The sequence below is a fragment of the Corynebacterium lowii genome (genome assembly GCF_001412085.1).
GTDB lineage: Bacteria > Actinomycetota > Actinomycetes > Mycobacteriales > Mycobacteriaceae > Corynebacterium > Corynebacterium lowii.
In genome coordinates, this window is record NZ_LKEV01000004.1 from 1 (window position 1) to 57,671 (window position 57,671).

Annotated in this window: 43 protein-coding genes, 1 tRNA gene and 1 pseudogene (1 of these 45 running past the window's edge); 23 read left to right on the forward strand and 22 right to left on the reverse strand. The window is 60.5% G+C overall.

Features of this window, described 5'->3' with window-relative positions; translation table 11 throughout:
- Positions 1-376: 376 nt before the first annotated feature.
- A complete protein-coding gene (locus Clow_RS06790; protein WP_069724590.1) occupies positions 377-1,858 on the forward strand; it encodes an RNA-binding domain-containing protein in 1,482 nt (493 codons plus the stop codon).
- A 3-nt stretch (positions 1,859-1,861) separates the two neighbouring features.
- Here Clow_RS06790 and Clow_RS06795 read toward each other — a convergent pair whose 3' ends face one another.
- The 7 genes from Clow_RS06795 to Clow_RS06825 form a co-directional block, all read right to left on the reverse strand.
- Positions 1,862-2,227, reverse strand: a complete 366-nt coding sequence (locus Clow_RS06795; RefSeq protein ID WP_055178046.1) for a DoxX family protein — start codon at positions 2,225-2,227, stop codon at positions 1,862-1,864.
- A 37-nt stretch (positions 2,228-2,264) separates the two neighbouring features.
- Entirely contained in the window at positions 2,265-2,888 is a 624-nt protein-coding gene (locus tag Clow_RS06800) for a response regulator transcription factor (protein WP_055178047.1), read from the reverse strand.
- On the reverse strand, positions 2,885-4,189 hold the full coding sequence (locus Clow_RS06805; RefSeq protein WP_055178048.1) for a sensor histidine kinase: 1,305 nt from the start codon (positions 4,187-4,189) through the stop codon (positions 2,885-2,887). The genes Clow_RS06800 and Clow_RS06805 overlap by 4 nt, the downstream gene beginning before the upstream one ends.
- Before the next feature lie 9 nt (positions 4,190-4,198).
- Positions 4,199-4,954 (reverse strand): ABC transporter permease, encoded by a 756-nt coding sequence (locus Clow_RS06810; RefSeq protein ID WP_055178049.1) that lies wholly within the window; start codon positions 4,952-4,954, stop codon positions 4,199-4,201.
- Between the two features lie 28 nt (positions 4,955-4,982).
- Entirely contained in the window at positions 4,983-5,900 is a 918-nt protein-coding gene (locus tag Clow_RS06815) for an ABC transporter ATP-binding protein (RefSeq protein WP_370871901.1), read from the reverse strand.
- A 95-nt stretch (positions 5,901-5,995) separates the two neighbouring features.
- A complete protein-coding gene (locus Clow_RS06820; RefSeq protein ID WP_055178051.1) occupies positions 5,996-6,391 on the reverse strand; it encodes an META domain-containing protein in 396 nt (131 codons plus the stop codon).
- A 9-nt stretch (positions 6,392-6,400) separates the two neighbouring features.
- Positions 6,401-7,192, reverse strand: a complete 792-nt coding sequence (locus tag Clow_RS06825; protein WP_055178209.1) for a class I SAM-dependent methyltransferase — start codon at positions 7,190-7,192, stop codon at positions 6,401-6,403.
- Between the two features lie 39 nt (positions 7,193-7,231).
- Between Clow_RS06825 and Clow_RS06830 the strand changes: the two genes are divergently transcribed.
- Positions 7,232-8,347: a glycosyltransferase family 4 protein gene (locus Clow_RS06830; RefSeq protein ID WP_055178052.1), complete on the forward strand. Its 1,116-nt coding sequence runs from the start codon at positions 7,232-7,234 to the stop codon at positions 8,345-8,347.
- 109 nt (positions 8,348-8,456) lie between these two features.
- Here the strand turns inward: Clow_RS06830 and Clow_RS12285 are convergent.
- Positions 8,457-9,860, reverse strand: a pseudogene (locus Clow_RS12285) (MmpA family trehalose lipid delivery protein); the annotation flags it as partial.
- Positions 9,850-10,893, reverse strand: coding sequence for a porin PorA family protein (locus tag Clow_RS06840; protein ID WP_055178053.1), 1,044 nt, complete (start codon positions 10,891-10,893; stop codon positions 9,850-9,852). The gene Clow_RS06840 and the pseudogene Clow_RS12285, both read right to left, overlap by 11 nt.
- A gap of 99 nt (positions 10,894-10,992) precedes the next feature.
- On the opposite strand from Clow_RS06840, the gene Clow_RS06845 reads away from it, so the two are divergent.
- A complete protein-coding gene (locus Clow_RS06845) occupies positions 10,993-12,180 on the forward strand; it encodes an acyltransferase family protein (RefSeq protein ID WP_281175667.1) in 1,188 nt (395 codons plus the stop codon).
- On the opposite strand, the gene Clow_RS06850 is transcribed toward Clow_RS06845, so the two are convergent.
- Both Clow_RS06850 and Clow_RS06855 read right to left on the reverse strand, forming a co-directional pair.
- Positions 12,077-15,241 carry an alpha-(1->3)-arabinofuranosyltransferase domain-containing protein gene (locus tag Clow_RS06850; RefSeq protein WP_245625724.1) on the reverse strand — a complete coding sequence of 1,055 codons (3,165 nt, stop codon included), beginning with the start codon at positions 15,239-15,241 and terminating at the stop codon, positions 12,077-12,079. The genes Clow_RS06845 and Clow_RS06850 overlap by 104 nt on opposite strands.
- A gap of 43 nt (positions 15,242-15,284) precedes the next feature.
- Positions 15,285-15,482 (reverse strand): DUF2613 domain-containing protein, encoded by a 198-nt coding sequence (locus Clow_RS06855; RefSeq protein ID WP_055178055.1) that lies wholly within the window; start codon positions 15,480-15,482, stop codon positions 15,285-15,287.
- Between the two features lie 109 nt (positions 15,483-15,591).
- Here Clow_RS06855 and Clow_RS06860 point away from each other — a divergent pair, with 109 nt between their 5' ends.
- The 4 genes from Clow_RS06860 to Clow_RS11750 all read left to right on the forward strand — a co-directional run bounded on the left by Clow_RS06860 (position 15,592) and on the right by Clow_RS11750 (position 20,265).
- Entirely contained in the window at positions 15,592-16,731 is a 1,140-nt protein-coding gene (locus tag Clow_RS06860; protein ID WP_055178056.1) for a glycoside hydrolase family 3 N-terminal domain-containing protein, read from the forward strand.
- A 147-nt stretch (positions 16,732-16,878) separates the two neighbouring features.
- Positions 16,879-18,570 carry a VanW family protein gene (locus tag Clow_RS06865; RefSeq protein ID WP_055178210.1) on the forward strand — a complete coding sequence of 564 codons (1,692 nt, stop codon included), beginning with the start codon at positions 16,879-16,881 and terminating at the stop codon, positions 18,568-18,570.
- Positions 18,571-18,594: 24 nt separating this feature from the next.
- The gene (locus tag Clow_RS06870; RefSeq protein WP_055178057.1) at positions 18,595-19,392 is read left to right on the forward strand and encodes a hypothetical protein; all 798 of its coding nucleotides are present in this window, start codon (positions 18,595-18,597) and stop codon (positions 19,390-19,392) included.
- A 165-nt stretch (positions 19,393-19,557) separates the two neighbouring features.
- Positions 19,558-20,265 (forward strand): Abi family protein, encoded by a 708-nt coding sequence (locus Clow_RS11750; RefSeq protein ID WP_169786573.1) that lies wholly within the window; start codon positions 19,558-19,560, stop codon positions 20,263-20,265.
- Here the strand turns inward: Clow_RS11750 and Clow_RS06875 are convergent.
- Positions 20,257-20,327 (reverse strand) — tRNA-Gly (locus Clow_RS06875). The two genes, Clow_RS11750 and Clow_RS06875, sit on opposite strands and share 9 nt — an antisense overlap.
- Before the next feature lie 110 nt (positions 20,328-20,437).
- Here Clow_RS06875 and dcd point away from each other — a divergent pair.
- The 6 genes from dcd (at position 20,438) to Clow_RS06900 (ending at position 28,846) form a co-directional block, all read left to right on the forward strand.
- A complete protein-coding gene (gene dcd / locus Clow_RS06880) occupies positions 20,438-20,995 on the forward strand; it encodes a dCTP deaminase (RefSeq protein ID WP_055178058.1) in 558 nt (185 codons plus the stop codon).
- A gap of 61 nt (positions 20,996-21,056) precedes the next feature.
- Positions 21,057-22,376, forward strand: a complete 1,320-nt coding sequence (locus Clow_RS06885; protein WP_156334731.1) for a UDP-glucose dehydrogenase family protein — start codon at positions 21,057-21,059, stop codon at positions 22,374-22,376.
- Between the two features lie 259 nt (positions 22,377-22,635).
- Complete coding sequence (locus tag Clow_RS06890) at positions 22,636-23,577, forward strand: GDSL-type esterase/lipase family protein (RefSeq protein ID WP_169786574.1); 942 nt, start codon at positions 22,636-22,638, stop codon at positions 23,575-23,577.
- A gap of 9 nt (positions 23,578-23,586) precedes the next feature.
- A complete protein-coding gene (locus Clow_RS11755) occupies positions 23,587-23,739 on the forward strand; it encodes a hypothetical protein (RefSeq protein ID WP_156334733.1) in 153 nt (50 codons plus the stop codon).
- 161 nt (positions 23,740-23,900) lie between these two features.
- Positions 23,901-27,134, forward strand: a complete 3,234-nt coding sequence (locus Clow_RS06895) for a bifunctional cytochrome P450/NADPH--P450 reductase (RefSeq protein ID WP_055178060.1) — start codon at positions 23,901-23,903, stop codon at positions 27,132-27,134.
- 26 nt (positions 27,135-27,160) lie between these two features.
- Positions 27,161-28,846 carry an AMP-binding protein gene (locus tag Clow_RS06900; RefSeq protein WP_055178061.1) on the forward strand — a complete coding sequence of 562 codons (1,686 nt, stop codon included), beginning with the start codon at positions 27,161-27,163 and terminating at the stop codon, positions 28,844-28,846.
- A gap of 52 nt (positions 28,847-28,898) precedes the next feature.
- Here Clow_RS06900 and Clow_RS06905 read toward each other — a convergent pair whose 3' ends face one another.
- A complete protein-coding gene (locus Clow_RS06905; RefSeq protein WP_055178062.1) occupies positions 28,899-30,167 on the reverse strand; it encodes a YibE/F family protein in 1,269 nt (422 codons plus the stop codon).
- Positions 30,168-30,413: 246 nt separating this feature from the next.
- Between Clow_RS06905 and Clow_RS06910 the strand changes: the two genes are divergently transcribed.
- Positions 30,414-32,135, forward strand: coding sequence for an ATP-binding protein (locus Clow_RS06910; RefSeq protein ID WP_055178063.1), 1,722 nt, complete (start codon positions 30,414-30,416; stop codon positions 32,133-32,135).
- 162 nt (positions 32,136-32,297) lie between these two features.
- Here the strand turns inward: Clow_RS06910 and Clow_RS06915 are convergent, their stop codons facing one another.
- From Clow_RS06915 to Clow_RS12150, 4 genes are all read right to left on the reverse strand, one after another.
- Entirely contained in the window at positions 32,298-33,551 is a 1,254-nt protein-coding gene (locus tag Clow_RS06915) for a pyridoxal phosphate-dependent aminotransferase (protein WP_055178064.1), read from the reverse strand.
- A gap of 157 nt (positions 33,552-33,708) precedes the next feature.
- Entirely contained in the window at positions 33,709-34,269 is a 561-nt protein-coding gene (locus Clow_RS06920; protein ID WP_069724592.1) for a DUF1707 SHOCT-like domain-containing protein, read from the reverse strand.
- A gap of 46 nt (positions 34,270-34,315) precedes the next feature.
- Positions 34,316-36,994 carry a (Fe-S)-binding protein gene (locus tag Clow_RS06925; protein WP_055178066.1) on the reverse strand — a complete coding sequence of 893 codons (2,679 nt, stop codon included), beginning with the start codon at positions 36,992-36,994 and terminating at the stop codon, positions 34,316-34,318.
- Positions 36,995-38,168: 1,174 nt separating this feature from the next.
- Entirely contained in the window at positions 38,169-38,294 is a 126-nt protein-coding gene (locus Clow_RS12150) for a hypothetical protein (protein WP_281175668.1), read from the reverse strand.
- A 355-nt stretch (positions 38,295-38,649) separates the two neighbouring features.
- Between Clow_RS12150 and Clow_RS11760 the strand changes: the two genes are divergently transcribed.
- Positions 38,650-39,012: a hypothetical protein gene (locus Clow_RS11760; RefSeq protein WP_156334735.1), complete on the forward strand. Its 363-nt coding sequence runs from the start codon at positions 38,650-38,652 to the stop codon at positions 39,010-39,012.
- Positions 39,013-39,040: 28 nt separating this feature from the next.
- Here Clow_RS11760 and Clow_RS06935 read toward each other — a convergent pair whose 3' ends face one another.
- Positions 39,041-40,771 (reverse strand): alkaline phosphatase D family protein, encoded by a 1,731-nt coding sequence (locus Clow_RS06935; protein WP_055178068.1) that lies wholly within the window; start codon positions 40,769-40,771, stop codon positions 39,041-39,043.
- A 472-nt stretch (positions 40,772-41,243) separates the two neighbouring features.
- Between Clow_RS06935 and Clow_RS06940 the strand changes: the two genes are divergently transcribed.
- The 8 genes from Clow_RS06940 to Clow_RS06970 all read left to right on the forward strand — a co-directional run bounded on the left by Clow_RS06940 (position 41,244) and on the right by Clow_RS06970 (position 51,087).
- Positions 41,244-42,926: a nitrite/sulfite reductase gene (locus tag Clow_RS06940; protein WP_055178069.1), complete on the forward strand. Its 1,683-nt coding sequence runs from the start codon at positions 41,244-41,246 to the stop codon at positions 42,924-42,926.
- Positions 42,923-43,186, forward strand: coding sequence for a hypothetical protein (locus tag Clow_RS06945; protein ID WP_055178070.1), 264 nt, complete (start codon positions 42,923-42,925; stop codon positions 43,184-43,186). Before Clow_RS06940 ends, Clow_RS06945 begins: the two co-directional genes overlap by 4 nt.
- A complete protein-coding gene (locus tag Clow_RS06950; RefSeq protein WP_055178071.1) occupies positions 43,183-43,977 on the forward strand; it encodes a phosphoadenylyl-sulfate reductase in 795 nt (264 codons plus the stop codon). Before Clow_RS06945 ends, Clow_RS06950 begins: the two co-directional genes overlap by 4 nt.
- Complete coding sequence (gene cysD, locus Clow_RS06955) at positions 43,974-44,867, forward strand: sulfate adenylyltransferase subunit CysD (protein ID WP_245625725.1); 894 nt, start codon at positions 43,974-43,976, stop codon at positions 44,865-44,867. The genes Clow_RS06950 and cysD overlap by 4 nt, the downstream gene beginning before the upstream one ends.
- Positions 44,867-46,150: a sulfate adenylyltransferase subunit 1 gene (locus Clow_RS06960; protein WP_055178073.1), complete on the forward strand. Its 1,284-nt coding sequence runs from the start codon at positions 44,867-44,869 to the stop codon at positions 46,148-46,150. Before cysD ends, Clow_RS06960 begins: the two co-directional genes overlap by 1 nt.
- A 10-nt stretch (positions 46,151-46,160) precedes the next feature.
- The gene (locus Clow_RS11430) at positions 46,161-46,835 is read left to right on the forward strand and encodes a sirohydrochlorin chelatase (RefSeq protein WP_082418584.1); all 675 of its coding nucleotides are present in this window, start codon (positions 46,161-46,163) and stop codon (positions 46,833-46,835) included.
- The gene (locus tag Clow_RS11435; RefSeq protein WP_082418585.1) at positions 46,835-47,743 is read left to right on the forward strand and encodes a sulfite exporter TauE/SafE family protein; all 909 of its coding nucleotides are present in this window, start codon (positions 46,835-46,837) and stop codon (positions 47,741-47,743) included. Before Clow_RS11430 ends, Clow_RS11435 begins: the two co-directional genes overlap by 1 nt.
- Before the next feature lie 323 nt (positions 47,744-48,066).
- On the forward strand, positions 48,067-51,087 hold the full coding sequence (locus Clow_RS06970) for a VaFE repeat-containing surface-anchored protein (RefSeq protein WP_156334737.1): 3,021 nt from the start codon (positions 48,067-48,069) through the stop codon (positions 51,085-51,087).
- 677 nt (positions 51,088-51,764) lie between these two features.
- Here Clow_RS06970 and Clow_RS06975 read toward each other — a convergent pair.
- From Clow_RS06975 to Clow_RS06990, 4 genes are all read right to left on the reverse strand, one after another.
- Positions 51,765-53,120: an AI-2E family transporter gene (locus Clow_RS06975; RefSeq protein ID WP_055178076.1), complete on the reverse strand. Its 1,356-nt coding sequence runs from the start codon at positions 53,118-53,120 to the stop codon at positions 51,765-51,767.
- 21 nt (positions 53,121-53,141) lie between these two features.
- The gene (locus tag Clow_RS06980) at positions 53,142-53,999 is read right to left on the reverse strand and encodes a hypothetical protein (RefSeq protein WP_156334739.1); all 858 of its coding nucleotides are present in this window, start codon (positions 53,997-53,999) and stop codon (positions 53,142-53,144) included.
- A gap of 497 nt (positions 54,000-54,496) precedes the next feature.
- Entirely contained in the window at positions 54,497-55,048 is a 552-nt protein-coding gene (locus tag Clow_RS06985; protein ID WP_055178078.1) for a PepSY domain-containing protein, read from the reverse strand.
- Positions 55,049-55,091: 43 nt separating this feature from the next.
- A protein-coding gene (locus Clow_RS06990) for a bifunctional proline dehydrogenase/L-glutamate gamma-semialdehyde dehydrogenase (RefSeq protein WP_055178079.1) crosses the window boundary here: on the reverse strand, positions 55,092-57,671 show its 3' portion. It continues 867 nt past the right edge of the window; 2,580 of the gene's 3,447 nt are visible here — the last part of the coding sequence; the start codon falls outside the window, past its right edge — the gene reads right to left on this strand; the stop codon is at positions 55,092-55,094.

The following is a 57,671-nucleotide window of genomic DNA, read 5'->3' on the forward strand; positions in this document are numbered from 1 at the left end:
GCGCGATTACGTGCGCGAACGCGGCATGGAGGACGTGGTGGTATTCCACGGCCAGGTTTCGGAGGACTACAAGCTCGCGCTGGTACACGGCTTGGGGGTTATACTGGACAGGTGAGTGTGACTGTGAGTGTGACTGTGAGTGTGACTGTGAGTGTGACTGTGAGTGTGACTGTGAGTGTGACTGTGAGTGTGACTGTGAGTGTGACTGTGAGTGTGACTGTGAGTGTGACTGTGAGTGTGACTGTGAGTGTGACTGTGAGTGTGACTGTGAGTGTGACTGTGAGTGTGACCTTTATGTTTCCCCCTATGTGTGGCGAAATCTTGCCCTGCATCACACAATCTCGAACGAAAAATTATCAGTGTAGAGTCATAAACTATGAGTCTGAGATGGAGTGCGGAGAAACTTCTCAGTGTGGTGGAGGAATTGCGGCGCTATGGGGACGATACGAGCTTGGTGGAGGTAAAGCGCGCCTCGGGTGGTCTGCCAGGTTTAGAGGAGACCACGTGTGCCTTTGCAAATATGCCAGAGGGCGGCACGATTGTTCTAGGGGTGGACGAGGCCCAGGACTTTGCATTGAACGGGGTGGATAATCCTGCTGAGATGATTCAGGGGCTTATTTCTCAAACCCGGGAATTGGTGGAGCCGTCCCCGCATATTGATGCCTACCCGGTGGATATAGAGGGGGCCGTGATGGTGGTGGCGCAGGTAAGTCCGTTGGCGCCTACTCAAAAACCGGCTCGGGTAAAAAGCGTGGCGTATCTGCGTCAGGGCGATGGTGATTACGCCATGAATCCCAATGATCTCCATATGTTGAGCGTGGAATCTCTGCACCGCGATGAAAGGCAGGAATACGACGCCGCTCCAGCCGTAGGTACTTCTGTCAAAGACCTCGATGAGGATTTGACGGCTCAATATATCCAGGCGGCACAAGGCTCTAGCCGCAGGTTGGCGCATATGGAGGAGGATCAACTTCTCCGCGTTACGCACGTAGTCAATGAATCGGCACAGCCCACGGTAGCGGGTTTGTATGCGTTGGGCGCTTATCCCCAGGGTACTTTTCCAGCGTTGGGGGTTACTGCTGCGGTGCGTATGCCTCGTGAAAGCGGGGAGCGCACGCGCAACCTCCGGCATTTCGACGGCCCCGTTCCTGCATTGCTGGAAGAGAATATGGAGTGGGTGGAGCAGAATCTCTCTGTTATCCAGGCCTATCGTAGTGATGGGCACATGGAGAATCGCCCTGAATTACCATTGAGCGCTATCCGCGAGGTGGTCTCCAATGCGCTTGTGCACCGTGATTTAGGTCCAGATACTCTCGGCGTGGGCAAGCGCGTGGAAATAAGAATCACGCCCAAGGCCTTCATCGTGGAAAGCCCGGGAGGGTTGCGGGGATTATCGCGGGAACAATTAGCTAGTAGCGATCTGGCTAAGGCGGCGGTGAACCAGCGACTCTATGAATTGGCCAAGCGCTTGCGCACTAGCGAGGGTTCTCCTGTGATTGAAGGGGAGGGCGGTGGTATGGGAGAAGTCTATGCTGCGATGGATAAGTACGGCCTGGAACCGCCACAACTCTTTGATAACGGCATGGTATTTCGTGTGCTTTTGCGTCGCGCTGGGGTGGAAAAGCAAGGGGTGCTGCAAAGCGACGTCGATAAGCAAGCGCCGCAGAAGATGACCCGCAACGGTCCCGCTATCGTGGAGGCGCTGCGGGTTCGGGCGCGGACTCTGGACGAGATTGTGCTGGTAACGGGACTTTCGGTGTCTCAGGCGCGGTATGCTCTGGGTGCCTTGATCCGCCAGAACATCGTGGAGATGGTGGGCACCCAGGGTGATCGCGGTACCCGCTACCGGCTCCTATGAGAACTACAACACCGCACCGACATTGAGCGCGGTGACTACCCCGCTGAGTAGCGTCATGCCCAGGCAGTTGAGCCAGAACTCGCTGCCCATAAAGCGGGCGCGGATATGGGAGATGATGGCAAAGACGAAGTAGGCGAGCACGCCGATGGAGACGGTGGCGGTAATGCTGGGATCGTTGCGCAGCGCTCCGGTGATGAGCCCGGCGGTGGCCAGGAGCTTCACGCCGATGAGTGCCCACCACCAGTCGCGGGGGAGGTTTACGCCGCTGAGACAGCGGGAGATGAAAGCGGGCGGCTTAATGGAAAGGAGGGCGTCGCCCAATAAGACGGCGGCGAGAATATAAGTACCAATCAGTGCGGCGGTAGTCACAATTTCTCCTTATGTGGGGTGACGGCACTGCTTTTTACTATATCCACCCGCGTTCCCGCGCGAGCATATAAGCCTCAAAGCGATTCTGGGCGCCGAGTTTGCGCATGGCAGAACTGAGATAATTGCGGGTGGTACCGGGAGCCAGGTGCACCATCGTGGCGATGTCCTCGGCACTACCGCCTTTTCCTGCGGCCTCTATTACCTCGGCCTCTCTGGGGGTGAGTGGGGATTGACCTGCGGAGATAGTATGCGCGGCGAGTTCGGGGTCGATGTAACGCCCGCCCGAGTGGAGGGTGCGCACGGCCTCGGCAAACTGGGCTGCCGTGGCCGTTTTAGGCAAAAAGCCCTGCATTCCTTTTTCTAAGGCGCTGCGCAATCCCTGGGGTCGGGCGTGCCTGGTGATGATGAGAATGGCGGTGTGAGGAGTGAGTTTTCGCAGAACGGTGGCGGTATCCAGTCCGTTCATGCCTTTCATATGCAGGTCAAGCACGCACACCTCCGGTAGGGGATTGCCCAGGGTGTGCTGTTTATTCCACCATTGGTGTATTTCCTCCCCCGAACCGGCAGTAAAAATCACTTCGATGTCCTCTTCCAAGCCCAGCAATGTGCCCAGAGAACTGGCAATGAGTAATTCATCATCGGCAATGGCAAGGCGAATCATGGGATGCGTGGCCTTTCTTCTGGGTTTTGCTCACCGGAGGGAGAATCAAAATGCAGCGTGAGGCAAAAATCCCCTCCCTTTCTTTTTATGCTCAACCGGGCATTGTGCTGGGCGTAGGCCCGCTGTTCCAGAGCTTTGAGCCCGCCGAGGCGGAGGGGCTTTGTGGCGGTAGGAGCGCCGTCGTTAAGTATGGAGATAGAAGCGCTGTCTAGGTTGAGGGTGGCCGTGATGGCAGCGGAATGTTTGAGGATATTCGTGGTGGCCTCGCGCACTAGCCAAGCAGAAAGTTCCTGGTAACGGTGCGGAATGGTCTCGGCGGAGCCGGTGACGTTAAAACGTATTCCGGCGGATTGGAGGAGGGAGGTGGCTCCCTCTATCTCGGTGTTGAGGTTGATATTCCGGTACCCCTTAATGACCTCGCGCATATCGGTGATGGTGGCTCGGGTAAGAGATTGTAATTCGGTGAGTTCGCCGTGTAATCGGGAGTCATTATGCTGGGCGAGGGCGCTGGCCAGTTCTGTTTTCATGTTGATGGCCGCGAGGTTTTGCCCCAAAGTATCGTGCATTTCCTGGGCAAAGCGTAGGCGTTCCTCGGTGAGGGTGAGGCTGCGTTGTAATTCCGCTGAGCGTTCGGCCTGCTTGATGATATTGACGGACCAGAGACTGAGGCGAGTGAGGGCCACGAGTGCAGCAGGGTATACAAGAATAAAGCCGAGGAAAAATCCCCTTCTGAAGTCAGATTCTCCGATGGTGGGATTGCTTTGGAAGGAAAGGAGAAATAGTCCAGCTAAGATTAGTGAAAGAAGCGCCGTGATTTTCCAGGTGTGGCGGATAAAGGGGAGATAGTCTAGAGCGAGGATGCTGGTACTAAAAATAACCAGCCCCAGAGGTTTATTGTGAAGATCGGGCAGGGCAATGCTCATCCCCCATAGCAGCAAGAGAAGAGTGAGTATGAAACCAACGCGAAATACTTTGTGGTGATCCTTGGTGGAATTGGGGTTGAGTTCCGGCACTCGTGCCAGGAACACGTTGGTACTCACGATGACGGCGCTGAGCAGGAGCAGGGAAAGAATCTGCTTCGCGCTGATTCCCGCGATAATTTCTTCGGTGAGGTTCGCCTCGCTGTAGAGGAAATGGGGGAATAGGGAGGTATCAGTGCTAGGGAAGAGAAGAAAGAAAATTGTGAGTACTTGGAGGGATACCCGTGTATACAGCGTGAATTTGGTGGGATTGGGCAAGGCTGCCCAGGAGCGGCGGGGGTGAGTGAGTGGCTTTAACCGCTCTGCGATGGGGCTGGGCATGGGGCTATGCTACCGATCGTTTTCCCACTTCATAAAGGTCATGCCCGCCCAGGAGCAGAGCGCCGTCCAGGCCACCAGCACCAGAATGGGTTGCAGATACTCGCCGCCCCCTGCCCAACTAAGGTTCACGAGGTCAGAGACGGCGGCATAGGGGGTGAACTCGGCAATTCTGGCGGCGGTATCCGGCAGGAGGTCGCGCAGACCCTTTTGGGAGAGAAGGATAATGAGCGTCAGGGGCATGGAAGTCATCTGGGCGGCCTCGGCATTGCGAGTAATGATGCTGGTGAGCAGCGCGAGTCCCCAGGAAAGTACTGTGCCGAAAGGGATAGCCACCAAAAGCAACAGGGGATTATCTGGTACAGGCACTCCCACAGCCAAGAGAATCCCGCCGCTGAGCGCCACGGTGCCAATGGTGGCGAGTACGGGACCAATACCAAGAGAAACCAGAATATCGGTGTCCGTGGATTCACCCGTGCGCAGTCTCTTGAGAACTTTCTCGTCCCGGCGCGTGGTGGACATGGAAAGCACGAGGTAATAAGCACAAAAGAGTAACGCGAAGAGGGTGGGCATCTCGAAGAGGAGAGCAGTATTGATGATCTCAACGTCTTTGCCGAGGAAGGCCATTACCAGCCCCATCAGCAGCGGCGTGCTCATCATGTAGAGCAGCGTTTTATTGCGCAGCATTTGGGTGGATTCTGCCCTGGTGAGGCTGATAATTCTGCTGGTATGAGTGGAGGTCATGGGGCGGGGAACGGTGATAGTCATGGTTTTCTCCTTCAACGGGGTGAGTGCATTAGACCTGGGTGGTGGAACCGGCGATGTTCATAAACACCGTCTCTAGGGAGGCCGGTTGGGCGCGGAAGTCGCGGAGTTCGATCTGTTGGCGCGCCGCCCAATCCAGGAGGGCGTAGGTATCTGCCTGCAAGTGCCTCGTGTGCACCGTGTAGCGGTGGCCGTCGTGGTGGCGGGTGCCGCTAAAAATGTTGGGCACGGGGTGCCCGGTGGTGAAGGTGAGGCTGGCGTTTTCCTGCCCCACCAGTTCGGACACGGTGCCCTCGCGGACAATGCGTGATTGGTGCATGATAGCCAGCCGGTCGCAGAGGAACTCCGCTTCTTCGAGGTAGTGGGTGGTAAGCACCATCGTCACTCCGCGTTCTTTGAGGGAGCGCAGCAGTTCCCAGGTGTGGCGGCGATTTTCAGGGTCAAGCCCGGTGGTGGGTTCGTCGAGAAAAACGACGCTGGGGTTTCCTGCGAGGGCACAGCCGAGGTCAAGGCGGCGCTGCTCCCCACCAGAGAGTGCGCCTACCTTCACGTTCATGCGGTGGGTGAGTTCCACGGCCTCGGCTACCTCCTCAATGGGCAGCGGAGTGGAGAGGGTACCGGCCCACATACGCAGGGTTTCTTCCACGGTGAGTTGGCTGGGTAGGCCCCCGGATTGGAGCATGATCCCTAGTTCGGGGCGGAGGCGTTCGCGTTCTCGGCACGGATCAAGTTCATAAATCCGCACACTCCCTTCATCCGGCTCGGCCAGCCCCTCCATTACCTCTAAGGAGGAGGTTTTGCCCGCGCCGTTGGTTCCGAGCAGCCCGAACACCTCCCCTCGCTCCACGTGGAAAGAGAGGTTATCCACGGCGGTATAGGTGCTTTTGTTCTTGGTGTCCTTGTAGCGACGGGTGAGTCCATTGACTTCGATGATTGGCATGGTCTCTATGCTGCGGCTCGCACAAAGCCACAAGTAGAAGAAAAAGTAATAAACCCGCATGACAAACGTCATGCGGGCCTGCGAAACTTATAGGGCAGAAAGAATTACTCCGCAGCCACGAAGTTCCACTCGGTGCCGTTCTCGTCGCGCAGGGTCAGCGTATCGCCCTGCACCTCCACGGTGTGCTCCCCGGCCAGCGCGGTGGTGAGCTCATAGCCATCGCCGCAGTAGCGCATGGTGGAGAAGAGATCGCCCACGGTGAGGGTGTCGCCCTCCAGGGTGGCGCTGCCGCCGAAGGCGTTGCAGCCGTCATTGCCGCCGATGTTGCCGTCGTTGAGAGTGAAGTAAGCGCTAGAGGAACCCTGGAAGTTCCAGGTGGTGCCCTCCACCGGCAGAGCGCCCTCCACGGGCAGCGATTCCTCGGCGGTAGCGGTGGCTACGCCGACGGTGACCAGGGCAGAGGCGGCGAGGGTGGCCGCAGTACGAAAACGAAGGCTCATGGGCCGGAATCATACCTTGCGCAGCACAATCATCAAGTTGCTCACGGCAAACTCCCGCAACCCCGGAACGCGGCTGAGCCACCAGGCCCAGTGCGGGTGATAACGGGGAATGAGCCCGATTACCTCGGCGTCGCCCCGCGCTGCCACGCGGCGAGCCCACCGCACCCCCTCCGCGCAGGAGACGTTAAAGAGCGAGGTGCCAAACACATTCTTGGGCGGGTGCCCGTGGCGGCGGGTGTAGCGGTCCCGCGCGAACTCCCCGCTCACGTAGTGTTGCCACAGTCCTGTCTCGTGCCCGCCAAAAGGCCCCAGCCACACGGTATAACTGAGCACCACCACGCCACCGGGGGCGGTGACCCGCAGCATTTCCTCCCCCATGCGCCAGGGCTCGGGCACGTGTTCGGCCACGTTGGAGGAATAGGTGAGGTCAAAGGCCCCGGTGGAAAAGGGTAGGTCCATGCCGGAGCCGCGCACGGAGGCCGCCACCTCAATGCCTGCGGCGGCCATCTCTCCCACGTCGGGTTCCACGGTGATATAGCGCGCCCCGCGTCGCTCAAACTCGGCGGCAAAGTAACCCGGCCCGCCGCCCACGTCGAGCACCCGGGCACCACGGAGCCCCGCAACAGCAGAACCCGCACCAAACCCTAAGACGTCGCACGCCACGGCGTCGAGAAGCTCCGCTGTATCGCGGGCCAGGTGCCCGTAGAAGCGCGCGGGGTCGGTCTGCTCAAAACGGAAGTCTCCGAGCAGGCTCACGGCGCGGCGCAGGGTGGCGTGGCGTCGGGTGCGGGGCAGGGGCATGAGAAGTGAGGGTAGCACCGTCTAGGCTAGAGCGAGTCTATGAAGATTCTTTTGCTGTGCTGGCGCGATACGGAGCACCCCCAGGGCGGGGGCTCCGAGCGCTACCTGGAACACATCGCCGCCTACCTCGCCGCGCGCGGGCACGAGGTGGTGTTTCGCACCGCGAGCTTTACCGACGCCCCGGCCCGCGAAACCCGCCAGGGCGTGCTCTTTTCCCGCGCCGGGGGCAAATACGGGGTGTATCCGCGTGCCTGGCTGGCGATGCTCGCGGGCCGCCTGGGCCTGGGGGCGCTGCGCGGGGTGGATGTGGTGGTGGATACCCAAAACGGCATACCGTTTTTTGCCCGCGCGGTGGCCGGAAAACCCACGGTGCTGCTCACCCATCACTGTCATCGGGAGCAGTGGCCGGTGGCGGGTCCGCTCATCGCGCGCCTGGGTTGGTTCCTGGAATCGAAGATGGCCCCGAGGGCGTATCGCGGCAGCCAGTACGTCACGGTTTCTCACCCCAGCAAGCAGGAACTGGTGGACCTGGGGGTGCGCGCCCAGGATATTCACCTCATCCGCAATGGCGTGGACCCCGTGCCCGCCCACCTGCCCACCCTGGAAGAGGATGGCCTGCACCACCTGGTCACGCTCTCCCGCCTGGTGCCACACAAGCAGATCGAACACGCGATGGACGCGGTGGCGGCCCTGCGCCGCCACGGGGTCGTGCTCGACGTACTGGGGAGCGGCTGGTGGAACGCGCGGCTGCGCGATTACGTGCGCGAACGCGGCATGGAGGACGTGGTGGTATTCCACGGCCAGGTTTCGGAGGACTACAAGCATGCCCAATTGGCCCGCGCCGCCGTGCACCTCATGCCCTCGCGCAAGGAGGGCTGGGGCCTGGCCGTGATGGAGGCCGCCCAGCACGGGGTGCCCACCGTGGGCTACCGCAGCGCCGGGGGCCTCAATGACTCCATCGAGCATGAGCACACCGGCCTGCTGGTGGATACCCCGGAGGAACTCACCGCCGCCACCCGCCGCCTGCTTATCGACGCCCCCCTGCGCCGCCGCCTGGGTACCGCCGCCGCGCAGCAGGCGACGGCCTTTTCCTGGCAGGAGGCTGGCGCCCGCTTCGAGCGCTTGCTGTTGGACGTGGCTTCCGAGCAGCCTTAGCACGCGGGCGCAGCAGGAGCACCGCCACCGGCACCACCAGCGCCCAGGCCCCCAACAACCACAGGCCACGGGAGGTATCGGGGGCCGGCGCCTGGGTAGCAGCCAGCACCTCTCCCGTGCCGCCATCGACCACCAGCCCCACCCCCAGGCGCTCCAATTCCGGCAGGTCACCAGCCCGCCATGCCCCCTGGGCTGCTACCCAGCGCGGATTCGGGGGGTCCACCTCCACCCCGTCCACGGTGAGGTTGCCCGGCTCCACGGCGCCCAGGGCCTTCCACCAGGGATTCACCAGGGGGCGGCCCTCCACCGGAATCAGGGACTCAGAATAGGAACCCACCACCAACACCTCGCGCCCGGCGGCCTCTTTCTGCACAGCCTCCATCGTGGTGGGGGGCACCGGCAGCGCCTCCGGGGGCAGGGGACGCAGGGCGCTTAAGCTCAAGGGGGCGTCGATAAGCTGCACGGCAGCGAGTGCCAGGGCTCCGGCGGCACGCCCAGGGCGCAGCGCCCCGGCCAGGGCAACGTAGGCGGGCACGGCGAGGAGCGTGAACTTGTGGGCGTCGCGCAGCAGGCCCCCGCCGGGGAAGTTCCCCACGGCCATGCCGAGCACCGAGGGCAACGCCCAGGCCGCGCAGGCCAGGGCCAATCCCAGGCCGCCGAGCCAGAGCAGCGGGCGCGGGCAGGCCCGCCACGCCGTGCACAGCAGGGCGAAGAGCACTACCCCGGCCAGCGCCCAGCCCGCCTCCCGCGAGCCGGGCACGGCGGCGGCGTTCCAGATTCCGCCCAGCCCCAGCAGCGTGCCGGGGGTGCCCGCAAAGGCCTCGGTGCGCGGCGCGAAGGCCGCCACCGCGCGGGTAGAAGAGGTGGTATCCGCCCCCGCCAGCAGGCCGGGAACCCACCACGGGGCGCAGAGCACCAGGCCCACCAGCGCCGTGGCCCAACGCTGCCTCCGAGCCGTAAAAAATCCCATGAGCAGCGCAAAGAGACCGCCCGTGGGGCTCAGCGAGGCTCCCCACATCGCCACCCACTGTGCGCGCGGGCGTTCGCTCAGCCCCGCCCAGGCGATCAGCGGGAGCAGCCAGGCCGCCATCACCAGCGACCACTGCCCTTGAAGCAGCCGCTCAATCACCGCGGGGTTCGCCAGCCCTATCGTCAGCGCCGCAGCACTTCCCCACGGCCCCGCGCCCACGTGCCGCGCCAGGAGGAAACTGCCCCAGGCCCCGGCTATCGACGCCCCCACGACGAACCCCCGCATAGCCCAGGAGGCGGGGAGCACCTGGCCGATGAGGGCGAGCACGCCGTCCTGGGGGGCGCCGCGCGCCGGGAGATCACCCCAGCCCAGCGCGCCGGGGCTCAGCGCCGGATGATCGAGCACCATCATGTCCCGCAGCGCCGGAATCCCGGGGGCCAGCAGGGGGAGGGTGAGCAGACCGATGAGCAGGGTGGCCCAGGCGCTCAGCGCTATGGGAGCAAGGTAGCGCGCGCCGGTGGAACGGGCGGGCTTAGCGCTCACGGCGGCGTCGCACCAGCATCACGATGGCGGCGAGGATCACCACAAAGCGCAGGGCCTTAGACACCCAGGCCAACACCGCCATGCGCTGTTGGGTGTCCACCACATGATTGGCGGCCTCGGTGCGGGCCGTCACGGTGGCCTCATCCCAGGTGGTATCGGCCCGGTAGAGTACCCGGCCCTCCGGTTCCTCGGTGGCGGCCTGCTGGGCTTCCTCCTCGCTGCGGGCGAGCACCACCACGCGGTGTTCGCGCTTATCGACGATCTCCCCAGAGGCCGGTTCCACCGTCAGCGTGCGGTTCACGGCGTAATAGGGGGTGAGCGTCACGGTTTCCTGCGCCAGCAACCCCAGGGTGGCGATCTCCTCGGCGGAATAAAAAGCACTGGCCAGGCCGCTCAGCGGCGCGGCATGGAGCAGCGTGGGGGCTGTGGGGTCGAGGGGCACGGGGGCGACGTCGTGGTGAAAGAGGAAGTAATGCTGCGACTTATCCACGTAATCAATGGGGGTGGAACGCAGGCTCCACGGGTCAAAGTAGGGATAGGACTTCTGCTCCGTGGTGGAGGGAAAGCGGTACGTGAGCCCCTCGCGCAGAAACTTTCCCGTGCTGCCGCCCTGGAAAATCCCGGCCAGGCTGCCCTGCATGTCCAGGGAACTCTCCGGTTTGAGCACCGGGAAGGTCGAGGCGCGGGTGACCCGCGCGGAATCCTCCCACTGGGCCTGTCCCAGGGTGGTGTGCGCCTGGAGAATGGCCTCCTTGGAATCATCGGTGGGCAGCACCGTGACCTCGGTGTTCTCCGTGAGTTCCTGGGTGGTTTGGTAGCAGCGCAGCTCTGGGCAGTCGCTCGATGTGCGGTTTTGCCAGGCGGCGACGTCGGTGACGAGCGCGCGGCTGGGATTGGTGCGGAAGGCGGTGGTGGTATTGACGTCGAGCTTCTTCATCGAACCCAGCAGAGCGCGGGGGATCACATCGCCGGTGATGGTGAGCAATACGGCGGCCACGACCAGGGCGATCAACCACTTACGGGTACCAGTCACGGTGATCCTTCCACTAGGGTGGGAGCGGTGACAATGCCGCCGAATGCCAGGGCAGCCGTGGCCCGACGGGTATCGCACTCATCCTACGCAACCGGCTTCGTGGGTTCTTTGGAAGGGCTACGCGCCGTGGCGGCCTACGGGGTGGTGCTCACGCACGTGGCCTTCCAAACCGGCCTGGACCCCGCCACCCCGCTCGGTGCCATAGCGGCGCGCTTTGATTTCTTCGTCGCGGTCTTTTTTGCGCTCTCGGCCTTTTTGCTGTGGCGGCGCCACCGCAGCGATCGTCGCTTTGGCTCTTATTACCTGCACCGCTGCGCGCGTATCCTCCCCGCCTACTGGGTCTGCGTGATAGCGGTGCTCCTCTTTGCCCCCGTGGCTTTTGGTGCCTCGCCCTCCGTGGTGATAGCCCAGCTCACCCTCACCCAGATTTATCTTCCCCAGGGCCTTATCGGGGGGCTTACGCACTTGTGGTCGCTGTGCATTGAGGTGGCTTTTTACCTGATTCTTCCGCTGCTGGTGCTCACGGTGGGGAGGCTGCGCAGCGCGCGACGTCGCATTGCCGTGTGGGTGTTTCTGGCGGCGGCCAGCCTGGGCTGGGCCTGGATTCCCCTGGTGGCGGCCACCCCGGCTAATGGCTGGCCGAACATGCAGATCTGGCCGCCCGCCTACGCCAGTTGGTTCGCGGTGGGGCTGATAGCGGCGGAACTAGAACCCCGCTTTCACGCCACGACGGGAAGCCGCCTGCACGGGTGGCTGATAAAGGCCCTGCACCTGCGCCCCCTGTGGTGGGCCGTGGCTCTGTTCATCGCCTGGGTGGCGGGCCAGGAATGGTTTGGCCCCCTGGGCTTGGAGCACCCCAGCCCCGCGCAATTCACTGTGAGGACGCTCGCCGGGGCGGCCTTCGCGGCCGTGGTGGTGTGGCCCTATGCCCTGGCCCCGCGCTCCCGCGATCTCCTGGCTACGCCCGTGGCCCGCACCCTGGGGCGCTGGTCTTATTCCGTATTCCTCTGGCACGTGGCGGTGCTCTCTGTGGTGTTCCCGCTACTGGGTATTCCGCTTTTTAGCGGGCACACCCTGCTCGTGGGAGCGCTTACCCTCGGGCTGAGCACCGCTGTGGCGGCGGCGAGCTACGAGCTGATGGAAAGGCCTGCGCGCCGGGCTTTTCTTTCTGGTCTGCCGAGTTTTATCCGCCTGCCCCGTCGTACTCGTCACCCGTCTCACCCGGCGCGCGGGCAACATACCTACGAGCATCCCGGCGAGCGGCCCTACGAGCAGCCTCACGAGTAACCGGGGCGCAGGCCGCCCCCAAGGCCGCGATCACGCAGAGACCTAGGAATAGAGAATCACCCGCGTACCCCACGCTCGGCCAGGGGGCGCGCGCGAGCCAGGCGGCGGCGATGCCCAGGGCGGCGGCGATGAGCCAACCGGGCCGCCAGGTGCTCCACCGCAGCACCACCCAGGTGCCCAGCACGGTGAGCAGCCCCGGCGCGCCACAGATGAGCGCACTCACCCCCAAGCACGGCACCCAGACCAAGGCGCCCTGGGCATCGCGTCCAGGCAGGCCCGCGGGGCTCGGCGGCGTAGTGTTACTCAGACGGCCCCGCAGCGCCACCCAGGCGGCACAAAGTGCCGTGATGAGTCCCACAGCCAGGCCCAGGAAGAGCCCCCAGCGGTAGGGTTTCTCCCCGGCAAAACTCAAGGTCACCGTTCCGGATACCCCCGCCGGAATCTCAAAGGCCTGAATCCCGGCCTCCACCGTGCGCGGTTCTAACTCCACTCCGCCCACGCTGGCGCGCAGCCCAGGGTTGGCGGCGCGATTGGTCACCAGCAGCCGCTCGCCTGCGGCAGAGGAGGGGGTCACCTCCCCGTGTACGTCGCGCGAGGTAGGCAGCGGCCCAAGAGGAAGATCGACGTCGCTCAGCCGCACCCACATCGCGGAGGTACGCAGCCGGTGGGTGCCCGCGCGCAGGTCAATGACCTCGCCGGGGTGACACTCGGTGCCATCGAGGTACACCGGTTCCTCCCCCGGCCCCTCTACGCGTACCCGCATATCCCTGGGGGCGGTGAACTCGCGGATTAATACGCCGGTATCCACCAGCAGGCGCTGAAAAACAAATTGGCGCACCTGCGGGGAGGTATCCGGCAACGTCACCACCCGCTCCACGGGGATACCCGGCACCGAAACCTCAGTGATCCCCGTGGGGGAGTCCAGGGTGAGCCGCACGGCAGGCACCGGCTCCTCCCATTCCACGGTGAACGGCTCCCCGGCCTCGGTTTCTACCTCCCGGTCGTTTACTCGCAGGTGGGCGTCCTCGGTGGTGGTCAGCGTGATCTCGCCGGTCGGCTCCTCAAACTCGAACTCCAACCACTGCCCCTGGGCCGGGCCAGGGGCCGGGTGCCAGGCGGTATCGGGGTCACCGTCCACGGCGGCGGTGGGGGAGCCAGCGGGGTCGGCCCCGCCGAAGCTAGAGGCGTCGGAGGCCGAGGAGGAGGCGCGCACCGCCCCGCCGCGTTCCTCCACGCGGGTCAGCGGCCCGGCACTGGGGTAATCGGGCAGGCGATTGCGAATATCCGCCCCTTCCTCCGGGGCGGTCAGAGGGGCCGACTGCGCCCCGCGCAGCGTGCCGTAATTGCGGGCCACCAGCATGGGGGTATCGGTGACCACCTGGGCCTCGCCGTCCACCAGCTCATAGGCAGAGGCGGTGCCCAGGGCGTCGAGCAGCGGCAGGGATTCCCCGCCGCCCGCCACGGGCAGGGGGGCACCCTCCACCACGCGCATATCGGGGCGCTCGGGCAGCAGCACCACGTCGAGGTCACCAAAGCGGTGCCGCTCGCCCAGCAGGTCGCCGGTTTCCTCCGGCAGCGTGAACTCGCGCGCCACCGCGCCGGGGTCGAGGTCGCCGCGCACGAGCAGCGCGCCGATACCCATGCGGTGCAGCGCGGGCAGGGCGGCCACGGGGTCGTAGTGCAGCACGGCGAGCAGGCCGTCGAGGCCGCGGATGGCTTCGGGGTCAACGAGGGGAATGGCGTCGCGCACCGCCCAGGGCACCGTGAGCAGCGGTTGGGCGGGTTCGTCGCGCGTCCAGCCCCATTCCTGCCGGGCAAAGGAGGCCTCGGGCAGAATCAGGGTGCGGGTGCCGGAGGCATGGGCGTTGAGGAAGTCGGTGGCCTCGCGCCACTGCTGCGGCACCTGGGTGTAGGTGCCCTCGGGCAGGAGCCGGGCGCTCAGCGCGGGGGCGAGGCTGGCACCCGCCACCAGGGCCGCAACCACCACTAATGCTTTTCGACGCCCCCCGTCCCCCACGCGGGCTCTGCCGCCCAGCGCCGCCACGCCGACGATGAGCGGCAGGCGCACCAGGGGATCGAACTTGTGCAGGTTGCGCAAGGCGGCCCCGGCACCGTCGAGAAAGCCCCGATACTCTGCCGCCCAGGGGGCCATCCCCGTGCCCGCGCCCATGATGACGAAGCCGCACAGCAACATGCTCAGCCACAGGCCCCGGTGTGGGGCGCGGCGCAGCCCGATGAGCCCCATCGCCGCCACCGCGAGCGTGGCGAGAATAAAGATTGGCTCGGTGGCCAGCAGGTTCCCGGCCACGCGCTCGGAGCTGGCAAAGGGAGCCCAGCTGGTGGTGCCGCGCAGAATCTCGGCGGGGTTGAGCCAGCGGGTAGTAACGAAGGCGGATTCGATGAACTCCGTAAAAGGCGGGGAATAACGCCCCAGCACCAGCAGCGGAATGATCCACCAGGCGCTCACCAGGGCGCAGCCGGCAAGCCAGGCGGTCAGTACCCGGCCCGCGCGGGGATCGCGGCGCAGTAATCGCCACAGCAGAATGATTCCGGCCGGGGTGCAGGCCGCCAGCGTGGCGGTGGCGTTGACCGCTCCCATCGCCGCCACCGGGAGCACACCCGCGGCTACCGCGCGGCGATTCAGGGGGCTGAGGAAGGCTGCCGCCACCCAGGGGGCCAGCATCACCGGCCAGGTTTCCGAGGAAATGGTGGTGAGCGTGCTCAATACCCTGGGGCTGAGCGCAAAGAGCAGCGCGGCCCCCCATCGGCTCGCGGGGGTGCCCACCTGTAAGCGGCGCAGTAGCACCAGGGCGCCGGAGAACCCCACGCCCGCGACGATGAGCCACCAGGCGCGCTGAGCTATCCAATCCGGCAGCGGATGGGCGAGCGCAAAAAATAAGCCCTGGGGAAAGAGGTAGCCGTAGGCCTGGTTTTGCAGTTGGCCCAGGGTAAAGGTGTCCGTATAGGCGTGCAGAGCGCCGCGCAGGAAACCCCAGGGATTCGCGGTGAGATCGTGCTTGGTATCGGCGGCCACCTGCCCCCAGGGTTGCAGGAGAACCACGAAGCCAAGGAGAAGCCACCCCCAGGCGTGTCCCCAGCGAAACTTAGCTGCGCGAGCCATACTCCGGGCTGCCGAGCAGGGAATCCTCCGCGCTGGGGCTGCCGCCTGCGGGCACGGCGTTGTGCTGGCTCAGGGAAGAAATACCGAGGATGGTGATAACTCCGAGGGCGATACCTACGACCACGCTGGCCACGGCGGGGCCCAGGGTGCGCCGAGGGAGGGAATCGGATTCTCGTGCCATGGTGTACCACCCTAGCAGTAGGAGGGGTGTTGTTCTGTTGCTCACCGTAAGGATCTATGAGAGCGGGCATCGGTTAACGTGAGGGGACAAGTACAAGCCAAGGAGGAAAATGCGCTTTCATAAATCCAGTTCGGTGGCCCTGGTCCTCTCGGTGGGTCTGATGGCAGGCTGCACGAGCGGAGATCAGGAGGCTGCGTTGACCTCTGCCTATAACGAATCCGCCGTGACGGTGACGGAGGGCGCGCCCACGGAGGCGTCGATAAGCACCGACGAAGAACGCCGCGCGATGGCCGCCTCCCTCATGGTGGTGGGGGTGACGGACTACGACGACGCTCTGGCAAAGTTGAAGCAGGGCGTGGGCGGTATTTTCATCACCAGCTGGGCGGACCCGGCTATCCTCACCGAATCGGGGCGCAATATCGAGGCGCTGCGCAAGGAGGTGGGGCGCGATTTTAGCGTGTCCATTGATTATGAAGGTGGCCGTGTGCAGCGCCATACCGAGGTGTTGGGAAACTTCCCCTCCCCGCGTGAGATGGCGGAGAAACTGAGCCCGCAAGAAACCGAGGACCTTGCCAAGGAACTGGGTATGAGTCTGCATGACCACGGCATCACCATTGATTTTGCTCCGGTGCTGGACGTGGATAGCGCGGGGCTGGCGATCATCGGAAGCCGCTCCTTTGCCACGGAACCGCAGCGCGCCGCGCAGTACGCCGCCGCCTTTGCCCGCGGCCTGCATGCTGCCGGGGTGAAGCCGGTGTTCAAGCACTTCCCGGGCCACGGCGCGGCCAGCGGAGATTCCCACCAGGGCGCTGCGGTGACCCCGCCGTTGGAGGAGCTGGAAAAGCTCGACCTGAGCGCCTACGGCCCGGCCTTGAGGGAATCGCAGGGCGCCGGGGTGATGATGGGGCACCTGGTGATTCCGGGCCTGAGCACCGGAGATACCCCCTCTAGCATTGACCCGGCGGTCTACGCCCTGCTGCGCAGCGGCGCCTACCCCCAGGGGACTCCCTTTGGCGGCACCATCTACACCGATGATCTTTCCGGCATGAAGGCGATCACGGATCGCATGTCTACTGCCGACGCCGTGGTGGAAGCCATCGTGGCGGGCACGGACCGCGCCCTGTGGTCCTCCGGGGAGGCCATAGACGAGGCGATTGACAAGGTGGTGGCCGCCGTGGAGGATGGCCGCCTGCCGGAGGAACGCCTGCGGGCTTCGTCGGGGTGGACCCCGCACACCACTGTGCAATAACGGGGCGCCGGTGCTGCGTTCCCGCATGTGGGGGTGGCCGCCCCTAACAGGCAGGCGAGCGCCCACGTTGTGCCCCCGCGTGCGGGGGCGGGGGAGCGCCGGGGCGGCAAATATGCTTTTCCTGGGTTGGGTGGTTACGCTGAAACCGTGACTGACTCTCGTGACCAGCGCGGTAGCCGACGCGGCCTGTGGATCACCCTCTCCATCATCTTTGGTGCCTTGGCTTTGGTGGCCCTCGTATATGCGGCAGACCTCCTTCTCACCAGGGGAAATGTTCCCAGGGGCGCCACCGTGGGCGGCGTGGAAATCGGCGGCATGGCCAAAGAAGAAGCCGCCGAGAAATTGGAGACAGAACTTGGGGATGTGGCTATCAAGCCCGTTTCTGTCCACGCCGGGGAAATGTTCACGCAATTTATTCCGGCGGATTCCGGGGTGGCCCCGGATTGGGCCGCCACGGTGGAGGACGCCGGGGCGCAATCGCTCAACCCGATTACCCGCGTGCGGGGTTTCTTTGACACCTATGAGGTGGACATCGTGAGCCGCGCGGATGACACAGCCTTTACCGCCACCCTGGAGCGCGTGCGCGGGGATCTTAGCCGTGAACCCCACAACGGCGGGGTGGCTATTGAGGCGGGCCGCGTGGTGACCGATCCCGCTGTCAACGGTCAGGAGATTAACCGCGAGGAATTGCGTAAGCGGGTGACCTCCGAATGGCTCAATCCCGAGGGCATTGAGATAGAGGCCAAGATCGTGGAGCCGGATATTCGCAACGACGCCGTGCAGCGCGCCGCCGAGGGCGACGCCGCCAAGGCCGTCTCCGCTCCCGTGGTGGCTCAGGGCCGCGATGGGGTCAAGGGCGTGATTCCGGTGGAGCGCATGGGTGAGGTGGTGACCTTCGCCCCCGATAAGGGCGCACTGCGCACCGACGTGAACCTAGAGGCCGCCCAGGCCATGCTGGCTGAGGGCCTGGCGAGCACGGAACGCACCCGCACCAACGCGCAGATTTCCTTTGCCGGTGGTTCCAAGCGGGTGACCCCGCACGTGGACGGCGTGAGCATCGATTGGGATAAGAGCGCCACCCATCTGCGCGATCGCATCGTGGGCACGCAGCCGCGCCAGTTCGACGTGATTTATATTGACGAGCCGGCTTCCTTTACCACCCAGGCCGCCGAGGCCGCGACCTTCGACGAGGTGGTGGGGGAGTTCACCACGGATGGTTACTCCGAGGCCTCGGGCAAGAATATCGCCCTGGTGGCTCAGGCCGTCAATGGTGCGCTGGTGCCCCCGGGCGAAACTTTCTCCCTCAACGGCTATACCGGCCCGCGCGGTAAGGCGCAGGGCTATGTGGAAAGCGGCATTATCCTCAATGGCCACGCCGATGAGGCCGTGGGCGGCGGCATCTCCCAATTTGCCACCACCTTGTACAACGCCTCCTACTTTGCGGGCATGACGGACGTGGCCCACACTCCGCACAGCTACTACATTTCCCGCTACCCCGCTGGCCGTGAGGCCACCGTGTACGAGGGCGCCATTGACCTGCAATTCCGCAATGATTCCGACCACCCCGTGCGTATTGATACCTCCGTGGGAGACGGCAGCGTCACGGTGAAGCTCATGGGTGTTAAGACCGTTAACGTGGAATCCATCAACGGTGGCCGCTGGGCGCAGACCTCCCCGGAAACGCTCAACCTCTCCGGAGATAAGTGCTCCGCCTCCTCCGGCGCTCCTGGCTTTACCACCTCCGATACCCGCATTATCAAGGACCTCTCCGGTGCGGAGATCAGCCGCGAGGAAACCACTACGGTCTATGACCCGCAACCGATCGTGAAGTGCAGTTAAACGCGCACTGTTAGGATTTGCCCCATGAGTGAGCACTACAATCTCTATGAATCTCTGGGGCTGAACCGGGAGAGCAGCAGCGAGGAGATCGCCGCCGCGCTGGACGCGCGGCTTGCCGATCACCTTGCGCGCGGGGGAGCGAAAAACGACCCCGCCTACGATGAGGCTGCCACCGCCCGCGCCATCCTGGGGGATAACGCCAAGAGGGGGCTTTACGACGCCCGCCTGGACGCCCCCGAGGGAACGTCCATCACCATCGGGGATTTAAGGGAGCTCGCCGGCCAGGAAGCCCCGGTGCGCCGCGTGCAGTACCGCTACGAGAAGGTATCGGCCCCGAACTCACTGATGGCCGCCTTCAAGGCCGCACCCGCCGTGGTCAACGGCGCCGCCTGCCTGGCGCTCGGCGGAGCACTCATCTCCCTGTTGGCGATGGTGCTGCTCTACCTCACCGCTCATCACGAGCGGCAGAACTTTGAGGCCTTCAATCAGATGTACGGCATGGGGACCGGGGCTCATGTCATGACGGCGGGCCTGGTGGCCTCGCTTGCCATCATGGCTTTTGCCGCCGCCCTGTATTGCCTGCACGGGATCGCCGTGGTGGCCATTGCGCTGCGCGGTGGCAATCCGATGGCTCACGCGGCGGCGGTGGCCTCCACAGTGGTGCTCCTGGTGCTCTCCTTGTGGGTGTGGCTCATGCCGTTGAATCTGGCCTATGCGGGCTTTATTTACGTGCCCTACCTGCTGGCCCTCCTGGTGCTTCTACTGCTGCCGGACTCGCGGGCCTGGGCCGCGGGGACGCGGCGGGTGCGGGAAGTGGTGTAGGGGTGTTTAGGGTCCGTTGGCTGGCCGGCGCGGACACTGGTGTTTGACACTGCTTAGAAGGCTTGCTATACTTCTTTGTGAAGCCCCGGTGGAGCGCTATCTGAAGGAGAAATCTTACAGATATTCTCGCCGGGGCATGGATATTTTCATTGCGGGGGCAATACTGTGGGGGATAAGCTGGATTGGATTGAGACGTGGCTGTCGGAGCCGCGTTGGCAGCGATATCTTTGCGTGGCTGGATATTCTGTGCAGGCGGGGCTCGAACTGTATGAGTGGAATCTGCAACTTGCTAGTGCGGTTATGCACGATGTTGCTCACATAGAAATTTCTGTTCGTAATGTTTATGACCAGAAGATTAGTGCAGCATGGGATGGAAAGCTGCACTGGCTATTCGATAGCTCCTCGCCGGTTATTGCACCGTTGATTCGTGCCCGTCGTCGTGGTGGAAACGTTGATCTGAATGCTCGGAACCGAGCTAGTATTGCTGATGCAAGAAACCGAGTTAGAGCTAAGTATCCTGATCCGGGTCAGGTGATTGCTGAGTTACCTTTCGGTTTTTGGAGAAATCTCACTGATGCGGCGCATGAGAAGAGTCTGTGGATACCGTTTCTCCACCATGCATTCCCTCAAGGGACGGATAGGAGAGCAGTGGAGTATGCGCTACGAAAGGTGAATATAGTTCGAAACCGTGCTTCACATCATGAGCCATTTTTTACTCTGAAGCAGCAAAATGTATTGCTTAATGCGCAGAGAAACATTGTCAATCTTGCGCGGATGCTTTTGCCGCCTCTGGCTGACTACATTATTGCAACGAGCACTGTGGAACAGGTTTTAGCGCAGACGCCCACTTTTTTAAATAAAGAGAGCCGATGACGGGAATCGAACCCGCGTATTCAGCTTGGGAAGCTGACATTCTACCATTGAATTACATCGGCACAGCGCCTTAAACATGGCCTATGTACAGCCAAGAGCGCTGCGTAACACTCTACACCATCGCGGCGAGCCCCAGGAAACCCCCTGCACGCCACCGGCTACACTCGTGGTTGTGCTTCTTTCCGACCGGGATATTCGCAAGGCCATCGACGAGGGCGATCTGGGTATTGAGCCCTATGACTCCCACCTGATTCAGCCCTCCAGCGTGGATGTGCGCCTGGATAGGTTCTTCCGCGTATTCAATAATTCCAAGTACACCCACATCGACCCCAAGCGGAAGATGGATGACCTCACCAGTTGGGTGGAGGTGGAGGAGAGCTTTGTGCTCCACCCTGGGGAGTTCGTGCTGGGGGCCACGCTGGAAAAGTTCAGCCTCCCCGCGCACCTGGCCGGCCGCTTGGAGGGTAAGTCCTCCCTGGGGCGCCTGGGTCTGCTCACGCATTCCACGGCGGGTTTCATCGACCCCGGTTTTTGCGGCCACATCACCCTGGAGCTGTCTAATGTGGCTAACCTTCCCATCGTCTTGTACCCGGAGATGAAGGTGGGCCAGTTGGCGCTCTTTGCGATGTCCTCTCCGGCGGAGGTGCCTTATGGGGCGTCGAGTTTGGGCTCTAAGTATCAGGGGCAGCGCGGCCCGACGGCCTCGAAGGCGTACCTGAACTTCCAATAATTCTTAATTGTTTGCCCCCGGTTCAGCCCCTGTTTACTCAAGCGGAGTAGCAGTGGAGGGCATGAAGATGAGCGTCATTGGAACCGGATACCTGGGGGCCACGCATGCGGCCTGCATGGCGGAGCTGGGGCACGAGGTGCTGGGGGTGGACGTCGATAAGCGCAAGATCGACGCCCTGGCTGCCGCCACCGTTCCCTTTTATGAGCCGGGTCTGCCGGAGGTGCTGCACCGCAACTTGGCGGCGGGGAAGCTGCGGTTTAGCACGGAGTATGCGCAGGCTGCCGAGCATTCCCAGGTGCATTTTCTGGCGGTGGGCACCCCGCAGCGGCGCGGGTCCTATGCCGCGGACCTCACCTATGTGCGCGCGGTGATTGAGGAGTTGGTGCCGCTGTTGGAGGGCGAGCACCTGATTCTGGGGAAGTCCACGGTGCCGGTGGGCACGGCCGCGCAGTTGCAGGAGTTGGCTGATTCCCTGGTGCGGCCGGGGGCGAGCGTGGAGATCGCGTGGAACCCGGAGTTTCTGCGCGAGGGGCACGCGGTAGACGATACGATCCACCCCGACCGCCTGGTGCTGGGCCTGCGCGAGGGCTCCGGCGCCGAGGCAACCGTGCGGGAGATTTACGCTGCGCCCATCGCGGAGGGTACGCCCTTCCTCACCATGAGCCTGCCCACGGCGGAGTTGGTGAAGGTTTCCGCTAATGCCTTCCTGGCTACCAAGATTTCCTTTATTAATGCCGTCTCCGAGGTTTGCGAGGCCACCGGGGCGGACGTCACGGCGCTTGCCGACGCCATCGGGCACGACGACCGCATCGGCCGCAAGTTCTTAGGCGCGGGCCTGGGCTTCGGTGGGGGCTGCCTGCCCAAGGACATTCGGGCCTTTATGGCGCGCGCGGGGGAGCTGGGGGTGGACCAGGCGCTCACCTTCCTGCGCGAGGTGGATGCCATTAACCAGCGACGTCGCGAGCGCGTCGTAGAGCTCACCCGCCGCTTCTGCGAGCATTCCCTCATTGGGGTGCGGGTGTGCGTGCTGGGCGCAGCGTTCAAGCCCAATTCCGACGACGTGCGCGATTCCCCGGCGTTGAATGTGGCGGGTTCCCTTTCCCTGGCGGGGGCGCATGTAACGGTTTATGACCCGCAGGCGATGGAGAATGCAGCAAGGGTATTCCCCACGCTGACCTATGCCCCCTCTGTGGAGGAGGCGTTGCGCGATGCGCAGGTGGTGATTCTGGCTACGGAGTGGCAGGAGTTCCGCGATCTTGACCCGCAGGAAACGGCGGATCTGGTGGAGCGGCGCAACCTCATTGACGCGCGCAACGTTTTGGACCTTTCGCGCTGGCAAGAAACCGGCTGGGAGGTCTGTGCACTGGGCAGGGCCGTGTGACGGTTGGGTCTGGTGTGGTGAAAGTTTCTGTTGAGGTTTTTGCGTGGCGCGGATACCATTGATTCTGATTTTTGGTAGAGGAAAAGCTGGTAGCCGCTTGGCTGGGAAATATGCAGCATATGATGGGCGCAGCATAGTTGCCGGTTAAGTTCGCAGTAGGCTACTTTTGTATCCTGAGTGACAGTTGAGTTTTGAGGAAGGTAGTTCAATGAAACGACGGGTCTCGATTGCCCTGGCTACTGCATGTGCGGTTGCGGGCATGAGCCTTGCTGGGGGAGGAACTGCCCTCGCGCAGGAGAATCAGCCGCCTGCTGATGTTGCACAGTTCCTTGGTGAGGTGGCCAAGGCTCCGGTGCCGATCCCGCAGCCCAAGGTTGCTGCACCTGCTCCTGTTAACCAGGATGTGCAGGAGAGCTACGTCAGCTTCGGTGATTCTGTGGCTGCGAACCCCACGGTGCTGGACATCATGGTGACCCGCGCGAAGAACCAGGGCCTGGATATTCAGTGGCCCACCATCCGCGATGGATTCTGTGCTCAGGGTGCTAATAACTTCCCCACCCAGGTGGCTCAAAAGACGGGCCTGCGCTTGGAGGATTACTCCTGTGGTGGTGCCACCGCCTACATGGAGGAAAACCCCAAGAGCGCCATTCCTCACGACACCATCAACGATCAGGTTTCCAAGGCTCTGGCCTCCGGTGCCCTGGATGGTCGTACCAAGCTGGTGAGCATTTCCATCGGTGTGAATGATCTCTGGCAGCCGGGCAACTACGAGAACGTGGGCCAGGAGCGCCGCAACGCGCTCTATCACGAGAACGTGACTCGCGCGCTGAACTGCATCAAGGAAGCGGCACCGAACGCCAAGGTGGTCATGCTTGGTCTGCCGGATCAGACGGATGGCGCAAACCACACCTGCGGTACCAATCTGCTTGGCATGGTTTCCCACTGGTACTTCCCCATCGTGTCCTACTATCAAGATGAGTTGCGCAACGCCCAGCGCGCGGCAGCTCAGGCTGGTGGGGCGAGCTACTTGGATATGGTCAGCGAGATCAACCTGGCCAATAACAACAACGGCTGCTCCCCGAACCCGGACCGCCTCAGCGCGGCAATCTTCGATGATGCACCGCATAACTTCACCTTCCATCTCACCGATGCCGGCCACGCGTACTACGCCAACCGCCTGGTACAGGAATACAACGCATAAGGAGTAACCATGAGCCCGGAATTGCTGACTCAGATCATCAATGACTACCCGCTGACCACCCCCTTGGTGCACCTCACCGGCACCTTGAACCTGGATGACTTTGCGGAGCGTACCCTCAACGCATGGCCGGATACCCGCCAGCTGATTGAGTACTACGGCTAAGCTTTTTCACCCCGCAGGGTTTTAACCTGGTGCCTCGATCACTCCGGAACGAGGCACCTTTCTTCTTTGGTCCAACTTTGGACGGGATTATCAGGAAATCCCTAGCCCATTGTTAATTCCACTGACTTTTTCCGAATAAAAAGTAAGGATCGTTACTTTCCATGACCACCGCTGTTCCCGGCCCCAAACCGCTACCCGGTATCGGAACTGCCTACAGCATCAATCCCAACAACCTTGTCCAGTCCATGATCGAGCTGGGACAAAAATATGGGGAGGTCTACGTCCAGCATTTTCCTGGGCATGAGCCGGTCTATATGGTCAGCTCCCAGCGCCTGGTAAACGAGCTTTCCGATGAAACTCGTTTCAAAAAAGTGGTGCACTCTGCTTTGACAGAGATTCGTGGTTTTGCCGGTAATGGTCTGTTTACCGCAGATCAAGAGGACCCGGAATGGGCCAAGGCACACCGTATCCTCATGCCGGCCTTCAACCCGGTAGCCCTCAAGTCCATGTACGACGGCATGTGCGATATTGCCGATCAGTTCATGTTTAAGTGGGCTCGTGCCCGCAACGATGAGAAGGTGGATGTTCCCGCTGATTTCACCCGCTTGACGCTGGACACCATCGCCCTGTGCTCTTTCAGCTACCGCTTTAATTCCTTCTACTCTGAGGGATTCCACCCCTTCATCGCGGCGATGGGTGATGGCCTGGCGGAATCTGGCCGCCGCGCGCACGCCCTGGACCTGCAAAAGAAGCTCAACGTTCTGGGACAGCGCCGCTTTGATAAGAACGTGGCGACGATGTGGGAGACGGTGGATACCCTCATTGCCGAGCGCCGCGAAAACCCCAGCCCGGCAGGCGAAGAGGACATCCTTGATGTGATGATGTCTGCCAAGGACCCCGAGACCGGCGAGGCCCTGTCCGATGAGAACCTGCGCTACCAGTTGGTGACCTTCCTCATCGCCGGCCATGAGACCACCTCCGGCCTACTCAGCTTTGCCATCTACGAGCTGCTGAGGAATCCCCGCGTGTGGGTGAAGGCCCGCAAGGTGGTGGATGAGGTGCTCGGCGGGCGTTTCCCGGAATACAGCGACTTGAAGGATCTGGGCTATATTGACCAGATTCTCCGCGAGGGGTTGCGCCTGTATCCCACGGCACCGGCTTTTGCTGTTACTCCGTATGAGACTACCATTTTGGGTGCCGATGAGGAGCACGAGGGTTTTGAGGTGCATCCGGGGGAAACGATCCTTGTGATTCTTCCGCTTATGCACCGTGATCCCAAGATTTGGGATAACCCGGAGGAGTTCCGCCCCGAGCGCTTTGACTTTGAAAATGCTAAGAAGATTCCGCACAATGCGTGGAAGCCCTTTGGCAATGGTCAGCGTTCCTGCATTGGTCGCGCCTTTGCCTTACAAGAGGCCACAATGGTGCTTTCATTGGTGGTTCAGCACTTTGATATTGAGTTTGCCGATCCGGATTATCAGCTTGAGGTGCTCGATGGACTGACCTCTAAGCCCAAGGATTTCTATATCAATGTGCGTCAGCGCCCCGAGTGCCCCTATGTGGGCCGTGGCGAGGAGAAAAAGACCACGGGCGTGGATGCCGATGCCACGGGCATGGAGTGTCCCGTGGCCCATGCCGAGGTGGAAACGGAACCCAACGGGCACAGCGTGCAGATCTTGGTGGGTTCCAATGCCGGTACCAGCCGAAACTTCGCGCGCCGCCTGGGTGCCTTTGCCACCGCGCAGGGCTATGAGGTGACCACCCTCGATCTGGATGACGCCGTGGAGAATATCTCCACGCAAGGCCCGGTGCTCATTTGCACCGCCTCCTATGAGGGGCTACCCACGGATAATGCCAAGAAGTTCGTGGAGTGGATTAGCAGCGACGCCAGCATCGACCTCAGCGGCGTAAACTACGCCGTCTTTGGTTGCGGCAACAGCGAATGGGCCGCCACCTTCCACCGCATTCCCACGCTTATCGACGACCAGCTGGCCGCTCTCGGCGCTCAGCGCATCGTGGAGCGCGGCGCGGGCGACGTGCGTAGCGATTACGTGGGCACCTTTGAGGAGTGGGCCGAGGGCCTGTGGGAGGCCGTGGCCGAGCTGGAAGAGGTGGAGCATACCGAGGCCAGCGTGGCGGAGAAGGTGAGCCTGGAGATTGTCGATGGCGGCCGAGGTGAAACCCTGCGCACGGAAAACAGCGAGGGCTTTGTTCGCGGCGTGGTGGAGGAAAGCTACGCGATGAGCCCCACCTTTGATGAGGGGCCGATCCGCGCCAAGCACCACGTGGCTATCCGCTTGCCGGAGGGTGTTACGTATCGCACCGGTGATTACCTAGAGGTGCTGCCGCGCAATCCGCAGCCGTTGGTGGATCGTGTGCTGGCCAAGTTCAACTTGAACGCGGATACTCGTGTGCGCCTGGATGGGCGCGAGAGCTTCCTTCCGCTGGGCGAGCCGCTGAGTATCGCGGAACTGCTGAGCGGATACGTGGAGCTCACGCTGCCGGCGGGGCGTCGCCACGTAGAAGCATTGGCCCAGGCCACACAGTGCCCGCCGGAAAAGGCAGGGCTGATGGATCTGTTGGAAAAGCAGACCTACGAAGAAGAGGTGCAGAAGAAGCGCCGCAGCGTGCTGGATCTGCTGGAAGAGTACCCCTCGGTGCAGATCAGCTTTGAGGACTTTGTGAATATGCTGGAGCCGCTGGCGCCGCGCCGCTATTCCATTTCCTCCTCGGCGCTTACTCAGGAGGCCAACTGCCCCACGCTGACCTTCACCGTGATTAATGAGCCCGCGTGGTCTGGCCGGGGCCAGTACACCGGTATTGCCTCCACGTATCTTTCCGAGCTGCCGGTAGGGGCCTCGGTGCCGGTGAGCGTGGTGCCGGGTAATGAGCACTTCCGCGCGGAGGAGGACGTCACCCGACCGATGATCCTCATTGGCGCGGGAACCGGACTGGCCCCGCTGCGAGCTTTCGTGGAGGATGTGGCCCTGCGGGCTGAGGAACAGGGCGTGACTCCGGGCCGCAGCCTGCTCTTTTATGGCTGCCACGGCAAGGATTCGGATTACCTCTATGCCGAGCAGTTCGAGGCATGGACGCAGCAGGGCGCGGTGGACATGCGGCCTGCCTTCTCCCGGCACCCCGAGGAGGGTCTTGACGGCGTTATCAAGTACGTCCAGGATCGTTTGTGGCAGGATCGTGATGAGGTCATGGCGATGGTGGCCGAGGGAGCTCGGTTCTTCGTATGCGGCGACGCCGAGCGCCTTGCTCCCTCTGTGCGGCGCACCATCACCCGCATGGTGGCCGAGGCTCATCGCCTCACCGCCGACGAGGCGGCGGAATACGTGCAGCGGATGGAGCACGAAGAGTTCAGCTACGTCAGCGACGTATTCGACTAGTTTTTGCAGTAAAGAGAGGTATTTCAATGGCTAGGTACACCCTGACTCCCGAGAGCACGCATGGCGTGCCGCGCAAGGAGATCATTAAGCAGTTCCTGTTCTTCCTCAAGACGATGAAGCAGCGCAGCGTGCTGGAAACGTCTCCGCTGGCGGATCTTCCGGGTGAGATCAAGCTGCGCAAGCGCTGGGGCAGCTTGGAAGGCGGTACGCTGGCGCTCACCGCTCAGCGCCACCCCGATCGCTTGGGCTTGGTGGATGACGAGGGCGAGCTCACCTACGCGGAGTTCTTCGACCACGTGTATCGCCTGGCGCATGGCCTTCAGAACTACGGAGTCAAGGACGGCGACAACGTGGCCGTCATGGCCCTTAATGGCCGCGCCGCGATCTTCCCGCTGAGCGCCCGCCAGCTGCTGGGCTATCACATCTTCATGGTGAACGCGAACAGCTCTGGCCCGCAGATTCACAAGGTGCTCGAATACCACGAGATCAATGCTTTCATCGTGGACCAGGAGTTCTACGATCGCCTCCTGCCGGAGACGAAGGAAAAGTTCAACATCATCATCGGCCACACCGAAGGGGACGTACCGGATGGTCTGCCTACCCTGAACCAGATCATTGATGAGACGCACCTGATTACCAACGAGGACCGCCTCCCGGAGAAGCCCACCAAGTCCGTGCACGTGGTGATGACCTCCGGTACCACGGGCATGCCCAAGGGCGTGGTGCGTCGCCAGCTGGTTTCCCCGCAGGGCATCGCCCCGGCCTTTGCCGCAATCCCGTGGCGCCAGGACATGACCGTGATGCTCCACGGCGTGCTCTTCCATTTCTATGGCTGGGCAAACATGCTGATTGCTATGCTTACCGGCTCCACCATCATCACGCGCCGTCACTTTGATGTGGACGAGACCCTGGACATCTTTGATAAGTACAAGGTCAATGCCTGGGTTTCGGCAGCCTCGCGCCTGCGTTCCATCATTGCGGAGCTGGATGATCGCGGAGTGAAGCACGTGGATGGCCTGGAGTTCATCTGCTCCTCCGGCAGCCCCCTCACCGAGTACGAGGTCACCCGCGTGGTGGACATCTTCGGCCCGATTCTGTGCAACAGCTACGGCTCCACCGAGACGGCTGGCCTAGCTATCTCCCCGCCGGAGCTGCTGGCTAAGGACACCAGCCTCACCGGCCGTATCCACCCCGGTTACCTCATCGAAATCCGCGATGACGAGGGCAACCTGCTCCCCGATGGCGAGATCGGTGAGATCTACGCGGGCTGCTACGACATGTTCGTGGGCTACACTGACCCCGATGCCCCGGTGCGTGTGGTCAACAAGCTCCTGCGCATGGGCGACCGTGGCTACAAGAAGGGCGACCTGCTCTACGTGCTGGGCCGCGCCGATGACCTGGTGATTACCCAGTTCGGTGAAAAGATCTTCCCCTCCGAGTTGGAGGATCTGCTCATTCGTGATCCCCGCGTGGAGGACGCCCACGTGCACGGCGTGAAGGACGCCAAGTTTGGCCAGGCCCTACGCGCCTACATCATCCGCGCCGAGGGCGTTTCCGCCGAGGACCTGAGCGAGGAAGAGGTGCGCCGCATCATCGTGGAGGAGCTTTCCGCCGCGCACGCCCCGCGCGACGTGTTCTTCATGAAGGATTTTCCGCGCAACCCGATGGGCAAGGTGATCCGCCCCGAGTTGCCGGATCACTCCACGGCTTAAGTTTGCTGTGAGTTTGTGAGGGAGGCCGGGCCATAAGTGCCCGGCCTTTCTTTTATGCCTGTTGTGCTCCGGTGTCGTTCCGTTCTCCGCTGCCCCGCTCCGGTACCGTCCACGCGGCAATGAGCGTGGTCAGCGGTACCGCGAGAATGAGAGCCAGCCCGCCGATGCCGGAGCGCAGTAGCTCCGTGGCTACTACGTCGCTGCTCAGCGTTTCTCCCAGGGGGCGCTGAGCCACCGAGATGAGCAGAAGCAGCGGAAGCGCTGCACCCGTGTAGCTGAGCACCAGGGTGTACACCACCGAGGCGATGTGATCCTGCCCCACCTTCATCGCCCCGAGGAAAAGCCGCCAGGGGGTTGCTTGAGGATCGAGCTCTGCCAGCTCGTTGATCGTGGAGGCCTGGGCAATCGTGACGTCGTTAAGCACTCCCAAAGTACCGATGATGAAGCCCGCCGCCAGCAGCCCCAGCACCGAAACCCCTGGTAGATAGAGCATGATGGTGAGGTTTTCATCGTCCCCGAGCCCGCGCACCCCCGTGCTACTCAGCCCAATGGAGGTGAGTCCGGCGGCCACGAGCAGGGCCAGCAGGGTGCCGCCGAGCGCGGCCGCGGACTTCCAATTCAGCCCGTGCACCAGAGGCACCACCACGAGCAGCACCAGCGCCCCGGTAATCACGGCGAGGAGCGCGGAATCGTGGCCCGAGGCGAGCGCGGGCAGCAGGAACGCGCCAATCATGCCGAGGGTTACGCCCAGGCCGACCAGCGCGCGCACCCCGCGCCACCCAGCGAAGAGCACCAGCGCCAGCACAATCACCGCGCCCCACACCAGCAGCGGGGTGGTGCGCTCATAATCGGCAAAGGACATCGTGGTGCCACCGTCCGCGGTGCGCGTCTGCGAAAGCAAAATCTTCTGCCCCTCCTCAAAGTCCGGCTCGCCCGGCAGCCCATGAGTGACCAGCATGGTGCGCTGCCCGGCAAAGTCCCCGGAGGTAATATCCACCAGCGCCCGGCGACAATCCTGGGTAGGGGTTTCCAGCGGCGTGACGGGTGCGCCCTCAAAGACAGTGCTTATCGACGGCGAGTTGCACGCATTGTTATCCACTAACGTAACGGTTCCCTCCACCAGGGTGCGGTTGAAGGAGGAAGCGGAGAAGGAATCGGAAATCTCTGTTTCTTGAGAGTTGGGCCAGTTGAATACCACGGCCACGGTGGAGGCGAGTCCGGCCAGGGCGATGCCGAGCAGCAGGGCCAGGCGGGGGAGCGTGAGATTCTTGGGTGAATCCGTTTGCTGTGGCTGGTTTTGGGGAGAGGAGTGGCGGCCCATAGCGCTCCTTTAGTGTTGGGAACCGTTCCTATTAGAGGAGAATGGTAGACGATAGGGCGCTGTGGCGGAAGTAGTTATGCAAGTTTCGACGCCGTGTAAAAACTTGTCGAAACTTTCGATTGGGGGTATGGCCTGGTGTTTTGTTGATTTTCGGGGGCTGGAGGCCGGAAAAGTTGTGTAAAAGTTTCGACGAAGTTTTTTGTCGAAACTCTGTCGAAACTTGCCGTAACGCGGTAGACTGAGCGCATGGAGAGCGTGCGTGGTGAGATCCCGGAGAAAGTTCGGGAGGCCTTGGATTGTGTGTGGGATGGGGCGAGCGCGGATTCGGTAGAGTCGGCGTGGCTGGATTTTAAAGAGGACCCCATTCATAACGAGCGGCAGAAGAATCCTGATGCGCAGGCTTATGAGATTATCGTTGATGCTTCTCTGTGCTTTGCCAATGGTGAGGAGCCTGAGTGTTACATCGTATTTGGTGTAAACGATAAAAAGGGCGGGCCGGAATCTTTTAGTGGTACGGAACGCTCTGCGGAGGCTCTTGCGGATAGGGTGTTTAATCGAACCGCCCCCAATCTTCGAGTGGAGGCCTGGCCGGTTGATTATCGAGGATGCCGCCTGGTACTCATTCGTGTTCCTCGCGGCCTCGCGGTATATACGCGCAAGAATGGCTCCGCTAGTTACCGTTCCGATAAGTCTTGTATGCCATTGCAGGGAGAATATCGGCGGGCGTTGGAGTATAAGAGGTTGAATCCAGATCACACCGCGATGGCCTCTTCTGTGAGCTCAGAAGATCTTGATTCCGTGGCCCTTGAACGCGGCAGGAATCTTTTGGAAAACCGCCTGCAATCACGAGGCGATATTGCCGCTATTCCCTCGGGGCCGGAAGGGCTCTTGAATGCCCTGGATCTTTTTACGGACGATGGTCGCATCACTATCGCGGGAGAGATACTTTTTGCACCTCCGCGTGGGTACCGCCCACTGGTGCGGTATCACTATCGACGCACTCCTGCTGGCGAACCGCAGACAGTGGTGTTCGATGAACCTCTAGTGCTGGTAGCGGGGCTCTTGCAGCAGCGTATTAAAGAGCGTACCGATGAAGAACTGGTGCGAGTGGACCTTCATTTAGGGCAGGAGGTCCCTATTCCTCTGCTTCCTTCACAGGCGGTAGACGAGGCGGTTACCAATGCACTCGTGCACCGTGATTGGGTTTTGTTGGAACCCATCGTTATTGACCAGTCGGCGCTCATGCTGAAGGTGAGCTCTCCGGGAAGTCTACCGCCGCAGGTGCGTGCGGATCGTTTGCTTTCCACTCCGTCGAGACCGCGTAATCAGCGATTAATGCACGCGATGAATCGCTTGGGGCTGGCAGAACAGGCATCGCGCGGTTTCGACCGCATGTGGCTTTCCATGCTTTCTTCTGGAAGGGAGATTCCCGATGTGGAGGCGGATGATTACCACGTGGACGTGACCTTTTATGCCGGAGAGCCGGACAAGCGATTCATTAGAACTCTTGCTGCGGTGCGTGAAGAGTATGGGGCTGACTTTGCCCGGGATGTCAATGTGGTTATCGTGCTGAAAAATCTTATGGTGCACTCGACATTCACCTTGAAGAAGGCAAGCGTAGAGATGCAAACCTCGGAACGGGATACTCGCCAGAATATGGAGTTTATGGTTCGTCGAGGTTTTGTTCGTTCCCTTGACGATGGGGTGTGGGCTCTCAATGAAGAGGCGAGGGAATTGCTGGAATCCTCTCAAGCTATGGCCCCCATTCCGGTGAAAGAATGGGTGGAAGCCCATTTGGTGGGTGGAGTTTCTTTGACGAACAGGGAAATTGTGGCGGCTACCGGCTCGACATCGAGCGAGGTAACGGTAGTTCTGCGTCAATTGAAGGCGGCGGGAACCATCGAGAAGGATGCTGCGGGTCCTTCGCGCGGTGCTGGGGTGCGTTGGATGCGCGTTTCGACACCGTAAAAAACTTGTCGAAACTCTTAATTATCGCCCTGAACTGGCGATTCCTGGTGGCCGAGCGTCTAGTGGCAGGAAAAGTTGTGTAAAAGTTTCGACGAAGTTTTTTGTCGAAACTCCGTCGAAACTTCCCCACCTCACCCCAAGCCCCGCGCCGTCGCCAAGCACCTACTGCTTGTAACTGCTCAGGAAGTTGCCCAGTCGCTCGATGGCGTCCTCCAGCTCCGAGGCCCACGGCAGCGTCACCACGCGGAAGTGATCGGGTGTCGGCCAGTTAAAGCCGGTGCCGTGCACCATCAGAATCTTCTCCTTACGCAGGAGATCGAGCATGAGCTGGCCATCATCGTGAATCTCATGCACATTGGGGTCGAGCTTGGGGAAGGCGTATAGCGCGCCCATCGGTTTCACGCAGCTCACGCCGGGAATCTCGTTGAGCTTTTGGTAGGTCACGTTGCGCTGGCGCAGCAGGCGGCCGTGTGCGCCGGTGAGGTCATAGATGGATTGTCGCCCACCCAGTGCCACCTGAATAGCGTGCTGAGCTGGGACGTTGGGACACAGACGTGTACCCGCCAGCAGTTCCAGGCCCTCGATGAACCCGCGAGCGTGGTTTTTGGGGCCGGTGAGCACCATCCACCCCGCGCGGTAGCCCGCCACGCGATAGGCCTTGGAAAGACCGTTGAAGGTGATGGTGAGCAGGTCGGGAGCCAGCCCAGCGATGGAGATGTGCTGGGCATCGTCGTAAAGAATCCGGTCGTAGATCTCATCGGCAAGGATCAGCAGGTCATGCTCACGGGCAATATCGACGATCCCGTTAAGGATCTCCCGCGAATACACCGCGCCCGTGGGGTTATTAGGGTTAATCACCACGATGGCCTTGGTCTTATCCGTGACCTTGGAGCGAATATCCTCTAGCGAGGGATTCCAATTATCTTCCTCATCGCACAGGTAGTGCACCGGGGTACCGCCAGCCAGAGAAGTCGCGGCCGTCCACAGGGGGTAATCGGGCATGGGGATGAGTACCTCATCGCCGTCGTTAAGCAGTGCCTGCGTGGTCATGGTGATGAGCTCGGAAACACCGTTGCCCAGGAATACGTCGCTGACGTCAAAGTGCGGAAAATCCTCGGTGAGTTCGTAGCGGGTAACGATGGCGCGCCGCGCCGAGATGATGCCTTTCGACGTCGAGTAGCCCTGCGAGGTGGGCAGAGCGGCGATCATATCGCGCATGATGACGTCGGGGGCATCGAAACCAAATACCGCGGGGTTGCCGGTATTGAGTTTGAGGATGCGGTGCCCATCGAGCTCCATGCGCTCGGCCTCGGCAGCTACGGGGCCGCGAATCTCGTAGAGAACATTCTTCATCTTCTCCGATTGATCGAACTCGCGGCGCTTGCGGGATTGCTTGGGGTTAGGTGCTTCACTCATGGACCCATCATAGAGCGCGGGCGGGGCGAGGTTAGTGACATTTGAAGTGACAAAGTGACACGCGCAGTGTCACTTGGCATGTAACTTCATGTGGGAAAGTTTGTAAATTGGCAGGTCACCGGATAAATATTTATGCGATATTCTAGTGACAAGAGTGTCACCTTTTGTGTCGGTTCATCACGTTGCGTGCCGCTTGATAGGCGGCGGTACTGATCTCGTTTTGAATCTCGCGCCGTTGTGCGCGCCGCTCTAGGGCCTGACGTTGCTCTTCCTTCTTGATTTCCCGCAGACGCTGGCGGTGTAGTTGCTGAGGGCTGGGAGTGTGCCAGGAGGCGGGGCCGATCTTCAGTACGTAGAGCAGCACAAAAACGGCGGGTGCTATCAGGAGAAAGGTCCCATCAGTGGCCGCAATTGCTAGAGCAAAGGCTCCTAGAGAAGAGAGGAGGAAAATCCCTAAGCGAGGTTTGCGGGAGGCCGCGTGTGCAGCGGCGATTTCCTGGTTGGTGTAAAGCACTACCTCGTGCCCCTGTGCCTGAGGGTGCATGAGTGGGAGGTCGTCGAAGAGCACATCGAGATCGTGGCGATACTGCGCGGCGGCAGCCTTTTGACAGCGGCGGTCATACTCGTGAACGTCCAGGCGCCCTTGCGAAAAAGCCACCCCCAATGCAGACATTGCTTGGGAGCGGTCATCATCACTGAGGCGGACGTTGTGGCTCATGTGCTTGATGATACCGCACCGTCAATCCCGCCAACAGGAGGGAAAATCAGCCCTCGTCCTGCTCATCGGGTGCAGAAGGAGGCAGCGGGATAGCTTGGCCTGGGGAGGGTATTGCGGTATCAGGCCGAGGTGCCGGAGGCACGGCTGAGCCTGGGCGCGGTACCGCGCTGCCGGGTTGCGGAACCCCTGGCGGAGGAGTGGCACCACCTGGTGTGGGTACGGCGGTACCAGGTTGTGGGACCGGGGGCACGGTAGAACCTGGCGGCGGAGGCGTGGTCGCGCTAGGGGCCGGCACGGCTGAGCCCGGACGCGGTACCGTACCTCCAGGCATAGGAGCCGAACTACCAGGTATGGGCACCACAGCACCTGGCTGCGGAACACTTGGTGCCCCCGGAGTAACGCTACCCGGAGCGGGTACCGCGCTACCGGGCAGGGGTGTCCCACCCCCTGGCGGCGCGGGAACGGGAGCGCTCGGCGTCGCGGGAGCAGCGGCAGGAGGAATGGCCTTGCTAGGAACCTCGGCCTTTTTCTTTGGCTTCAACGGAATCGGCGTGCGCACGGGCTCTTCGAGGAAGGACCGTTCGCGTGGGGCGGGCAATGCTCCGTCTACCAGCACGGAGTCGCGCAGCAGCCGGGCGACGTCGCGCACTTGCGGAGGCGTAGCCGGTTCCTCTGCGGAACCAGCCAGCGCCTTCGCCCCACCGCTCATCATGGTGTTGCAGAAGGGACAGCCCACGGCGATTTCCTCGGCCCCAGTGTTCAGCGCCTGCTGGGTACGGAACTCATTGATGCGGGTGCCGAGCTTTTCCTCCATGAACATGCGCGCCCCGCCCGCGCCGCAGCAAAATGCCTCGTTGCGGTTGTGGTCCATTTCGCGCAATTCCATGCCGGTGGCGCCCAGGAGTTCACGCGGGGGATCAAAGACCTTGTTGTGTCGGCCGAGGAAGCAAGGGTCGTGATAGGTAATGGGCTTGCGGTTTTCTGGGCCACGCGGCACGGGGGTTAGGCGCTTTTCGCGCACCAGGCGGTTAAGCAATTGGGTGTGGTGGAAAACGTCGTAGCGCCCATCAAAATCTGGGTACTCATTGCGCAGCGTATTAAAGCAGTGTGGGCAGGTGGTAATGATTTTGCGCTGCCCTTGGGGCACACCCTCGAAGGTGCTATCGAGGGTGGCGATGTTATCGGTGGCGAGCATTTGGAAAAGGAACTCGTTTCCTGCGCGGCGGGCGGGATCGCCGGTGCAGTTTTCTCCGGTGGAAAGCACCGCGAATTTTACGCCTGCGGTGTGGAGTAGTTCCACCACGGCGCGGGTGGTCTTTTTCCCCTCGTCGTCAAAGGCCCCGGCGCAGCCCACCCAAAAGAGATATTCGGTATCGGAGAAGTCCTCGATGTCCTCACCCACCACGGGTACCTCAATGCCGTCGCGGCGGGCCTCGTCCACCCAGGTGGCGCGCTCGGCGGAGTTGCGCCCCCAGGGGTTGCCCTTGACCTCTAGGTTCTTGAACATTCCCGCCAATTCGGAGGGGAAGTTAGATTCCGCGAGTACCTGGAATCGGCGCATATCTGCAATGTGGTCAATGTGCTCAATATCCACCGGGCACTGCTCCACGCAGGCCCCGCAATTGGTGCAACTCCACAGCACATCGGGTTCAATGGCCTGATTGGTGCCTACGAGCTTGAGTACGTCAATTCCGGCCTCGGAGGCGTCCGCCCGGTACAAGGAGGGATCGCGCAGATATTTCTCATTATCTAAGGCGACGTCCCGCAGGGAATTGATGAGCAGTTTGGGGCTCAGTGGTTTATCCGTATTCCACGCCGGGCATAGTTCCTGGCAGCGCCCGCATTCGGTGCAAGAGGTGGCGTCGAGAAGCATTTTCCAGGGAGCCTGGGGCAGCGTACCGACGCCCAGTTGGTCATCGTCACGCACCGTCTCCATCGTGAGCGCGCGGCCGTCGGCGGCGTGGAGTGGTTTGAGCGGGCCAAGCGGGCGCTCGCGGCGGAAGAAGATAGTGAAGAAGGCCAGGAAGCGGTGCCAGCCTACGCCCCAATTAAGGTGCAGGGCCACCGCCGCGAGGAACACGAAGCCGCCAAGGAGCTTGACCAAGGCAAGCACGCTGACCAGCGTCGGTGAGGCGGGAAGCAGTGCGGCCAGGCGGACGCTGAGGAAATCCGCCCATGGTGATCCGCCCCCGTAGGTGGCGATCTGGGCGGCCTTGACCAGCAGCATGCCCAGCCCCTCACATAACACCACGGCCTCAATCACGCGTGCCGCCGTGGCGTTGGAGCCGTAGAAGCGGCTGTCCTTATTCGCATGGCCCAGGCGCAGGCGCAGGCTGATTAGTAACGCGATCCCCAGCAGCGTGCCCACCGCCAGAACCTCCTCCGCGAGGTGATAGGCCCACCGGTGGTGCAGCAGCGGCCAGCCGCCCGGGGGATAGAACACCTGGATATACGCCTCGAACCACACCAGGGAACCGAAGAGGAAACCCACCATCACTAGCCAGTGGGCCGCCCCCACCCAGGGTTTGCGCATCATCCTAGGGTGCGCGAACACCTCCACCAGGGTGCGGCCCAGGCGGCTCAGAGGGTGGCTCAACCGGCCCGGGGAGGCCGTGCCGGAGGCGACGATCCGGAAGATGCGCCAGGCGGCGCGGCCGAAGAGGAACCACGCGGGCAGCGAGAGCAGCACGCCGAGCGTGCCGAGGACAACGGAGGTGGTGGACATGCGCTTCTTTACCGACGGGAGGGAGACAGTGCTTTCCCTTTACCTTAAAGGGTGGTGGGGCGCTGGTTCCAAGTATTCGACTCGGGGCCTGGCTCCGTGGCGGCGCGGTGCTCCTGGGGTGGCGTGGCGCGACGTGGTGAGGGCCGAGGGGGCGGATAGATCCAGCGGGCTCTGAACAGAGAAAAACCTGGCGTGTAGTCCTCGCCGTGGAGGGCTACACGCCAGGGAGTGAAGGGGCTCTTAGCCCTGGCACTGCTGTAGGGCGCCGTCGAGCACGGCGTTGAGGTTCTGGATGATCTCTGCGTCCAACATAGGCATGAGACTAGGTTCTATTGTGGGATTGTGCAGCGGATTCCCCTATTTTGTGGGAGCGTGATGTCGGGTAGGGGATGGACCATTCGCGCTGGTGGGAACCCGCTGTCAGGGGTAGGGGTGTGGTCGGGAGGGAACCAATTGGGGCGCGAAGTTGGTGCAGGTGAGGCTCGTTGCGGACGTGATGGAGGACATGGAAGAGAGCGCGGAGGCCTTTCCTGTTCTTTTGAGGTGTGGATCTACTCCGGAAAGTTTTCAGGTAAGAGCCTTTCATTCCCTTCATTGAGAGTTTGTTCTCGGGGCGGCGCGAGACGATGTTTCCCTCAGTGCGCTTGTGAATAGGAGGTTTTCTTCTGTGTGGTGGGTATCGGTGTAGTGCCGCGTGAGTCGTGGAGCTCTGGGTAAGTAAGCGGAGTTTTCCGTAGCGGGCAGGCGCCGTTAAGCGTTGACCGGCGGTGTAGGTGGGTGGGCTCTGTATAATTTCGATACTGAATGCGGGGTTGCTGCATCTAAAAACGGCGAGTCCGTGAGGTGGTAGTGGGATTTCGGTGGGGTGATTCGGGATGGGGATTGGTTCTGTTGCATAGGAGGAAATCCGTATTGGCGCGAAAATATTTCCACACCTGGTGTGATGTTTATAAATAACCATTACTGTTTTTATTTGGTGCCTCATGGGGTATTCTGTGGTGTGTATTAATCAGGTAATTTTAGAAGAGAGTGCCGTTGCTGCGGCCGAACAAGGAGCGTATATGGGGACAAAATGGTTTTCTCGCGGGAGAATCACGTGTGTGATGATCCTGGGTGCGGGTGCGCTTGTGTCCTGTGGCACTGGGGAAGGGGTAACGGGAGAGGACGCTTCCGCTCAAGCGGAGGCCTCCGTGGCGTCTGCTACGGCACAGCGCACCGAGGAGGAGAAACGAGGAGCAGCGACCTTGGCCACGGTGACGTCGGTGGACACTGCGGGGAGCGGGACGACTGAGCGGAACAACGTGGATGCGTGTGGGGAGTTGGTCCCCTTGGCGGGCACCAGTCGCATCGTTTGGAACAGCGGCGATGCGGGGCCGGGGGACACCATAGTGGAATACTGCGATGGGCAGTGGGCACACCCGATGTTGCCTCACACGAGCAGGGACTTTTCTCCGCTTCGTTGGGATGGCTCCGCATGGCAACCAGTGCCGAGCGCGGGTACTCTACAAAACACGAGTTGGTCCTGTTGGGATACGCGAGACCTTGCCGCTCAAGGCGCTCCCCAGGAGATCATCGACTCTGTCATCCCTTGCGCTGGGGAGCGCAGCGCGCAGGAAAATGCATCTCAACCCCGAAGGTCGAACCCTCTAGCCGGGGTGGAGAGCCTGGCCGCCTACGAGCAGCCGCAGTGCGATGGCCGGTACATCACGATCGTGGAGAGTGTGGTTTTGCGCGAGCGCCTTCCGGGCGAGGATCAAGTGGTGCAGCAACGCCTCGATAATTACCCGGGAGCCAAGACCACCACGCCGGGGGCGTGCCCGTCCCTGCGCGCCACTAAGCCGGATAGCCAGGGGCGTTCGTTCGTCGATGCTGAGTATGACGGTGGGTACATCATCCCCATCTACTACGACTATGGCGCGGACCGCGCCGCAGCGTGCAGTGCCGCCCAGCGGTCCTCGGGCGCTTATGCGCGCCAGCTCACCCAGGTGGAGGGGGACTACAACAACCCTTGCTCCTGAGCCAAGCCCTGGTGCGCTCACCCCCGACTTACACCCGCACTGCCCCCGGTTGCCCGGCGAAGGTTTGGTAGGAAGCACCGTCGAAGAAGGGGGTGGCGGGGCTGAGAACGTCGGCGGTGTAGCGCCAGTCGGCTCGCACGCGCTCGGGAGTGACGTCGATAGTCATGTACCCGTGGTGCTCAAAGTCGATCATCTTGTACCAGGGGTCCATGAATTTCAGGCCCTCCTGGGCACCGAAGAGCACGGCGCGCATGGGTTCGGTGAGTTCGGGTTTGGAGGCCAAACTTTCGAGCATGCCGGGGGCCGTGATGGAGGGCGCCACGAACTCGGTAGCAGCTGCCTGGCCGCCGCGCTGGGAGCGGTAGGCGAAGATGTCGCGGGGGATATCGCTGGCCCAGGAGGAGTGGATATCGCCAGTGAGGAATACTACGTTGCCCATATCGCTACCCGCAATGAGGTCGATGATGCGCTGGCGCTCCGCCATGAAGCCATCCCACTGGTCTACGTTGAGGGGGAAGCCCTGGTCGGGCACCCCGAGCTTATCCACCAGCCAGGAATGTACGCGGGGGTCGATGCTATCGGGCAGGGTCATGGGGGCGAACATCACTTCATTGGCCACGATCTGCCACTGGGCTTGGGAGGCTGTCAGTGAATCGGAGAACCACTGGAACTGCTCGGAGCCCATCATGGAGCGCGAAGGGTCGGCGGCCTTGCGCAGGAAGTCGGGGTGGGTATTCGTGCGGTTGGCCTGGCCGTATTGCAGCAATTGCACATCGCGGTAGGAGCGTAGGTCGGGAATGATGAATTCAAAGAGGTTGCCGTAGCGCAGCGTGCGGTACAGGCGCTGGTCGAGTCCGGCATAATCCGGACCGGCGGGGCGCACCGGCATCCATTCAAAGTAGGCGCGGCTGGCCTCGGCTTTGATGGCGGTGAAGTTATCGTCGGCGGCAGCGGAATTGCCGCCCAGGCCCTCGCGCCAGGCGTTATCACCAAATTCGTGGTCGTCCCAAATGGCGATCATCGGCTTGGCTGCGTGCAGATCCGCGAGGTCGGGATCGAGGTGGTACATGCCCTGGCGGATACGGTAATCGGTGAGCGTGCGGGTGCGGTTAGCAGGTTGTACCGTGCGCACCTGGGTGTCGTAGAGGCCGTTATACCCACCGGTCTCGTACTCGTAGGTGTAATCACCTAGGTGAAGCACAAACTCGATGTCCTCGCGCTCGGCCATCTCGCGGTATCCACGGAAGTAGCCGGACTCGAAGTTCGAGCAACTGGCCACACCGAAGCGAGCATGCGCGGCGGCTGCGCTCTCGGCGGGAGTGGTACGGGTGCGCCCGGTACGTGAGACAGCACCGGTGGCGGGTCCGTCGATAATGCGGAAGCGGTAGAAATATGCGGTGGCAGGTTGGAGACCTTGGACGTCGATCTTGACGGTGTGGTCAGAATCGGCGGAGGTACGGTACTCGCCGCGCTGCACGACGCCCGCGAACTCGGCGTCGGTGGCCACCTCCCAGGCTACGGTGGTGGGTTCACCGAGCCCGGATCCCGGCACGGCTTCGGGGATGGGAGTAACGCGCGTCCAGATGATAACGCCAGTAGCTAGCGGGTCGCCAGAGGCCACGGAGTGTTGGAAAGGCGCGCCGGGTCCCTCGGCGCGGGCGCGCGGGAAGTTGCGGCCTATGGTGCTGGCGCCCAGCGTGGCGACGCCCAGCAGGCTGGCGCTTTTGAGGAAGTTGCGGCGGGCGATAGGGGAGTTCACGGCGTGGCTCCTAGGAAACGACGGGAAACGGGAAGTGAGTAACCGTAAGTAGCGTAACCACTGGGGTGGGTATGGGTCCGGATTGGCCGTAGCCTGCGCGCTAAAGTTCATGGAGATTTTAGATTCTCGTTAATTGTTATTCACCAGTACCGCTGGGCCATCACTTTGATGGTCGCGCGGAGAGCTGCGGTGATGTCTTGGGCAGTGGCGTAGTGCCGCTAGGGGGGGATTGGTCGGAGCGGACAGCCCTGTCTGTTTTGGCTGTGATTCGATTTATATTCACACATGCTCGGTGGAGCTTGTCCTGGTGAGCGCCGGATCTGTGTTGGAGAAATCCTAAGACCAAGCTGGATATATTTTATAGACAAGTCTGTATGTGTATGGTGTATGGCACGCGCCACAAAATGTGGCAAGCATACGGTGATCCCGCACTGTTTTTAGAGTTTCCCTTTTCTCCGAAGGAGCCACGCACATGGCACCGACTACCACCACCCGCCCGGCCCGTCCACGCCGTGCCCCCAAGCCTGAGGGGCAGTGGAAGATTGATGGCCGCACACCCCTCAATGATGACGAACGCATCAAGCAAGAAGAGGAGGCTTTTGCTGTCCGCCAGCGCGTTATTGACGTGTATTCCAAGAAGGGGTTTGATTCCATTGCGCCGGAGGATATTGCGCCGCGCTTTAAGTGGCTGGGTATTTATACTCAGCGCCGCCAGGATCTAGGTGGGGAGCACACCGGGCAACTGGATAATTCCGAGTTGCAGGATAAGTACTTTATGATGCGGGTGCGCTTTGATGGGGGCCAGGCCAGCCCGGAGAAGCTGCGTGTGGTGGGGGAGATTTCTCGGGACTATGCCCGTGGCACAGCGGACTTTACCGATAGGCAAAATATCCAGCTCCACTGGATTCGCATTGAAGATGTGCCGATCATCTGGGAAAAGCTAGAGGCTGTGGGTCTTTCTACCCTCATGGGCTGTGGGGACGTGCCGCGCGTGATCTTGGGTTCCCCGGTGGCCGGGGTGGCGGCGGAGGAGGTTATTGATGCCACACCCGCCATTGAAGAGATCGTAGAAAAGTACGTGAGCGGCGATGAGTTCACTAATCTGCCGCGAAAGTTTAAAACCGCCATTTCCGGGCATGCCCGCCAGGACGTGACCCACGAGATCCAAGATATTTCCTTTGTGGCTTCTATTCACCCGGAGCATGGCCCCGGTTTTGAGTGCTTTGTGGGTGGCGGCCTTTCTACTAATCCAATGCTGGCGCAGCCCCTGGGAGTGTGGATTCCCCTGGAGGAGGTTCCTCAGGTATGGGCCGGGGTGGCGCGGATCTTCCGTGATTATGGCTTCCGCCGCCTGCGCAACCGCGCCAGGTTGAAGTTTCTGGTAGCAAAATGGGGGATTGAGAAGTTCCGCGAGGTGCTAGAGCAGGAGTACCTCGGGTATCGGCTTATCGACGGCCCCGAGGTCACTACCAACCCTGGAAACCGCGATCACATCGGTATTCACCCGCAAAAAGACGGGCTTTTTTATCTGGGTGTCAAACCCACCGTGGGGCATACCACGGGGGAACAGCTCATTGCCGTGGCTGAGGTGGCGGAGCGTTTTGGCATTGAGCGGATTCGTACCACCGTGGATAAGGAACTGCTCTTCCTTGACGTACCGAGGGAGAGCCTTAAAGATCTGGCAGATGCCCTTGATGCGGTGGGATTGTATTCCCACCCCAGCGAGTTCCGCCGTGGCATCATTTCTTGCACCGGCTTGGAGTTCTGCAAGCTCGCCCACGTGACCACCAAGGCGCGGGCGATTGCTCTCGTCGATGAACTGGAGGAACGCTTGGGCGACCTCGATGTTCCCCTGAAGATCTCGTTGAATGGCTGCCCTAATTCCTGTGCCCGCACGCAGGTATCGGATATTGGGCTCAAAGGCCAGACAGTGACGGATGCCGAGGGCAACCGCGTGGAGGGTTTCCAGGTGCACCTTGGTGGTTCCATGAGCTTGGACCCGAACTTTGGCCGCAAGCTCAAAGGCCACAAGGTACTAGCCGACGAAGTAGGCGATTACGTGGTGCGTGTGGTGAGCAAGTTCAAAGAACAACGAGAGGAAGGCGAGCAGTTCCGGCACTGGGTGGCCCGCGCCGAAGAGGAGGCCCTGCAATGAGCCTGCGGCGCACCCCCAATCCCAATCGCAACCACCCCTTATATTGCCCCTACTGCGCGGGGGAACAACTTTTTCCCGATGAGCACACGGATTTTGCTTGGTTATGCGCAGATTGCACCCGCATTTTTGAAGTGAAGTACCACGGCCAGGATGATCCCCCGAACCGCCCGGCTCCGGCTCTATCCACGGCCCAGGCATTGCGGCGATCGTTGGAACGCGCCCAAAACAAGAACAGCAATAATCATGAGGAGGCACGATGAGCACCCGCATCAACCTGCTTGGCGCTACTGGCTCCACTGCTCAAGAGATTCGTGACCCCGAGATCTCCCCGGAGGGCCCGCGCAGCACCGCTGCCTTGTCTAAGAAGGCGGCCCGGCGCAATGAGGAATTGGTAGAGCGCTGGGCCGATGAGCTGTATCAAGCCAGTGCCAGCACCATCTTTGAGTGGACTCAAGAGCACGCTCCCGGTTCCATTGCCGTGACGCTCTCGATGGAAAATACCGTGCTGGCGGAACTTAGTTCCCGCCATCTTCCCACGGCGGATTTTCTCTTTCTCGATACCGGCTATCACTTTAAGGAAACCCTGGCGGTAGCGGAGGACGTCGATAAGCGTTATGAACAGCGCTTGGTGCGGGTGCGTCCGGTCCTTAGCCGGGAGCAACAGGATGCCACGTATGGAAAGAACCTTTATCGCTCCCACCCCACGGCCTGCTGCCGGATGCGCAAGGTTGAGCCGTTAGCGCATGCCCTTTCCCCTTATGTGGGGTGGGTGACCGGTTTGCGCCGAGCTGATGGCCCCACGCGGGCGCAGGCCCCGGCCCTTTCCCTGGACAGTACTGGGCGGCTCAAGATTTCTCCGATTATTACCTGGACCCTGGAGGAAACTCAGGAGTTCATCGAGGCCAATAACCTCATTGAGAACCCTCTAACCCACCAGGGCTATCCCTCCATTGGCTGCGCCACCTGCACCTTGCCGGTAACTGAGGGCCAAGACCCGCGCGCCGGACGTTGGGCAAATTCCACCAAGACAGAATGCGGGTTGCACTCATGATCTCTCCACATTTACGTGACCTTGAAGATGAATCCATCCATATCCTGCGGGAGGTAGCCGGGCAGTTTGATAAAGCGGCCCTGCTCTTTTCCGGGGGTAAGGATTCCGTGGTGGTTTTTGAGCTAGCCCGCCGCGCCTTTGCGCCCTCCGTGGTGCCCTTTGAACTCCTCCATGTGGATACGGGGCATAATTTCCCGGAGGTTCTGGCTTTCCGCGATGATCTGGTGGCCCGCACCGGAGCACGTCTGAGGGTGGCCAAGGTACAGGACTGGATTGACCGCGGAGACCTGCGCGAGCGCCCCGATGGTACCCGTAACCCCCTCCAAACCGTTCCGTTGGTGGAGACCATCGCGCAGCAGGGGTACGACGCCGTGTTGGGTGGTGCCCGCCGCGATGAGGAACGTGCTCGTGCCAAGGAGCGTGTGTTTTCTGTGCGTGATTCCTTTGGCGGCTGGGATCCACGCCGCCAGCGCCCGGAATTATGGTCGTTGTATAACGGCGCCCACCTTCCCGGAGAAAATATCCGCGTTTTCCCCATCTCTAATTGGACGGAAAGCGACGTATGGGAATACATCGGAGCCCGCGATATTGCGTTGCCTCCCATCTACTTTTCCCATGAGCGCGAGGTCTTTCTCCGCGATGGCATGTGGCTTACCCCCGGTGAATGGGGTGGCCCCCGCGAGGGGGAGGAGATAGAGAAACGTCAGGTGCGGTACCGCACCGTGGGAGATATGAGCTGTACTGGGGCCGTGGAATCCACGGCGAGCAGCATTGACGAGGTGATTGCAGAGATCAGCACTTCCACGCTGACGGAACGCGGGGCCACCCGCGCCGATGATCGCCTCAGTGAATCCGCGATGGAAGACCGCAAGAAGGAAGGGTACTTCTGATGCCAACCGTGACCACTGCTCGCAACGCACTCTCTCAACGCGAGACGCTACGCCTTTGCACCGCAGGTTCCGTGGACGATGGGAAATCCACCTTCGTGGGCCGCTTGCTGCATGACACACAATCGGTTCTTGCCGATCAACTCGCAGCCGTGGAACGGACCTCAGCTGATCGTGGTTTTGACGGTCTAGATTTTTCCTTGCTCGTCGATGGTCTGCGGGCTGAGCGGGAGCAGGGCATTACTATCGACGTCGCCTATCGCTACTTTGCCACCGGAAAGCGTACCTTCATTCTGGCCGATACTCCTGGCCATGTGCAGTACACTCGCAATACCGTCACTGGTATGAGTACCTCGCAGGCGGTGGTGCTCTTGGTAGATGCGCGGCATGGCGTGGTGGAGCAAACTCGGCGTCATCTCACCGTGGCTGGGTTACTGGGAATCCGACATGCGGTGTTGGCAGTGAACAAGATTGACCTGGTGGATTATTCAGAAGAAATATTCCGCGCTATCGAGGCAGAATGTTTGGGGGTGGCGCAGCAATTAGGCATCTCGGATATTCAGATGGTGCCGATTTCTGCATTGCGCGGAGATAACGTGGTGGAGCCTTCCACGCAGATGGACTGGTACACCGGCCCCACAGTGCTAGAGGTGCTGGAATCCATTCCGGTTGCTGGAGGGCGAGCTCAAGAATTACCGCTGCGCTTTCCCGTGCAGCACGTGATCCGCGAGCATTCCCAAGATTACCGCGGATATGCGGGGCGTGTGGAAGCAGGCAGGGTGGCAGTGGGAGATATTATCTCCACCCCCGGTGGGAGGCTAACCCGGATAAGCAATATTGATACTGCCGATGGCTCTGTGGACCATGCTCGTGCTGGGCAGTCTGTGGTGCTGCGTCTGGTTGATGAGATCGACCTTGTGCGAGGCGATCTATTAGCATCGGAAGAGCGCCCAGAGGATCGACGCTCTTTCTCTGCCACGGTGGTGGGGCTTTCTGAGGCGGAGCTTCGCCCCGGAGCGCTATTCAAACTGCGCTATGGTACAGCGCTGGAAAAAGCTCGTATTACGGGCATCACCGGGGTAGTGGATATTGATAGTGGTGCTCTTATTTCTGATATTGATCGAGTACGGCTTAATGACATAGCAGTAGTCAATATTGAATTGGCGAGATCTCTGCCGATAGAAGACTATGCCGCACGAGGCGCAGTGGGTTCTTTCTTGCTTATCGACGCCTCCACGGGCGATACGTTAGCCGCTGGTCTTGTGGGATCGCGCGGAGAAATATAGGGGATAAATCATGACGCTCATCACTTTGGCGCATGGATCACGCCATGAGGGAACTGCTGCGGTGATAGATAATCTTACGGCAGCAGCAGGATCGTGTTTAGGTGAGACTGCGGTATCCGCATATCTTGAACTTCAGCGCCCTGTTCTACGCGATGTGGTTACTGAACTTGCTCGCCAGGGACATCGACATGCCATTGTGGTTCCCTTGCTTTTTACCGACGCCTATCATGCCCGCCATGATGCTCCTCGTGCTCTTCATGATGCTTCTGATTTGGGGGTGCAGCTTATGCTGGCGCCCCCGCTGGGGCTGGGTGATGAGATTGCTTCTCTCTTAGTCCAGGTAATCAAAGAAGATACGGATTCTCCGATCCACGTGGTGTTATGGGCAGTGGGTTCTTCTGATCAGGTGGCTAATGAGAGAATGCGAGCACTTGGGGTCACGGTGGCGAAACGCGCTGGATATTCAGTGACCACACTCTTTGCAACTAGGGGAGGGCTGGAGGCGCTACAAAAAATCACTCAAAAATATTCTCGGGTACATCTTCTTCCCCTCTTTGTGGCTCCGGGATTGCTCTTTGACCTGGCTATGAACTCTGGGTGCGCCTTTTCTTACTCTCTTCCTTTGGGGTCTCGCCTTGCGGAGGTTGTCGCCCGCAGATATGAACACGCAAGGAGATCTGGCTGATGCGTACTTTGATTTTGGTATGTTTGGGAGGTTTTGCTGCTCAACTAGTTGATGGGGGCCTTGGCATGGGATTTGGTGCTACCTCCACCACTTTCCTTATTGCCTTGGCTGGGATTGGGCCAGCTCAAGCTAGTGCGGTGGTTCATACCGCGGAACTGGGCACTACTCTGGCCTCGGGAATTAGCCACTGGAAGTTTGGCAATGTGGATTGGAAGGTGGTGCTTTTTCTTGGGGGGCCAGGTGCCGTAGGGTCCTTCCTCGGTGCGACGGTCCTGGCGCGGATTTCTACGGAAGCGGCACGCCCCATTACTGCTGCCATTCTGTTAGTTATTGGGATGAACTTGCTGTGGCGCTTTAGCCGTTTTGCTCCTCAGAAATTTGGCAGTAGGCCGCACCATCCAGGCTTTTTGGGAGGATTAGGCTTCTTCGGGGGCTTTATTGACGCTACCGGTGGTGGCGGTTGGGGGCCAGTGACTACTTCGACATTGCTCACTTTAGGGCGCACGGAACCGCGCCGAGTAGTGGGCACAGTGAATACTGCTGAATTTCTGGTGACGGCAGCGGCTGTGTTGGGGTTTGTTCTTGGCTTATGGGAGGATTTGGCGGCACACTTCGTGCTAGTATTTGCTTTGCTGGTGGGGGGTGTAATTGCGGCACCTATTGCTGCATGGCTCGTAAACCGCATGAATACTGTTATTTTAGGTGCAGCAGTGGGCACTCTCTTGGTCCTTCTCAATGTAGGGGTAGTGGCACAAGTATTTGGTATGGGTGGGGAAACTGTATGGTTACTCCAGGCGATCACCCTTGCTGCTGGTATAGGGGCGTCGTTGATGGGGTGGATGCGCATGCAGAAACAAATCCTGCGTTCACGTGGCTCCTCGGATGTACAGGCTTCTTGTGCTGCTTAGGTTTGAGTAGGCCAACTGGGGTGTTGGAGAGGTGGGCGTCCCCTGCGGGTGGTGTGGCGTAGATTTTGTGCTAAAATGCCCACGTCAGTGGTATCAGTGTGCCTAAGATAGGAAAGAAGATGTTTCGATACCCCCGAAATGGGCTAGAGTTTGGAGGTGGAGCTCTTGTTTGATCATAAAAATACCCGTGGCATATTTGGGTCAATGAGGAAGATTAGCGTTTTCCTTTTTGCCTTCATGGTTGCCATTGTTGGTTCTGTGATCGTGCCGCAGTCACATGCGTATGCGGAAGAGTCTGCAAGTTATACACCCCGAACTGATGAGTGGGATGTCAGGGGTATGACATCCTCGACAGCGGTGGTGCGGAAAAGGGTAACCTTATTTATGGCGGCGGTGCCGCCAGGAGTGAGGCTGGTAACCCTAATAGTAATGCTGGCTTTGGTTGGTGTATTGACCTGGGGCTTCCTTTGCCGACCCAGGATTGGCGCGCTGTTTATAGAAAAGAAAATGCGAAGAAGTTAGACATCGAGCCGGAGCGCGTAGATGCGGCGATGTTTATGGTTAAATCCCTTGTTGATGCATATAACAATGGGGAATATGATAAAGCTGCGACGTACAATATTTATGTGCAGGCGTTGCTTGGTGATACGACGAGAAGGACGGAAAGCGGTTTAACTCCTGCTCAGTACGCTTCTAACGTAATTGTTGAAGGCGTGAAAGCGTCGAATTCTCATCGTGGCCGCCCCACTCCTGAGGAATTTACTAAACTTACGGGTTTTGAAGCCAGAAACAATGGCCAGGGTGTGCGGAAGGTAGCGGATATAGATTATCGGGCCAAGAAGGGCTCGTATATTGTCTATGTTGGTCCTGAAGGTGGAAAGGGCAATGGACAACGGATGATTCCGATTGACCAGCCTGGTGTGGCCGTGGAGCCCAAGCCGGAGGAGCCGAAGACTGAAGTACCTACTTCGGATACTCCTACTACCTCGGTGACTACGGAGCGTCCTGCTCCGAAGAGTCCTGTGATTGGTACGTCGGCTGATTTTGCTGATGGTGCTAAGCGTGTGGTTGCTGGTGCCACGGTGAATGACACTGTGACGTATAAGGATTTGGTGCCGGGTAAGAAGTATAAGCTGTCTGCGGAGTTGGTTGATAAGGCTGACGGTAAGACGGTGGTGGGCACTGGTTCTGTGGAGTTCACTGCTTCTGAGTCTGGTGATGGTGAAGTCGTTGTTCCGATTGTGGTGAATGATGATGTGAAGGCGCCTGTGGAGTCTGCTGTGGCGTTTGAGACGTTGACGTCTCAGGATGCTGAGGCGCAGGAGAACCGTGCGGAGAAGTTGACGGATGGTTCGAAGCCTTCTGGTGAGGTGATTGCTGATCACAAGGATCCCAATGATGATGCTCAGACGGTCACGTCGGAGCCGGTCAAGACTGCGGATGTGAAGCTGAAGAAGTACATCGGTGCGAAGGCGGAGAATGCTGATTCGTTGTCGGTGGCTGAGGCTGAGGCGTTGAATGATTCTCAGACGGTTGAGCAGGCGCATAAGGCTGGCAAGGCTGATGAGGATTTGACGGTTGCGTTCGTGGTGGAGAACACCGGTGCGTTGGATCTGAAGGATCTGCAGTTGTCGGATGCTGCTATCAAGGAGGCGTTTAAGAATGCTGTTGATGGCACTGAGGCTGGTGTGGATGATGAGACTCCGCAGGTGAGCAATATTCGTGCGGTGGATGCTGAGAAGCAGAAGCTGTTGAAGTCGGGCGAGAAGATGGTCTTTGTGGGCGATCTGAAGGCTCCGGCTGCGGGTAAGTTGCATGCGGATAAGGCTGATGTTGCTGGTGTCCCGGTTGATGACGAGGGTGAGCCCACGGCGTATACCCCGGTTGATGACAAGGGTCAGCCGCAGAAGGATGAGCAGGGTAATCCTGTGGTCAATGAGCCTGAGGAGCCGGTGAAGTCTGATGAGGATCAGGCTCATGCCACGACTCCGGAGAGCTTGGAGCCGTCTTTGGAGACGGTGGCTGAGTTTGATGGTGATGCGGAGGCTGTGAAGCCTGGTGTGACTGTGAATGACACTGTTTCTTATAAGGATTTGGTGCCGGGTAAGCAGTACACGTTGGATGCTCAGTTGGTGGATAAGGCTGATGGTAAGACTGTGGTGGGTGAGGGTTCTGTGACCTTTACGCCGGAGTCTGCTTCTGGTGAGCAGGTTGTTCCGATCAAGGTTGATGATGGTGTGACTGAGCCTGTTGCTGCTGCTGTGGCGTTTGAGACGTTGTCTTCGAAGGATGAGGATGCGTTGGCGCAGAGGGCTTCTGATGAGGTTCTTGATGGTGAGCCTGCTCATGGTGGCATTGTGGAGTTGCCGAAGTCGGTGACTCGTGAGGCTGTTGTGGCGGTGCACCATGACATCGAGGACGAAGACCAGACGGTTGAATCCAAGGAAACCAAGAACGAGAAGCCATCGGAAGCCACTGCTACTGCTGAGGAGAACCCTGTGAAGCCACAGACTCCTTCGGATGAGTCTTCTGAGGAGCCCACCGATACCGAGCCGAAACCTGTTCCGAGTCCTACCTCTGCGATTTCTTCAACGCCGGAGCCTACGCCTGAGAAGGTTGAGCTGGAGACTCCGGAGCCGGAGGCTCCTAAGACTCCGAAGTTGGAGTTGAAGAAGTACATCAATGGTAATGATTCTCAGGAGTGGGATGCTGCTGAGGAGTTGGAGCCGGGTGAGAAGGCTGAGGTGACGTTTGTGGTGAAGAACACTGGGAACGTGGATCTCAAGGATGTGGTGCTTTCGGATGAGACGGTTGAGGGTGTTGGTGATGTCACTGGTATTGCGCCGGAGAAGATTGATCTTTTGAAGGTGGGTGCGTCTGAGACGTTTACTGGTGAGTTGGTTTTGCCGGAGTCGGATGTGAAGCATAAGGATGTTGCTAAGGCTGAGGGCGTTCCGGTGGATGAGTCTGGTAAGGAGATTCCGTGGGTTGATGAGGATGGTGTGGAGCACAAGCCGGGTGAGAAGGTTGTGTCGAATGATGATCCTGCTCATGCGGTGACTCCGAAGCCGGGTGAGTCGGTGAAGCCGAAGCCCGCGGGTAAGCCCGAGCCGGGCAAGCCCGCTGAGCAGCCCAAGCCGGAGTCTCCGAAGGCAAAGTCTGAGTCGAAGGATTCTGTTTCGAAGACTGTGCTGGATAAGAAGCGGGAGCGTAATTCCGTGGAGGTTATTGAGGGTGAGCCGGATGTGGGTACTCCGGTAGCGCCTAAGACTCCGCGTCGTTCGATTAAGGCGATTCCTTCCGGTTCGTTAGTGTGGGATGAGTCCCTCCCCGCCCACATTTAACGAGCGCATGGTGTCTTAACACCATCGTCGATGATTGAGAAAGGCACTCCGTAATGGAGTGCCTTTCTTTTGTGTCTTAGGGCGGGAAATCTTGACCGGACATGCAGCTTGTTTATGCTGATGTGGATCTGAGTCCTTGTGCTGGAGAGCGCTAGAAGTACTGCGAGTGTCTTCTGTGTGAGAGGGGAATGGCAAGATGCTAAAGAAGCGTTATAGCTCCTGTAAGAGGAATGAAATCACTGCGTCGATCGGTGAATTGTCGATCTGGCCAGGGGCTGCTGTAGATCTTGATCAATAGTGCAGCTTGAGAGCGACGGCCATCTTTGTTATGGGAAGTTCTGGCTGGGATGTGGAGGCGGCAGGCAACCTGTAGTGTGTGTACAGGTATAGGTTCTGTTTGGCATCTTAGGAAGATAGAGCAACCTTGATGCGTGCTCTCTGAAAGGTTGGATTCGCCAGGGCTGGCGATGGTAGGGAATATTATAGGCCTCCCTGTTGCTGGGTGGTAAATCTTACTCCATGCTTACCGTATTGCCTGCAATTGGGTGAGGCTTAATTTACATGTTTTCCTGGGGTAGGAGTGTTTTACTAACGCTCCAGCTTTTATTTGAAGTCGCTTAATTTATCCAAAATTCCCCTACCCTTTTCGGTGCCATGCACTTTGTTGTGGAGAAGATTTAATCCTTCCTGGTAATTCTTCCTAGGTGCTTGCGTACGGCATGGAATCCTTCTGAGGCGGTGATGGTGCCACCTTGAGCTGTGGCAATCTGTATATCGTCGATAGTAATTTCTCTGGCTCGTAGAGCGACCATCTCGGAATGGTAGCGGACCCACACCGCGAATACCGCAGCCACGGGTACGGCGAGGAATGCACCAATGATGCCGAAGAGCGCGGAGCCCACCGTGACAGAAAGCAGCACGATGGCAGCGTGGAGATTCATGGCCTTAGATTGAATGATGGGTTGCAAGATATTCCCCTCAAGTTGCTGTACAGCGATGATGAGTACCAGAACCAATATTGCGTTGGTAAGGCCATTGGACACTAATGCAATGATGACGGCGAGGGCACCAGCGGTGAAAGCACCGATGATGGGAATGAAGCCAGCAAAAAAGGTGATGATTGCTAGGGCAAGGGCCAAGGGGACTTGGAGGATCACAAGGCCGAGGCCGATGAATAAGGCATCGACGAAGGAAACCAATGCTTGAGCGCGGATGAAGCCGGCCAGGGTGTTCCATGATCGGGAAAGGATCTCGGTGAGATGCCAGCCAACGTTGCCGCCGGTGTATTGACGCATCATGGGTAAAAATCGCGTGCCGTCTTTGAGGAAGAAGAAGGTGAGTACGAGTGCTACCACCACGGTGACGGCCCCGGAAGTTGCAGAGGAAATTCCAGAGAATACGCCTGAGGCGATTTGCGATCCCTGAGATTGGAGCATGGAGGTGATTTCCTGTATCATCCCATCGAATTCTCCTAGTTCTATATTCAAGGGTGGCCCCTGAACCCAGTTTTGCAGATGATTAATTCCCTCGGTAGCGCGATTAACAAGTTCGGGTATTTGTTTGGCTACGGAAGGGGCTATGGCGGCAAAGACTCCGGCCACTACGGCAATGGAGCCCAGCATGGTGATGATGGTGGCCAGCGCTGGAGGAACTTTGTATTTCCGAAGGAAGGAGACAGGAGGCCACAAGACGGTGCAGATGATGAGAGCTAGAAGAACGGGGAAAAGCCCCACCCAGATCATGCCCAGGCCTTTCCACAGGATAGCGCCCGCTACCACGAGGATGATGAAGCGTAGAGCCCATCCGGATAGCCAGCGCCCATCCTGGCCTAAAATAACGGAGCGATCAGTGATGGTGCGCTCTATTTCCTCGGAGGGGTTTTCATCTGAGACTGGTTTTTCTGCCAGTGATTCCACCGCAGCGGGAAAATCCTTGGTGAGCCGTTGGGTGGCTTCCTCATCGGGCCGCGTGGGAGGTGAGACGCGGGCGGCGTCGTCAGCTCCCACGGGCCTGTGTTTGTTATTTTTGCTCATAGTTTCATTAGGCTACGGCAATTACTCTTTTTTTGATACGAGGGCGCCTACGCTGGCGATAAAGCCTCCTCCCACTGCCGCAGCTATAGGTGCAGCCCACCACAATCCGAAGGAGAAAATCCTGCCAGGATTGTTAAGGAAGGACATGTCTTGTGTAGCCAAGACCCCTACTAAGGATCCCGTGATCAGGGCTAGAAACCACGGGCCGAGTGTGGGGAATAGGAGCGCAAGCAGGGAATAGCGGCTGGCGCTGGAGTCCGTCAACACGCGACGCAGCGGGCGTTGCTGCTGGCGATGCAGCATGACCAGGGCGGTGAGGGCGATGAGTGCGATGGTGCTGGCGGTAAGCGGATGTAGCATGTGCTCCGTACGGAGAGCCTGCATTTGTGGCCCCTCCGCCTGATAAAGGTGGCTATAGCTGGCTTGCCCGATGAGCACTGCTTTGAACTCGCGTTGTTGCTCTGGGGAGAAGGAGGAGAACTCGGGGATGATTACTCTACTGAGGGCGGATGGCACCAAACCTAGTTTGCGTGCCTCGGGGGAGTCGATACCTAGCACGATATTGGGAGTGAGTTCGTTATCTAAGAGGGGGATGGCCGTGAGGCCTGGTATCACGGTGCCACCTTCAAAGGTTCCAGTGGCGGAGCGGAAGAATACGAGACTGCCACTGCCGGAGGTCATGTATTCCTCCCCGGCGTGGTTGATGAGTTCCGCGGCGCGGGGAGAATCGGCTAGTCCTATGAGTCCTAGCGGGGCGTGATCGCATACAGGGAGTTCGATACGTTCCCCGGTGTGTTGAGGGAAGCATTCCGCGCCGTGGCCGCTGGTAGCACGAGGGTAATCCGTGGGACGTGTGGGTGTGACTGGGCCGAGATCCACGCGGGCGGAACGTGGCCAACCATTGGCGGGGTAGTGAGGGTTGAAGGACCACTTATGGGTTGAGTGGTGGGCGCCGATATCGGTGAATCATCCGGAGTGATAGTCCGAGCCTGCCTCAAGATCGAGAGTCGTCCCTTCCAAGCGAGTAGCAGAGGCCTTCTGCATGTGTACTGCCAACGCCATTGACAAGCCATGCATGGCAATTGCTGGAGAGTGCTGTGGCGGTGCCGGGAACCGCGATGGTGGCTCCCAGCGTTACGGCAGCGGAGCCGAGGGCGGCAACAAACCTTCTTCTAGTGTGCTGCATGTGAAATAAACCTTCCTGTGATTCCGATAACCCTATCTGGGCAAGGTAAGGTTAAGGGAAGTGATTCAGCCGGGGAAGGTTATGCGACTTATGTCATTTTGTTGGGGATTGCTCATGATCGCCGTGCCACTTCCTAAAAACACAACAGGCCTGCCGTCATGAAAGACAGCAGGCCGCAAGCGATCCCCTCTTATACTGCGGGAATCTTTAGCTCAGCAAGGTCATTGCCCTCGGCATCGTCGAGGTCGATCTCCCACACCAGGTTACCATCCTCCTCATCTAAGGAGAGGCTGTCGATCACTCCCTCGGGCTGCTGATTCAGAGCCTCCTGGGCAGCCTGGACGGCAGTCACGGTGGCAGCGGCCGCCTGGGTGTGGTCGTCATCGTCGTCATTATCCCGACCCTCTTCGGTGACCTTGCCGCGAGCATCTACGCGGAGATTGAGGTGATCCTCCCCGGAGATGAGGTCAATCTCGTAAGAATCACCTTCACGATCCAGCTCGGTAATGATCCCATCGGGATAGGTGGTCAGCGCGTCCTGGATGGCGGCGAGAGCACCGTCGGTCGCCACAATCGCCTCAGCGGGGTCGTCCTTGTCATCATCGGCAGCAGTAGAGGGGGCCGGTGCCTCCTCGGTGATGGTCACAAACTCCGTGGTAATCGGGTTTTCATCCTCGCTGCTGCATGCACTCAGCGCCAGAGCGGCGCAGGCGACAGGGATCAGGGCCAGACGGCGGTTCATGGGGCTCCTCACGGTATAGGGATTCAAGAAGCCCCAGCCTACCTTAGCGCTCGATGTGTCCTACCTGCGTGGGAATACCAAAGCGGTGCATGGTCACCGATACTGCTTGTTCCAAGAGGAAGGGCAGTAATTCGCGGCGGCCATCGGCTACCACGGGTTTATCTAGCACCACGGACTGAGATTTCGCGGCCGCGACGTAGAGCTCCTGGTCTACCTTGCCCAGGGTGCGCACCCTTGCGGAGGAAGCCTGCGTGATTCCGCGCGCGTAGGCTTCGTCGCTGGCCACACGAACCTCAGCGCCAGCGCGACGCAACTCAGGGGCCAGCTCACTGGTGGTGGAGATGTCCAGAGCCACCCCCGTGACAGCGGAGGCCAGAAGCAGACGTACGACGTCGCGTAGCTCATAGCCAGCCCCCACACGCAGGCGCAGCGGCTCTAGGAGGCGGCGGTAGCGGAAGATATTGGCCTCCGATACCAGCCCCGTGGGATCGTGCTGCACACCAAACTCCTCGCGCCAGGCCACGGCATCGAGCTCAGCTGCGCGCCACAGCCAGGCGCGATCAGATTCGGAGAGATCATCGTCGAACTGATTGAGCAGGGCCACTACGGCGGGGGAGACGGTCACGTTGCGGGCGAGCAGCGGACCATCCGCCCAGGTACCAAACTGAGCCACGTAGTTGGGCCCACCGGCCTTCGCGCCGGGTCCCACCACCGAGTTCTTCCAACCGCCGAAGGGCTGGCGTTGCACGATGGCGCCAGTGATACCGCGGTTGACATAGGCGTTACCCACCTCCACGTGCTCCAACCAGTAGGCGATCTCGTTATCGTCCAGAGAATGAATACCGCCGGTGAGTCCAAAGCCGGTGGAGTTTTGCCACTCCACGGCCTCTGCCAGGGTTTCCGCGTGCATGATTCCCAGCACGGGGCCGAAGCACTCGTGGGTGTGGTACCAGGAACCGGGCTTGACGTTATCGCGGATACCAGGGGACCACAGCAGCCCCTCCTCATCGAGCTTCTTGGGCTTGACCAGCCAGTTCTCCCCCGGCTCCAATTGGGTCAGACCGCGCAGCAGCTTCTCGCTCGGCGGCTCGATGAGTCCGTTCATGGTGGTGGAAACCTCGGTGCCGGGGCCCACCTGAAGGGTTTCCACGGCGTCGATAAGCTGATTTAGGAAGCGCTGGGAGCGCCCCTGCGGGCCCACCAGGATCACCAGAGAAGCTGCCGAGCACTTCTGCCCGGAGTGCTTGAAGGCGGACTGATAGAGGTCGGCCACCGCGAGGTCGGGGTCCGCAGACGGGGTGACGATGATGGCGTTCTTGCCGGAGGTCTCCGCGGAGATCGCCATACGCGGGTTCCAGGAGCGGAAAAGCGCGGCGGTATCAGAGGCACCCGTCAAAATCACCTGATCCACCTGCTCGTGGCTAATCAGGGCCTTGCCCGCTGCGCCCTCATCGGTGCGCAGCAACTGCACGAGGTCGGGGTCCTGGCCGGCGGCTTCCAGACCGCGCCGAATAGCGGACACCGCCACCTCAGAGCAGCGCACCACCTGTGGGGCGGGCTTGATAATCACAGCCGAGCCTGCCGCCAGGGCGGAGAGCATGCCCCCTACCGGGATCGCCACGGGGAAGTTCCACGGGGGCACCACCACGGTGACCTTGTGCGGGGTAAATACCCCGGCGTAATCATCTAGAGCGGCGGCGCTATGGCCGTAGAAGGAAGCGAAGTCGATGGCCTCGGAGATTTCTGGGTCGCACTGGTCGATGGTCTTGCGTGCCTCGTGGCTCATGGTGGCTAGAAGTTCACCGCGGGCGTCGGCAAGCTCATCAGCAATGCGGTACAGCACCTCGGCGCGTTGCGCGCCCGGTAGACTACCCCAGGGCTCGGCCAGCCCGGTGGCACGCGCCACGGCTGTATCCACCTGGGCGGGGTCGGTGATCTCCCCGGCCTCAATGGGGGTAGCACCGCGTTCCAGGGCTTCCAAGGCCCAGAGGCGGTTGGGCGCTAAGGCGGCGTCGGTATCCGGTTCGTTGATGAAGCGTCCGATCTTGGGGGCCTGTGCACCACTTTCTTCCAGGCGATTCTGAATGCGGCGCTCTCCGGCGAAGGTGCTCCACCGCTCCGCCACCGCGCGGCGGAAGCGTTCCTCTTGGGAACCCATCGGGGTGAGGTGATCCGGGCCCTCCACCTCGGGGGCGAAGAGAGAATAGAGGAAGTTCTGCTTCTCGCTATTTTCCTCCAGGCGGCGCACCAGGTAGCTAATAGCTACGTCGAAGTCTTCCGCGTGTACAACGGGGGTGTACAGAATGAGATCGCCAAAGACCTTGCGCACCGCGCGAGACTGAGCAGGTGCCATGCCTTGCAGCATCTCCGCGTCCAACTGGCGCTCCACCCCGCGTGCAGCGGCCAGCTCCCAGGCCAAGGCCAGTGTGTAGAGGTTGTGGCTGGCCACGCCGATGCGGATGGCATCGGCGTACTCCGGCTGCAAAACGTAATCCAGTAGGCGCAGGTAGTTCGCGTCTACCTCGTCCTTGGTGCGGTAAGGGGCTTGCTTCCAGCCGTGGCTTTCGGCTGCCACTCGCTCCATCGAGAGGTTTGCGCCCTTGACCAGCCGCACCTTGATCGG

What these genes read in the sequence shown, in the direction of transcription:
- Clow_RS06960 (WP_055178073.1), top strand. Translation starts at nt 44,867, where the DNA reads ATGCCAACCGTGACCACTGCTCGCAACGCACTCTCTCAACGCGAGACG.
- Clow_RS06985 (WP_055178078.1), bottom strand. Translation starts at nt 55,048, where the DNA reads ATGAACCGCCGTCTGGCCCTGATCCCTGTCGCCTGCGCCGCTCTGGCG.
- Clow_RS06820 (WP_055178051.1), bottom strand. Translation starts at nt 6,391, where the DNA reads ATGAGCCTTCGTTTTCGTACTGCGGCCACCCTCGCCGCCTCTGCCCTG.
- Clow_RS11430 (WP_082418584.1), top strand. Translation starts at nt 46,161, where the DNA reads ATGACGCTCATCACTTTGGCGCATGGATCACGCCATGAGGGAACTGCT.
- Clow_RS06825 (WP_055178209.1), bottom strand. Translation starts at nt 7,192, where the DNA reads ATGCCCCTGCCCCGCACCCGACGCCACGCCACCCTGCGCCGCGCCGTG.
- Clow_RS06800 (WP_055178047.1), bottom strand. Translation starts at nt 2,888, where the DNA reads ATGATTCGCCTTGCCATTGCCGATGATGAATTACTCATTGCCAGTTCT.
- Clow_RS11755 (WP_156334733.1), top strand. Translation starts at nt 23,587, where the DNA reads ATGAGCCCGGAATTGCTGACTCAGATCATCAATGACTACCCGCTGACC.
- Clow_RS06975 (WP_055178076.1), bottom strand. Translation starts at nt 53,120, where the DNA reads ATGAGCAAAAATAACAAACACAGGCCCGTGGGAGCTGACGACGCCGCC.
- Clow_RS11435 (WP_082418585.1), top strand. Translation starts at nt 46,835, where the DNA reads ATGCGTACTTTGATTTTGGTATGTTTGGGAGGTTTTGCTGCTCAACTA.
- Clow_RS06890 (WP_169786574.1), top strand. Translation starts at nt 22,636, where the DNA reads ATGAGCCTTGCTGGGGGAGGAACTGCCCTCGCGCAGGAGAATCAGCCG.
- Clow_RS06870 (WP_055178057.1), top strand. Translation starts at nt 18,595, where the DNA reads ATGAGTGAGCACTACAATCTCTATGAATCTCTGGGGCTGAACCGGGAG.
- Clow_RS06925 (WP_055178066.1), bottom strand. Translation starts at nt 36,994, where the DNA reads ATGTCCACCACCTCCGTTGTCCTCGGCACGCTCGGCGTGCTGCTCTCG.
- Clow_RS06915 (WP_055178064.1), bottom strand. Translation starts at nt 33,551, where the DNA reads ATGAGTGAAGCACCTAACCCCAAGCAATCCCGCAAGCGCCGCGAGTTC.
- cysD (WP_245625725.1), top strand. Translation starts at nt 43,974, where the DNA reads ATGATCTCTCCACATTTACGTGACCTTGAAGATGAATCCATCCATATC.
- Clow_RS06900 (WP_055178061.1), top strand. Translation starts at nt 27,161, where the DNA reads ATGGCTAGGTACACCCTGACTCCCGAGAGCACGCATGGCGTGCCGCGC.
- Clow_RS06910 (WP_055178063.1), top strand. Translation starts at nt 30,414, where the DNA reads ATGGAGAGCGTGCGTGGTGAGATCCCGGAGAAAGTTCGGGAGGCCTTG.
- Clow_RS06885 (WP_156334731.1), top strand. Translation starts at nt 21,057, where the DNA reads ATGAAGATGAGCGTCATTGGAACCGGATACCTGGGGGCCACGCATGCG.
- Clow_RS06920 (WP_069724592.1), bottom strand. Translation starts at nt 34,269, where the DNA reads ATGAGCCACAACGTCCGCCTCAGTGATGATGACCGCTCCCAAGCAATG.
- Clow_RS06790 (WP_069724590.1), top strand. Translation starts at nt 377, where the DNA reads ATGAGTCTGAGATGGAGTGCGGAGAAACTTCTCAGTGTGGTGGAGGAA.
- Clow_RS06950 (WP_055178071.1), top strand. Translation starts at nt 43,183, where the DNA reads ATGAGCACCCGCATCAACCTGCTTGGCGCTACTGGCTCCACTGCTCAA.
- Clow_RS06860 (WP_055178056.1), top strand. Translation starts at nt 15,592, where the DNA reads ATGCGCTTTCATAAATCCAGTTCGGTGGCCCTGGTCCTCTCGGTGGGT.
- Clow_RS06905 (WP_055178062.1), bottom strand. Translation starts at nt 30,167, where the DNA reads ATGGGCCGCCACTCCTCTCCCCAAAACCAGCCACAGCAAACGGATTCA.
- Clow_RS06855 (WP_055178055.1), bottom strand. Translation starts at nt 15,482, where the DNA reads ATGGCACGAGAATCCGATTCCCTCCCTCGGCGCACCCTGGGCCCCGCC.
- Clow_RS06940 (WP_055178069.1), top strand. Translation starts at nt 41,244, where the DNA reads ATGGCACCGACTACCACCACCCGCCCGGCCCGTCCACGCCGTGCCCCC.
- Clow_RS06830 (WP_055178052.1), top strand. Translation starts at nt 7,232, where the DNA reads ATGAAGATTCTTTTGCTGTGCTGGCGCGATACGGAGCACCCCCAGGGC.
- Clow_RS06810 (WP_055178049.1), bottom strand. Translation starts at nt 4,954, where the DNA reads ATGACTATCACCGTTCCCCGCCCCATGACCTCCACTCATACCAGCAGA.
- Clow_RS06945 (WP_055178070.1), top strand. Translation starts at nt 42,923, where the DNA reads ATGAGCCTGCGGCGCACCCCCAATCCCAATCGCAACCACCCCTTATAT.
- Clow_RS06805 (WP_055178048.1), bottom strand. Translation starts at nt 4,189, where the DNA reads ATGCCCAGCCCCATCGCAGAGCGGTTAAAGCCACTCACTCACCCCCGC.
- Clow_RS06895 (WP_055178060.1), top strand. Translation starts at nt 23,901, where the DNA reads ATGACCACCGCTGTTCCCGGCCCCAAACCGCTACCCGGTATCGGAACT.